This is a genomic window from Mycoplasmopsis ciconiae (assembly GCF_036350065.1).
Lineage (GTDB): Bacteria > Bacillota_I > Bacilli_A > Mycoplasmatales > Metamycoplasmataceae > Mycoplasmopsis > Mycoplasmopsis ciconiae.
In genome coordinates, this window is sequence record NZ_JAZDWZ010000001.1 from 115,344 (window position 1) to 157,795 (window position 42,452).

The window sequence follows — 42,452 nt, forward strand, 5'->3', positions numbered from 1 at the left end:
TTATCATCTACTAAGATAGTGTTAGCTTCGGCTTCGATTAGAGTTACATTATTTTCTTTTTCTAATGCTTGTTTGATTAATTTTGAGTATTTTTCTTTATCAATTTGAGCTCTAATAGCTCTAACCGCAGGACCTTTTGATTCGTTTAGCATTTTTATTTGAATCATGCTTAAATCAGCAAAATAACCTTGAACTCCTCCAAGGGCATCGATTTCTCTAGTTATAATTCCTTTAGCTGGTCCACCAATACTTGGGTTACATGGCATCATAGCTAATCTATTTAAATTAAAACTTACCAATGCTGTATTCAACCCCATACGAGCAAGGGCAAAAGTGGCCTCCACACCAGCGTGGCCTCCACCTACAACAATTGCATCAAATTTTCTATTTTCTAACATGTATTAAATTTTATAAAATTATTAAATTTTTCTTTTATTTTTTTAAAATAATATTGTGCCTTAAAATTATCAAAAAGGAGAAAAAAGCATGACTTTGAAGCAAAAATTAAACAAAATCAAACAAATCATCAAAGAAAATGAATCAGCATTAATAAATGCCCTAAAACAGGATTTAAACAAAAGTGAATATGAAACATATTTAAGTGAATTAATACCTGTTTATCAAGAAATAAATTACTTTATTCGTAAATCAAGAAAAATCAAAAGGTTCATACCGCAAAATAAATTATGAAGCTTACTGATAGGTCAAGAAGGTTATATTTACAAGCCGCATGGTAAAGTATTAATTTTTAATTCTTGAAATTATCCTGTTAATTTACTTTTTATCCCCTTGATTGGGGCTTTAAGCGCTGATAACGAAATATTTGTAAAAATTCATCCCTTTACTAAAAGCACTAAAATTGTTCTTGAAGACTTAATTCAAAAAATAAATGCTTTTATTCCACAAGTTAAATTAGAAGATTCTATAAGCGTTGAAAAATCTTTAGAAAAAGAGTGAGATTTTATTTTCTTTACCGGTGGTCATGCATTAGCGGAATTAATTAAAGAATATTCTACAATTCACCAAATACCAATATGCCTTGAATTAGGTGGAAAAAGTCCAGCGATAATTTTTGAGGATGCTAATTTAAAAAACGCTGCTAAACAGCTTATTTTTGGTAAATTATTAAATAGTGGTCAAACATGTGTAGCTCCAGATTATATTTTAGTGCACGAGTCTGTTAAAGAACAATTAAAAGAAAATTTAAAAACAGAGTTATTAAAATTAACCAAAAACAATTTTTTAAATGATGTTAATTTTCCAAAGATAATCAACATTAACAATTTCTCTAAAATTCATACAATTTTAGAAGAAGTTAATGTTAATCCTTTTTCAAATGCAACAACTTGTAAAATAGAACCAATTATTGTCGAGGAATCCAAAGAGCATAAACAAATTTGAAATGAAGAGATTTTTGCGCCGATTTTTCTATTGAAATCATTTAATAAAAAAAGCGAAATTCTAGACACATACAATTTAAACCCTAATCCGCTTATTGCTTATGTTTTTACCAAAAATAGACAAAATATTGATTTTGTTATTGAAAATATTGATTATGGTAATTTAATGGTCAATAAAACTATTGACATAATCAGTAATAATCGTTTGAGTTTTGGAGGATATAAAAATAGTGGAGTAAATCGCTATCGTGGTTGAAGTAGTTTTGAACTTTTTTCACACAAAAGCGCATATTTAAATAAAAGATTCGACTTTTTAGCCTATATCAAAAGACATCCTTACACTAACAAAAAACTTAATATCCTTAAGAAAATATTGAATTTTTACCGTTAATTCACTTAGTAAATAATCACAAAACATTAAAAAAATCATAATTGTAAAATTATGATTTTTTATTAATTTATTTATTAACTTATTTAAGTTTAAACAACTTTAATTAACTCTTCTTTTGAAAAATGTTTTCCTTCTAAATTATTTCTTTCAACATGAATAATTTCAATTTTCTCGTTTGCACGAGTGTGAATACCATGTTTTTGACCTCTTCTAAATCCTTTGATCATACCTTCTAAATCTGGTAAATTATTAGCTTGAGCTATAATTTCAGAATTTGATATTAATCTTGCTTTGTATTTATACATAAAGCCTCCAAAATAATTTTATCTACACTTATATTTTACCAATCTTTAGCTTAGTATCAGGATAGTGGTACGTACTTTTCCATAAAAAGGAGCATTTTTAAATCATTTTTTGATTGTTAAATACTTTTGTATTTAACTCTTAAAAATTCAGATCACTTTGGAGGCTAATCTTTATAATATGTATATGAAAAAATCAAAATTAATTTTATTTATTGGCACTTTAGTTTTTGTTCCTTTATTTATATTGGCTCTTATTTTTGGTAGTTTGAAATTGTATAACTTTTTAAGTTTGCAAACCCAAAATCAAGTTTATAAAAATCAAAAAAGGCACAACTTAAATGATATTAGTGTTTCTTCTAATTTAGACAATTATAATTTCAATTTTTCAAATCTTAAAATTGATGCTTTTAAAAACGCAGCTTATGATTTTTTAGATCCACAACTAAAGAAAGATTTGAACGATGACTTTAATAAATTTAATGATGATTTTAAACTTTCTATTCAAAAAAGTATATTTACAGACAAAAAAATATATGTCTTAGAATATGTTGATCCATATACAAATTTAAAATTTAGAGATTTTTCTTACTATATTAACGAAGAAAAAGATGATATTCGCTTTTTCTTAGATAAAAATGGATTAAAACTTTTAGCTTTTTATTTTAAAAAATCTATTCCTTTTTCTAATGAGATAAATGATTTGGGTAGTGTTAATATTAATGATTTTGACATAATTCAAATTAACTCTCGTGGTTTATATATTCAAAATAATTCATCGATTTACTTAAATGCATATGATTTAATTGAAAAAGGAATTTCATTAGAAGATAAAGTAAAATTTTTAATCCCAACGTTATTTCATGAATATTTTCACCATTTTGCTAAATTTTATTTAAAAACACCCACATTAAAACAAAATCAAAAAAATAATTATGTTGGTGTAACATCAACAATAAACGATGAAGACGAGGGACACAATCACCAAAAATTTAATTACTGAAACAAACATTTTTATGACAATTTTGTCAATATTTTAAATTTCACTCGCGATTCAAATGATGATCGTAAATATTTTTATTTAAATAATATTGACACAAAATATCAGTGATTTTTAAATGATCAAGTAGTTTCAAACGTAAATAATAAAATTTTTGATTTTTTAACTTTAAAAGATCTTTTTTATAATTCTAATATTATTGATCAAGATTCTTCTGAAGAATCCAAAAATGCTATAAATAAGGTAAATAATTATTTTGCGCTCAATAATGATAATGTTATTTTTGATGCTACTTTAAGTGAATTTAAAACTAGCTTGTCAACATTACAATATGTTTATGATCTAGATGAATTAATAGCAAGAGAAAATACAAAATCATCTTTTATTCCTTTTGCAAATAAAATAAACAAAAAAATATTTTTTAAAGAAGCTAAAGACGGATTGTACTATTATCTAGATTGATTTGGAATTTTTGTGTTTAGAGATGATAATCAGTTAGTTTCTAGAAGTTTTAATAATTATTTTGATGACTATTATAAAGTTTTCTTTGATGCTGTAGGTAAGTACAAACAGATATTTTACCCAATTCAAATAAGTGATAAAAGATTAAAATACCCAAATTATTTATTTATCAAGAGCGCTAATCCAACTGAACAATACCCTTTTTTATATTCGCAGTTTAATTTTTATAAGTTAAATTTAGATATGCTCGGTTATGGTAAAAATATTTCTAGCATAAGTGTAAAACATCCTGAATATCAATTTGTTAAGGCTAATGAAAAAGTTTTAATTGACATTAAAGACAATAATCAAAACTTTATTAAACTAAATGGTTTTTTAGATTATAATAATAAATATAAAGGTTTCGTATTTTTCTCTAAAAATCCCCAAAACCCTTATATTAAAGCCACATTCGATAAAAAATTGATATTTAGATTTAATTCAATAACCCACAATCCTTTAATTGAAAAAAGTATTAGCGATTTCAATTTATTCCCACAAAACATTTATACAAATAATGATATTTTTTATTCATATTCTACAAAAGATTTTATCAATCTGGATCTAGTAGATATCTCAAAATCTATATCTTATTGAGATGATATTAACAATGATGATGAAATTCAAGAAAATGAAATAATTTCCGATGTTAAAATCACTATAAATAATTTAATTGATTTAAACAGCAAAACAATTAATAAACTCGATGAAAAACATTATTATTCTTTAATTGAAAAAGATAATAATTTGTATTTTGAAAAAATTAATTCTTAAAATTGTCTAAATATCGTAGAAAGACAAAAATGAAAAACAGATTTACGTCGCTAAAAGTTAATGACGTAATTACCGTTCAAGCTTATAAATTTAATGGCCAACTTTATCGCCAATGAAATAAAGCCAAAGTTCTAGTTAATAGCGAAAAACATATTGTTTTACTTATGTATAAAACACATGTAAGCGAAAGAGATAATAAAAGTTGAACATATAGAGAGCATGTTTTATGATTTTTTAGTAAAAAAAGTTTATACAACGCCTTAATTCTTTTAAAGAAAAACGGTTTTTACACTTATATTAATTTAGCGAGCACACCCATTTATGAAGAGAACACACTAAAGTTCATTGATTATGACTTAGATGTTAAGTGTTATCCAGGTAAAGATTTAAAAATCGTAGACAGAGAAGAGTTTTACCACAATTCTAGAAGATTTAAATATCCTAAAACACTCGAAAAAAATGTTTTTTTCACACTTAAAAATTTATTGGAAATGTACAATAATTATCAATACTTTTTTAACCCTAAATTAATTAAATATTTCATGACTGAATTAGACAAAGATAAAGCATTTATTAATCCGTTAAACGGAAATAGACTGCTAGAGATTAATGAAGTGGTTAATTCATGTCTAATAAAACCATATCCTAAAAGAAAACCAAAACCAAGAAGAAACAAAGTTAATCAAAAATAAAAACAAAAACACGAATACATCTGTTTTTAAGATGTATTCGTGTTTTATTTTTGCTTTTTAGTTATATCCCATTGATAAACAACTTTAGAAAGAAAAACATAATCGGCTGTTTTATAATTTTTACCTTGGACAATTAAATCCAAAATATTTATATAATCTTGATATTTCTTATTAAGATCACTTATGATATTACTTAATTGCAATTGATTTGGTAATTCTAAAGAAAGATTTTCTCTAAAATTAAGCGCAAAATTATATAAAGCATTCGAATAATAATTCAAAAACATTTTGTATTGTTCAGTTACATCAATATAAGCATTTTTTTGCTCTTCACTTAAATTGGCAAAGTAGTTTTGTTTTTGTTTGATGATAATTTCGGCATTATTTAAATTAGATTTTATTTCGCTAAAAGAACGATTAAAATTACCCATTATCAAAAAGTATACACCATAAAATTGATTAACAAATTCTGCATCAGTGATTTCTTTTTGTTTTAATAATTCAGGCACTATTATTTCTTTTATTAATTGATTATTAGCTTGTAATAAAGCCGAATATCTTAAATAATCATCAGCAGCAACTTGAGTGTAAGCTTCCAAATTTCTTATACCTGGTGCAGAATTTTTAATAAAGTAATTCATAGAAAAAAGCAAATATTTAAGTTTTGGGTTGTTTTGTTTTTGAAGATCATCTCTTATTTGTTCGAATTTATCCAACAATTCTATTGTGTTTTGTTTAAAATCATAAGTTTGACACGAACTAACCATTAATGGCGCACTTGCAACAAAAAATCCACTAAAAGCAGCACATAAATATTTTTTAATACTGTTTTTCATAACTTTAATTTTATCAAAAAAAATATCGCATAGCGATATTGTTAAAACTAAGCTGTTGCATTAATATTAGAATCATTTTGTTCTTTTTTTGTATCAATACTTCTAGTGTATTTACAATTTGGGAATCCAGTACATGCGATAAATTTTTGACGTTTTTTGTTGTATCTTATGATTAATTGTTTTTGACACTCAGGACACAATTCATCCAATAACTCTTGTTTTAGGCTAGTTTGTTGCATTGTTTCTTTAGCTGTTTCAAGCGTAATTGTAAAACGATCTCAAAACTCTTGCATTACATTTTTATAATTTATTTTATTTTCAGAAATATCATCTAATTCTTGTTCGACTTTAGCGGTATATTCTTCGTTAATGATATCTTGGAATGAAGTAATTAATTTATCTAAAACATTTATACCAAATTCTGTAGGAACTAACTGAGAACCCTCATTTTTGACGTATAAACGATCCTTAATTATCTTAACTGTAGTAGCAAATGTCGAAGGGCGACCAACTTTAATATTGTCCAAAGCTTCAATTAAACTACCTTCTGTATATCTTGGTGCAGGTTTAGTTTGATGATCTGAAAAAACAAATTCTTCAACATCAACAACTTGCTCCAATGTGTAATTAGGATCTTTTAAATCTTGTTCTTTTTCGCTTTCAATAACATAATACCCATCAAATTTAACAGAGCTAAAACTGTTTTTAAAAACATATTCTCCATTTTTGTATGTATATGTTTTGTTAATTCTAATTGGTTGTGTGATGAGTGATTGCATTGTCACATTGTAAATAAGACGATAAATTTTAAATTCGTTATCAGTCATTTCAGGATATTTTGCCTTGGCTAAAATAGGAGTTAAATTAATGTCTGTAGGTCTTATAGCCTCATGCGCATCTTGATCTCCACTAATACCATTTATTTTAGTGGCTACATATTCTTTTCCTCATTTTTGTTCAATATATTTTTGAGCAGTATTAATAAAACTTTGACTCATTCTTGTGCTATCGGTTCTAGGATATGAAATTAATCCACCTTCTCCGTAACCTTCATAAAGTTTTTGGGCTGCTATTTGAGTTGAAATTGAGCTCAAAGGACTCCTTTTATATAAAACAGCTTGTTTAAAAGGCGTAACACTAGCAACTTTTCTTTCACTTATTTTTATATCTACAACTTTTAAATTTTTATTAGCGCTTTCAAAATATTTTTTAATATCTTCAATTTCATTTGGCAGAATTCAATCTTTTTTATCTGAAGGATTTTTTTCATTAATATAGTAAGCAGAAATTTCATTTTCTTTACTAATTAATGCATTCAAACGATAAAATTCTTCAGGAACGAAACTTTGGATTTCTCTTTCGCGATCTACAACTAATTTCAAAGCAATTGATTGTACTCTACCTGCACTAGGATTTGTAGGAGTGTTTTTCATTTTTTGTTTCATTAATTGGCTCAATCTAAATCCGATAATTCTATCAAGCATTCTACGAGACTTTTGAGCATTAACTAATGATTCATCAATTAAACCAGCCTTATCAATTGAGTTTAAAATTGCTTCCTTAGTTATTTCGTTGTATTTGATTCTTTTATATTTATCTTCAACTTTAAGATATTTGACTAAGTTATCACCAATAGCTTCCCCTTCACGATCAGGGTCAGTTGCTATATAAACTAATTCAGCTTGCGAAGCTAATTTCTTTAGTTTTTTAACCAATTCTCCCTTACCTCTTTCAAGAGAATATTGGGGTTCTCAATTTTCTAAATCTATTCCTAAACCATATTGACCAGAAGTTTTCAATTTAACAATATGACCTACACTAGATTCAACTATATAATCATTTCCTAAATACTTTTGAATAGCCTTAACTTTGTTTGGCGACTCAACTATAACGAGTTTTTGCATACTAATTAATTTACCACTTTTTTAAATAAAAATAAAAATAAAATTTCTAGCCAAATTCTTTATTTTTAAATATAAAAATAAAATAAAAAAATTCTAAAAAGCCCAATATTACTTAAAAATAGGAGTTTTAAATAACTAAATAAAAATACCTAATTTTTAAAATAAGTTTATAATAAAAAAGAGTATTTACTACTCCTTGGTTACTAATAAAAATCTGAGTAACCCTGAGTCCATAGGGAGGAAAAAATGGCAAAATACGAAATTATGATGATCGTTGACCCTAAAGCTGACGTTTCACTTGCTACAAACTTATTAACAGAAGTTTTTGGTGAAGGTGTTAAAAAAGCTGAAAAATTAGAGTTAAACGAATTAGCTTTTGAAATTAACAAATCAAAACACGCTCAATATGTTTTAGCAGAAGTTGAAGCTGCAAGTAACACAATTGCTGAATTTACACGTAAAACAAATATCATCAAAGGTATTTGAAGAAAAATGGTTATTAATTTAGATTCTGAAAAAGGTTTTTCAAAATCTTCTAAAAGAACTGCACGTAAATCAAAAAAAGAAACTACTAAAAAACCTCTTCGTACAAAAGAAGCACAAGTTTCTAAATAATTTATAAGGAGCATTTAGATGAATAAAGTTTTTTTAATTGGTAGAACAACTCAAGAAGTTCGTTTTACTCAACTTAATAACGGGGTTTCTCTGGCTAGAGTGACTTTGGCAGTTGAGAGAGATACTCAAACTGAGCAAACAGATTTTATTCCGTTGGTAGCTTGAAGAAATACAGCTTTATATTTAAATAATGCCGTAAGAAGAGGAACTTTAATTGCTGTTGAAGGTTCTTTAACTTCAAGTACATATAAAAATAAGGATAATCTTTTGGTTACCAGTTATGATGTAACAATTGATAGATTAAGAATTTTAGAACCCAAAGCTGTTGTAGATCAAAGGGTCCCAAATCCTAATTCATTCACACCTACTACTCCAAATTTTAGTAAAAATAATTTTAATAAAGAACAACCAAGTTCAAATAATTTTACTAACCCCTCACAAGTTAATAATAAAACAAATTCATCTTCAAATAATTCTTATAACGTTGTCGATTTATCAGCTATTAAAAGCGATGATGATGACGATTTCAGTATAATCGATCGTCTAAGCCAACAAAAATCAGATATTTTTGGTGGGATGGATGAAATCGATAAAGAATAAAAATTTAAGGAGAAAAAATGGCTTTTATTAAAAACAAAAAAGGTTTTTCAAGTAGAAGAAAAGTTTGTGAATTTTGTGAAAACAAACAAGATTATGTAGATTACAAAAACACAGATTTATTAAAAAGATACGTAAATGCAACAGGACAAATTAAACCATCAGGTGCTACAGGTACATGTGCTCGTCACCAACGTCGTGTAACAACAGCAATTAAAAGAGCTAGAGAAATGGCTTTAATTCCATATACAATTGTTCGTGTTCGTACACAAAAATAATTTCAATATTTACAATAAATAAAAGTTGATTCAACAGAATCAACTTTTATTATTTTGTTTTCATGTAAATGTTATTTTCATTTAAGAATTTAACTAAATTATTTATTTGTAAATCATCCAAAACAAGTGTAGGTATTGTTAAGATATCGGTTTTTATTTTATCTTTAGCCAATACGTAAAAATCAGTATTATTCTCAATATTTACTAATTGCTTTTGAAGAACAACAACTTTTGCAATTTGTCTTTGTTTGTTGTTTAGATTCAATTCTCTAGTTAAAAACTTTTCGATTTCGTTTAATCAATATAAATTAACATCATTGGAATATTTAAATTTGTTTTTATTGTTTTTAAAAGCTATTTTATAGTTAGATTTATTTAAAATTAAGCTAAAATCTTTAATGTTTTTGGGAGTTTTGACAAAATTAGAAAGTAAATACAGATGATTATTCTTTATATATATAAAAGGAATAAGCGAATGTTTATCTCTGGCATACTTGTTAAAAACTAAAATATTACTTAAAATTACTTCACCTTTTTCAATTTTATAATCTTTAATAAAATTTCTGGTTTGTTTATTAAATTTACCTATATCAGTCGCTCTCATTTTTTTAAAAGAAAATAAATAACGATAAATTATATATGTTATCAACAAAAATATTAGAACAACTAATATAAGTGATGAAATAATTATAAATGTGCTTGATTTAAAAAAATCCAGTGACTTTTCAAGTGTTTGAGAATTGCTAATATTATTAGATGACATATTTTTATTTTACCTTAATGCTAAATTATCGAAAAAAAATACGCAAAACGTAAAGCTTTTTGCGTATTTGACTTGCATATTATTCTTTATCTTGTGATTTGTGCTCTTGTGAACCAATGTTATTGTTTTGAAGTTCTTTTAATTCTTCTTGAATTTCTGCTTTTATATGTGAAGCCATTTCTTTTTTTTCTTTATTAGAAGAGGAGCTTCTAAATGTTTTTTTTGATTCGAAGGCTTTGTTCATTTCTGTTAAAACAGATCCGGCGATAACACCACTAGGAATTGCAAACAAGGCAATACCTAAAAGTGAAACAATAATAACTATCGTTTTTGATGTTTCCGCATGTGGAACAAAGTCACCGTAACCAATTGTTGTTAATGTTATTGTCGCAAAATAAATTGCGTTACCGAAATTATTTACAACATTAGAGTAATTATCATTTATATATTCATTTATTTTTTCTTCACTTGCACCAAACAAAACTTGTCCAGGTTTTTTCAATTGATCAATTGTTTGTTTAAGTCACTCTTGCTCGTTTCTTCAAATGATTAGTGCAAAAACAACTATTAAAATAAGTATAAATAAGAATATGTATGTTAGAATAACTCTCTGATCTCTAAAAACATTAATTAGTATTCTAAATGGCGCAAAGACTTTTAAAATAAGTATAAGTCTTACAACTCTAAAAAAAGTTATAGTTTTAAAATACGATATGGCTGTATTTTTGCTAAGTTCAGGATCAAAATATTCTAAAACGTGAATGCTAGGCAAAACGCAAAGCAATAAAATTATCCCAATTCCTGTAAAAGGAAATATTAAAAAGTTAAGCCAAAATCCTCTATCTTTGTTAGCTCTAAGAGGGAAGCTAATCCAGTGAAGTAAGTAATCAATAGAAAAAATAAAAAATGAGCTAATTGTAATAATTTTTAGTAATTTAATAACCATTTCATTATTTTTATCTTGAGTAGTTATTGCAAAGCTTGCAAAAGAAAAGATAACGGTAAATAAAATAATTACTAAATAAATGTTTCTTAATATTTTAATTAAGCGCTTATTTTTCTTAATTTTTTTATCGATATCGCTATCACTTGTTGATATAACACTAATAGCTTCTAAAACGTTTGAAAAGTATAATTTTTTAGTCATAATATTAACTCCGGTTAAATTATACCAAACCTTTAAATCATTATTTTTTAAAGAAATAAAAAAATAATTTTTTTCTTAACATTTTTTATTTTTCGTGCTAAAATAATATCGGTAGCAATAGCGAGAGGGAGCACCTGAATCCATTCCGAACTCAGTAGTTAAGCCTCTTAGTGCCGACGATAGCCGAAAGGTGAAAATAGGGAGCTGCTTTTTTTATTTCTTTTTAAGCATACATTTTAGATGTATGCTTTTGTTTTATCGATATTAAAAAATAAAAAAAGTTTATTTTTTGCCGTTTTTTAATCGTATATTTAAGTTTTTAATATAATTAGCATATTATTTTTATTTTATGATTGGAGAACGATGAAAAGAATATATTTAGCAGGCGGGTGCTTTTGAGGCGTTCAAGGTTATTTTAAAACAATAAAGGGTGTTAGATTCACAAGTGTAGGTTACGCTAATTCTCAAATAGAAAACCCTACATACGAACAAGTTAAGTTTCAAATAACTCACGCAGTAGAAACAACCGAAGTATATTTTGATGAGTCTGTGATTTCTTTAAGTGAAATTGTTCAAAAATTACTTGATGTTATCGATCCTACAGCTTTAAATTATCAAGATGTTGACTACGGAAGTCAATATAGAAATGGTGTTTATTTTGAAATTTCTAGTGATGAAGAAATTATTAAAGATGTTTTAAAAACTGAACAGAAAAAATATTCTAAAGCAATTGTTACAGAAGTAATGAAATTACAAAATTATTATTTAGCAGAAGAGTACCATCAAGATTATAGTGACAAACACCCTGATGTAGCTTGTCACATTAAATTTTAAAAATTTTAAAAATTTTAAAAATAACGAATTTTACTAAAAAAATTCCCTTCCTTAAAATTTTAGTGTATAATATACACAATGCGTTCATAAATGAACGGTCATGATGCGCAAAGCATCAGCTCATGGAACAAATTAGTTCGTTTCGACGAAATAATTAAAAAGGAATTTTTAGAAGAGTCATTAGACTCTTTTTTTATTTTTATACACTGTTCAGTTTTTAAGATATACAAAATATGAAGATATTCACATAAAGCAATAAAACAAATAAAAACTAATAAAATATTGAATTTTATTATTTCACTCAATAAAAATAGAGTAATCTACAGCTAAATCCAATATCTTTTCAATTAAAGAGTAATAAAAATTATTGAATCAATACCAATAAAAAGTAAAAAACGTAATTAAAATACTTAATTCAACTATTGGGCTAAAAATTAAAATATACAAAAAGGCCAACGCGTTAATTTTTGTGTTTATACTTAAGGTTATAAAAAGTGATGTAATATACAATATTACTGAAGAATATAAATAAAAAAGTCATTTTCACTTTATAAAAATCGACCAAGATTTTTGTTGATTGACTAATAAAATAACGAAAGTTATTCCAAAACTATAATAAAATCCAACTTTATATATCCCATAAGGGTTGAATAATAAATACACTAGAGCAATGATAAAAACGCTAATAATTTTTTGGGTAAATAATTTATTATTATTAAATTTGTTGTGCAATAGAATATTGCTCACAAAGATAAAACAAATAGCTCTAAAAGACGCAACATTTTTATAAACAAAAATATAATAAATAAAAACAATAATAAAAGCAACTCAATTAGCCTTAAATACCTTAATTTTTTTCATGATAAAATAAATAAAAGAAAAAAGAATGTTAAAATGAAAACCGCTAACAACAATCAAATGAACAATATTTAGATCCTTAGCTTTAGAAATTAAGTCACTTTCGTGTCCGTATCCAAAAATTAGCGCAAATAAGTATTTTTTATAAATATTTGGCGCGTTAATAAAAAACTCATCTAGATACCTTTTTACGTTGAAAAAAGTACCTATTTTCACAGAAGTGTCAACATTTATAAAAGCAACTATCTTATTTGCGTAGTAATTGCTTATGTATTGTGATTTTATTGTGCTTATATATCCGTTTATTTTATAAAAATAACCTACTTTAAACTCATCTGTACTATCTTTGATTAAATACATTTTGTTATTCATTCACACATATTTATTATTATCAATAGCTTGATAAACGTAAACGTTTTGATTTTGTACTTTTGAAGATTCAGCTACATTAAAATAAAGCGTGTTTCATAAAAAATAGAGCAAAACAATACCAATAAAAGCAACAAGATAAATCAAATTAGACTTGTTTATTAAAACGTAAAAAATTAATAACAAAAACAAACTAGCAATGGCCACACTTAAATAAGTGTTCCAATTTTTAATATTATTTATTACATAAAGTGAAATTACAATGCACACAAGTGTATGTATATTTATAAATCAAGAATTAAAAATTCTTTTAATTTTTCAATCGTTTTTATTCCAATTCCTTTGATTTGCGCTAAATCACTTCATGTTAAATTCCTTTTAATATTTTTGTTTTTAAAATCAATAATTAGCTTTGCGTATTTATTTTGAATATCAAAAATTGTTAGCTGTTGTACATCTTTTAATGAACTCCACTTAATTTTGACTTTTCTATAAGGTATATATATTTCACTGTTTGTAGGTGCATAGTCATCTAAAGTAAAAATTTCAATTTTGGCGTCAGAACCAACGCCAATTTTGTGAAATAACTCTCTATATGTAAGTTTTTTAGTAGATTTTATATTTTCGTTAGCAAAAACAGCACCACTCACTTTATAAACAAATTGATTTTCATTTTTTTGTTTAATATCTAAATTAATTTTTTTATCAGTGTTAGTTTGAATAAACAAAAAAATTATTGAGCTAATTATTATAAAAATTCCAATCAGAAGTAATTTGATTATTTTCTTCATATTAATATCTATATAAAAAGTTAAAAATAAACTAAAAATGGACTTTTTTTGGACTAAAAATGTTTATAATTAATTAGCATCGGCTAACAGCTGGTGTATTTAATACACTAGAGGAAACTCCGAACTAGCACTTGCTGAGATGCAAGTAGTGATCGTGCTAAATCTAATAAATTTAGGCCCAGACGACTAGTGCCACAGAGACGAGAATTGTGAAACGCGGTAAACTCCACGAGCTAGAAACAAAAATTATGGTATTGGAATCAAGTTAGTAGGAATTGAACCAAAGCTTGGAGCTTTTGCGTGGCAAAAGTTAGATAAATTGTTAGCTATTACAGAAATCGGGTTATAGATGCAAAAAGCGAAGTAATTCGCTTTTTTATTTTCTAATACATTCTGAACACAAAAATTTTATTAGCGAATTTCGTAAAAATTAAAAAAAGAAGATTAAATTAAAAAAATATGCAAAAACTACCATACATAAAATTTTTTAGAAATTTTGTTAAAAAAAAGTGGGGGAAAGTGTAGAATTATGGTGGATAGTGGGAGTAATTAATGTTTGGAACCATAGAAAGAAAGTTGGATGACAAAAATAGAGTTATCTTACCTCCTGTTTTTAGAGATTCTCTAGGTTCAACCTTTTTCATCACCGTTGGGTTTGATGGAAATGCAGAACTTAGAAGTGAAGATAACTTTAATAAATATGTTGCCGAAATCGAAAGCAAAAGCATGTTCGATAAAAATGCCAGAATTTTGAGAAGATCAATTTTGGGAAGAGCAACTCAAATCCAACTTGACTCTCAAGGAAGATTCTTGGTTCCTAAAAATATTATTGACTTAACTTCTATCCAAAAAAATGTTGTCTTTGTTGGAGTGGGGTCCTTTGTTGAGTTCTGAGCTAAAGAAGCTTACGATTCTCAAAGTGAATTAAACGATGGAGACTTAATAGCTAACATTGCACAAAAACTTTCAGGAATTAATAATTAGTATGAATCAACCGCACTATTCAGTCCTATTAAACGAAACCGTTGAGAGCCTAGGAATTAGGCCCGATGGAGTTTATGTGGATTTAACTTTAGGAATGGGTGGTCATTCGTCAGAAATTCTTAAGAAGTTAAATGATAAAGGTCTACTAATAGGTTTTGATAAGGACCAATATGCTCTCACAAGAAGTAGAGAGCGTCTAAGTCAAATATCCGACAATTTTAAATTAATTAAAAGTGATTTCAAAGATATACAATCTCAGTTGTTTAAAATGGGTATAACTAAAGTAGATGGTATCATTGCCGATTTAGGTTTTAGTTCTCCACAAGTTGATAATCCAGAAAGAGGATTTAGCTACAATAAAGACGCAAAGTTGGATATGAGGATGGATACAAGCCAAACCTTGACTGCTGATTATGTCGTAAATAATTACACTGTTGAAGAGTTAGCGAAAATATTTCACGATTATGCTGATGTAAAGCTTGCAATGCAAGTTGCGAAGGCTATCGAGAAATCTCGCCCAATTCATACAACTATGCAATTGGTCGACGTAATCAAAAGTGCATATCCAGCTGCTCTATTAAGGGCAAAAAACCCTGCTAAAGCGGTTTTTCAAGCTATTCGTATTGAAGTCAATAACGAAATAGAATCTCTTAAGCAGATGCTCAATGACGCTTTAAATCTTTTAAACGATAAAGGTGTTTTAAGTGTCATAACCTTTCATTCTTTAGAAGATAGAATTGTTAAAAATTTTTTTGGTGATCTTATAAAGGATAAAATTCCTGCTAAGATGCCAATAATTACTCAAAAACATTACATTGCAAAGCAAATTAAACCTTCTAAAAAAGAATTAGAAGAAAACAAAAGATCTCGAAGTGCAAAACTAAGAGTTCTTAAAAAAATCTAGTTATTCAAAAATATAATAATTTCTAAATATCGCTACTTTAGTGCTAAACATCAGTCTATATTTAAATTTTATTTATTTTTAAACTATAAAATAAGTATAAACTTATATATCAAATTAACTTTGTACATTTGATTACATAAAATTAAGAACACCACAATAAATAAACATAACAAAATTTCAAAAGCTGATTAATCATTATTTTTATAAATTTATCGACTGCGCAATACTTAAAAAATATTAATTTTGTTTGCTAATATAAATTATTTAAATGTTTGATAATTGGAGAGTAATTTAAAATGTGGGTACATTTTAGATTCCACTTGTTAAATAAAGAGAATAATAAATATTTATTGTTTAAAAAATTTTTAGTAATGACCAAAAAACACGTGGTGGTGTTGTTGGTTATAAATAATTTAAAAAACCAATTTAAATTATCTTTTTATTATATGAGGGTGGTGCCTTAGTAATAAATAAAAATTTTGAGACCAAACATAATTATTTATTTTTTATCTATACGTAGAAAAATAAATTTTATAAAATTTAGTTGATTAGGCCCAATCTAGAAATACCTAATTTAGATTAGTTTAAATACCAAATTAAACAGGAGGAAAATTATGAGTTTTGAACCACAAAATGATTTACTAAGTAAACCAAGTAATGAATCTACAGACAAAGCTACACAAATAGCTAACCAAAATAGTGCTAATATTAACTTAAAAGTTATTGGGGTTGGGGGTGCTGGGAATAACGCCATCGCAATGCTTGAAAGTAATAAGTTCCAAAATGTAGAGTTCATTGTAGCAAATACCGACGCTCAAGCTTTGTTTACAAACAAATGTAAAAACCAGATTGCATTAGGTAAAGAATCAAGAGGTTTAGGAGCTGGTAGCGATCCTCAAATAGGTGCTAAAAGAGCTCAAGAGAGTTTACGTGATGTTGAAGAAAAAATCAAAGGTGCTGATGTGGTAATCATCGCTGCTGGTTTTGGTGGTGGAACAGGTACAGGAGCTTCTCCAATTATTGCTGAAGCTGCTAAAAATGCAGGGGCATTAACTATTGCCATTGTTACAACACCATTCTTAATTGAAGGTAAAAAACGTACAAAAGCTGCATTAGAAGGAATTGAGAGACTTAAAACCAAAGTCGATTCTTATATCGTAGTTTCTAATGAAAAATTACTTGATAATTACGGAGACGTCCCAGTCGAAGATACATTTTTATACTCAAACTTATATTTAAAAAACATTATTGTTGCTATCCATGATGTCCTATACCGTGTAGGTAAAATTAATATAGACTATGCTGATGTTAGAAAAGTTTTAGATAATGCTGGACTAACATTAGTTGGACTAGGTAAAGCCTCAGGTAAAGATAGAGCAGTTAAGGCTGTACAAAAAGCTTTTGACAACAATCTTTACTCAACAGAAATTACTGGAGCTGAAAGATTCTTGATTAACATTCAATATGACAAGACAGCTACATTAAATGAAGTTAGAATGGCTATCAATAAAGTAAATGAAATTTTAAATAAAGACCCAGATGTGGAAGATGAAATTATTATTGGACAAGAAACATTAGATACTGAAGAAGATATTTTCCAAGTATCAATTATTGCTGGTAAAGTTATTGAGAAAAAGGCTAAAAAGGAAAATCCAGTTATTCAGGAACTTAACAATGAGTTAGTTCAAGAACAACCAATGATTAGTGTTCCAACAAAAGAAGAAGTTAAAAACTTTGATAATCAAGAACCAATCATTGAAAAAAGTGCAACAAAAGAATTAAATGACATTCTAGAACTAGACATGAATGAATCTATCACAGAAGATGATACTTCAAATTGATTTTAATTATAGGTCGATGTCTTAGAAGAACTTTAAAATTAATTTACAGTTCAAATTTTTGAGATAAATTCATATATCAAGCAAACCACTTAAAAGGTTTGCTTTTTTTCTTTTTATATTTGTTTATAATAAATACTATGAATAGATTTTTTGCCATTGACAAAAGTGATAAGCACTTAATTTTTAATGAAAAAACTCACAAACATTTTAAAGTTTTAAGACTACAAAATAAAAAAATAATTGGTGTTTATGATCAAAAATTTTATGAGTGCGTAGTTGAGGGAAACTTAGGATTAATTATCAGTCAAATAGATGAAAATCATGAATATAATTTTGATGTTGTTCTTGCGGCAAGTGTAATTAAAATAGATAGATTTGAATGAATGTTAGAAAAAGCTACAGAGATGGGTGTAACAAGGATAATTCCGGTCGTTTCTCAACATTGTGATAGTGAAATTGTTAAATATAAATTTAACAAAAAAATTGATCGTTTTAAAGAAATTTTACTTAACGCTGCAGAACAGTCATTTCGTAATAAAGTCCCTACTTTAAGTGAATTAACACCTTTTGAAGAAGTGTTAAAAATTGACGCTAACTTTAAAATAATGGCGCATGAAAAATCAACTATAAATATAAATTCATTGCAACAAATAAATGATAATGTGTTATTTTTAGTTGGTCCAGAAGGTGGTTTTAGCGATAAAGAAGTTTCTAAAGCTTTAGAAAATAACTTTGAAGTAGTGTTATTAGGTAAAAGAATTTTAAGAGCAGAAAGCGCTTCAATTTATTTACTAGCTCAGCTAAAGGATTAATTATGAAAAAACAAACAAATGATAATAGTGATTTTATTACATATGGCGAGTATCGTAATTTATTCATTATTAAAGTCAAAAATGAAATTACAAACGAAAAAAATAAACTAGAAAAAATAAAAAAGCAAACAGAATACACAAAAAGAAAACTACACATTAATCAACTTGAGCGATTATTAGAAGAGCTTACAACTAAAAAAATCGCTAATAAGCATTTACATGATAATAAGAAGAAATTTAATGAAATAATTAAAAAAGAAAAAAGAAGAAGAAATAAACTTTTACACTCTATTGCATTTGCTTTAGTTTTGTTACTTCTATTAACTTCTATTGTTATTGTTATTTTGCTAGGAGTAAAGGTTTTTCAAAAATAAAACTTAATTTTTCGCCTATAAAACAAGGCTAAACAAAAACATTTTTTTACTTTCATTATTTTTAAAAAATACTATAATTAAAACGTTACTCTAAGTAACCGTTCGGAAAAGGTTTTAAAAGCTTTGCTACCTTAACGACGAGCCACATTTATTGGAGGTATAGCAATGGTTGCTATTATCGAAACAGGTGGGAAACAACTTTTAGTTAAAGAAGACCAAACAATTTTTGTTGAAAAACTTCAAGGAAACGAAGGTGACGAAGTAAAATTTGATAAAGTTTTACTTATCGATGACAAAATTGGTCGTCCATATTTAGAAAACGCTATCGTAACAGGTGTTATCGAAAAACAAGGTAAATCAAGAAAAATCGTAGTTTACCGTCACAACGCAAAATCAACACACAAAAGAAAATTAGGTCACAGACAACCTTATACACGTGTTAAAATTACAGGAATTCAGGGGTAATTAGAAAATGGCACACACCAAAGCCGGTGGATCTACCCGTAACGGTCGTGATTCACACAGTAAGAGACTAGGTGCTAAGTTAGGTGATGGACAATTCGCTACAGCAGGTTCAATCATCTACCGTCAAAGAGGAACCAAAATTTTCCCAGGTGTTAATGTTATGCGTGGTGGTGATGACACATTATTTACTGTTATTGATGGATACGTTAAATATGAAACTAGAAGAAACAGAAAATATGCTTCTGTTTACCCAACAAAACAAAACTAAGAGTTTATTTTATTAATTTTAAATAACTTGCGAAAGCGGGTTATTTTTTATATTTATTATTTTAGAAAAATTTGTGACTAAGCTAGCTCCATTATCTAGTAAATAATTATTAGCGTCATCTAAATTATTACTAGGGAAACAATAAACTTGTTTATCAAAATCTAAAAATACGTTTGCTAAATTTATTGTTTTGTATTTCTGCTCAGAACCCATTATTATTAAAGCATCACTAATGGCTGCAGCAACTTTAATATGCTCAGCAAAATATTCTTTTTTAGGGTGTGTTGTTATAGGATATTGGCTAATGTATAAATTTTTGTCGTCTCAATCATTAATAAAAGACAGCGGAGTAACTTTCACGAAAATCAACTTAGGATTTTCAAAACTTTCGCTAATTTTTTTAATGTGCGGAACATAATCCAAAATAATTAAACTAATGTTTTCATCGAATTTATCTTTAGCCAAATCTAAATAAGAATCTGCTGTTTTATTTTCGCTAATTAACAATAGTGACGTCTGCTTAAGTAATTTTAAATCACCCTTGTAATATAAAACATATGGAGGATATTTATAATGCAACAGTATTTTTGGGTATTCCTCATCTAACATTGTTACGTAGTTTATTTTAAGATCGTTATATTGTTTTTTTAGTTGATCAATTTTTAAATAGTCAATATCATGATTATTTATAAGCGCCTTGTGTATATTGTATGTATTGCCTTTGAAAATGTTTGAATAATATAAAAGGATATCTCTCATAGTAAAACCTCATATATATCTGTGTTTTTTTGATCTTTGTTTCAGAAAGTAAACTTTTTTGAGACTATTTTTAAATTTTTTAATAAAAAGTTAAAAAATTACTTGAAAAATACACATTTTTTCTATTTTTCTAATTAGAAAAAATTCCACCTTTTATTAATAACACAAATATAAAAGCTACCTTTAAAAAATCCTTTTAATATAATTGAAAAGATATTATTATTAGTTAACATTTTCAAGGGGGAGAGATGAGGATAGCTTTTTTTGATGCTAAAGAATATGATAAAAAATACTTTGATAAAGTAAATAATAATCGCCATGAAATTGTTTATTTTGAAGAAAATTTAACAATTGATAATGCTTATTTAGTAGAAGGATTTGATGCAGTTTGTGCTTTTGTTAACACATCAGGTGATAAATTCGTTTTAGAATTATTAGCTAAATATAATGTTAAATTCTGATTACAAAGATCAATGGGTTACAACAAAGTAGATCTTAAAAAAGCTAAAGAATTAGGAATTGAAGTTTTTAGAGTTCCTAATTATTCAGCTGAAAGTGTAGCTGAATTTGCTTTATCTGCAATGATGGCGCTTAATAGAAAAATTATTGAAGCTAATTTACGTGTTAAAAATTATAATTTTTCACTTAATAATTTAGATGGTGTTTCTGTAAGCGGTTCAACTGTTGGAGTTATTGGGGCAGGAAAAATTGGTCAATGTTTTATTAAGATTGTTGAAGCTATGGGAGCTAAAGTTTTAGTTTTTGATACCTTCAACGAAATTAACAATCCTGATTTAGCTAAACAAATGAATTTTGAGTATGTTTCTTTAACAACATTACTTAAAAATAGTGATTTTATCAGTTTACACGCTCCACTATTACCTTCAACAAGATATGTTTTAGATTTAGATGCTGTTAATATGATGAAAAAAGGTGTTATCATCGTAAATACAGCCAGAGGTGAATTGATGGACATCAAAGCAATGATTTATGGTTTAGAAAATAATATTATTGCCGGTTTAGCTAGCGACGTTCTCGAAAGAGAAGAAGGTAGATTTTATCAAGATATTTCAAACAAAATTGAAGAATACAAAGAAATTGATCCTGAATGAAGAACTTTAATTGAAATGGATAATGTTTTAATAACATCTCATCAAGCATTTTTAACAAATGTGGCCTTAACTCAAATTGCTACAATCACTTTAAATAATGCTGATGACGCACAAAAAGGTGACTTTTCTAAAGCTTTAAAACTTTTAGATAAAGGTCGCGTTTTAAATGGTTAGTTAAACAAGAGAGAAAAAAATGGACAATCAAAAAATGGAAGTGAAGCACAGTGTTTTTGAGTTTTTCAAATACAAAAAAGAAGATAGAAAATATGCTCAAGAACCAAATGCTAAAAAATATTGATACATTCACGCTTTAAGCGAAATTATCGGAACTGTGTTCTTATGTTTAGGTTTGGCAGGTTTAAGTATTTATGTTAAAGGTCAACAAATTGAACACTTATTTTTAATTCATAATGTTATTGTTGGTTTCTTTGCTGGATTCATTATTGTTGGTTTATGTTTATTTATCTTTTTACGTTACAGTTGTGATTTAAATCCTGCAGTTACACTGTTAAGATGAATGAATGGAACAAATACAACTAAATATGCATTGATGAAAATAGCGATGCAAATTGTTGGTTTAGTTTTAGCTGTTGGTATTATTTATGGAATTGGTTCAGCTACTACTAATGCCAATGATTTAGTAAATAACCCAATTCAAGCGCTTAAATCAACAGAAAAATTATTCGAAAATTTCCAACCAATCTCACATAACGCAAAATTAGTTACAGGTGGATTCTTAATTTTCTTTATCGAATTAGTTATGACAGCAATTTTATTATTCCCTATTTTTTCACCAAACATCAACAACAAATACCGTGACTTAATGATTTTATTCATTATTTCAATGAGTGTGTGAATGGGAATTTTAGGTGGAACAGCTGCGATTAATCCAGTTAGAGGATTAGCACAACAATTACCTACTTTAGTTTTCCAAAATAACTTATTAGCAAATAAACAAATTTTAGAATCTGTTATTATCGGAACAGTAGCTATGGTTTTAGGTGATACTTTAGCACCAGTGTTTTATTTATTCGTGCAAGGAATCACACAAAAATATGTTAATCCTTTTATTGTAAATACAATTAAATTTAAAAATAACAGAAACGAACACATGAGAGATTTTTCTGACGAACAATAATACAAGAGAGTAAAAGACTAGGCGATCGCCTAGTTTTTTGTTTTTGAAAACAAAAAACATGCTTTTATTATTAGCATGTTTTTTAGAATTATCATCTTTTGTTCAAAATTATATCTTGAGCTTTTTTGAATTTATCAACGTCCATTATCGCTTGATCTCTACCGATTTGGTAGATTAAGTTTGAATAGTAATAATTACCTTGATATTTATAAATAATTACGTAAATACCGTTTTTATTTAAGTCTTTTAATTCAAAATATCCTTTTCTTGAATGTAAATCGTTTATTTGTTCAATAACTCCATCTTCATCAACAAAAAACACTTTAGCATCACTTCATAAATCACTTGGTGCTTCATACGCTACTACATAATTATCTTCGTCGTTATATTCATCTCTGTTGGTTGCAAAATATACTGGTCTAAATTTATTTTTTTCTAATGTAAAACCAAATTTACCAAAATCTTGTGGTTTTGAATAATCGCCAGCATTATATTTTGTTGTAAATGTATTGCTTCTTAAAGTATCATTACCAACATTAATAGAATAATACCATTCTACGTCTTGTTTTAAGTTGATTTGGTGCTCTGTAAGAGCTTTTTTTCTAACTATTAAATCATGCATTTTATCTGATAAAAGTTTAAATTGAGTATCACCAGGTCTTTTATAATAAACGCTAAAAATGGCTGAATTGTAATTTTGACTAAATAAGTTTGAAAAATCACCTAAAACGAAATTTCTAAATGATAAATAATTATTCATTTCTCAATCGCTAACTCACATAATTGGATTTTGTAAGTTTAAGTATATGTTTTTGCTTGATGTTGCAAAATTATCACTAACGAATTCTTCGTATTTGTTTTCAAAATCATTAACATCCACATTTTCAAGAGATTTAAAGAAGTTGTCTTTGACCTCTTTGGTTAATCTATTTGCGCCTTCACCTTCTCTAAATGTATTAACAAAAAACTTGAATTTTTGAATTTCTAATTTTCTGTTTTCTGCGTCATTGCTAATAGCACGTTTAAAGTCGTTTAATATATCTTGTGGTATATCAACACTTAAAGCTTTATTATCTTCTCAAGTTTGTTGTTTTATATATTCGATTTTTGTGTATTGTTTATTAAAACTAAAATCATGAATTGGATAATGGACATTAGCGTCGGTTAAGGTTATCACTTTATGATAACTAGGATCAAAACCTTGGTTATTTATTTTAAATACATGTACTTTTCTATCACTACTTTGAAGATTTTGCACTCCCATCATAAGCACAAAATCATAATATTGGAACATTAAAGGTTTACTAAATGTTTTATCGTTATAGGTAGGATTGTTCCCTTTTAAAACGTTTTTAACATTTTCAGGCAAGGTATTTGTTATATCTTTTGGAGTTGTATCGTTAATACTTGAAGAGGCTGAAAACATTTGAAAATCACTTGTACGTGAGTTTTTATTCATGAATAATCATCTACCATTAACGAATATCTGGTTAGAAAAATCTGTACCCTTTGGTTTATTTGAATCTGATAAATAGCTATTATCTATATAACTTCAAGAATCTTTAGAATAGTAGTTTTCTACCTTTTTACCTTCTTTTATCAATTGCTCTTCATCTTGGATTGGAGTTGTTCACACAAGCCCTAAAAATCTATTATTTGTATATTGTTGACCATAATAATTATCAACAGGTTTATATAAATCGTTTTTATCAAACGGAGACATTAAGAAAGCTTTTTTCCATTTTTTGTCACCAGTTGGATATGAAACGTTTCTACCTGTAAATTGAGCTGTACCTATAATTCTTCACTCGTCTCCATATTCTTCAGCTAAGTCACTGTTTTTATTAGATCCTCATGAAGGTTCATAAAGTGTTGCGTTACCACCATAATCATTTCATGTTGAATCTGATGAGTATCATTTAGCTGTTCCATCAATATTCAATTTTACTCATGCAACCTCATGTGGTCCTTGAACGTTTGGGTTAGCTACAGTACCACTGTTAATAAATATAGAAGGAATTCCTAAAATATTTAAAGCTTCCATTAACGCAGCTGCGTAATCAGCACAAACACCATTTTGGAAGTAGTGTGAATAAGGGTTTGAAGAACCTCCGTAAGCTATATTACTTATGACATATTTATATACAGCTAAAAATTTATCTAAATCGGTCATTCCTGGTCTGATTTGGCTAAATAGACCTTTATAATAAGTTTCCAATCCTTTTCTTCTTTCGCCTGGTTGAAATGCTTGGTTAATATAAATACCTCTAAATATTCTTGAAACATATATTTCACGATTATTTATATAATCTTTATTATTATAGATTTTTGAGCCAACGTTATTTAAATCGTTTTCAGGAGTATCAGGAACAACAGATGAACTTATAGGGTCACTTATTTGTGAGTTGTTTTCTTTAACAGCAAATCTGTATGTACCGTTAGATCCAGATAAATAAGGGTGATCTATTCATTTTTCAGTCATTCATTTTAAAAGAGCATCAGCAACCATATTTGAACTAATTTTTCTTAGCCCGAATGTAGCCCCTGAATATAATTCATAGTTCATAATATCGAACATATTAACTAAGTCATCTATAGTTATGTCTTTATCGTCTTTTCAAGGAAGAGGAACGTTACCGTAGCGAATTAAAATTTCTCTATTTTTGGTTTTTTGTTTTGTTATTCTGTTTTTTAATTTTCTTTCGGCGTTTTCTGGATAGAAATAATCTCTACCTTCAACAGCTTGTAAAAGGTTACCTTGTCCAAAGAATTGCTCGTTTTGGTTAAATTTAACACTTTCTTTAATCGGGATAACAGCATCAAGTTGTTTTGATAAAAATTCTTTTGTTTTTTGAATATTAGCATCCTCAACAAAATCAAAATTAATTTGGCCATTTGAATCTACTAATTTTTTTAATTCATCTTTATAAAGAACACTATTTTCACTATTTATTTGGTTAGAATTTCTTTCTCTTTGTTCAGCTTGTTTTTTAGCTTCTTCTGCCGCTTTTTGACGCTCAGCTTCTCTTTGTTTTTCTTCTTGAGCTAATCTTTCTTTTTCGGCTTGTTCTTGAGCCTTTCTTTTTTCTTCTTCTGCTTTTTGACGTTCTAATTCTTGTTGTCTTTGAGCTTCTTCAGCTTCTTTTCTAAGTTTTTCTTCTTGCTCACGTTTTTTAGCTTCTTCAGCTTCTTTTTGTTCTTTTGCTAATCTTTCTTTTTCAGCTTGTTCTTGGGCTTTTCTTTTTTCTTCCTCTGCTTTTTGACGTTCTAATTCTTGTTGTCTTTGAGCTTCTTCTGCTTGTCTTTGTTTTTCTTGCTCTTCAGCTTCTTTTCTAAGTTTTTCTTCTTGCTCACGTTTTTTAGCTTCTTCGACTTCTTTTTTCTCTCTTGCTAATCTTTCGTTTTCTTCTTGTTCAGCTCTTTGACGTTCTAATTCTTGCTGTCTTTGAGCTTCTTCTTTAGCAGCTTTTTCACGTTCTAATTTTTCTTGTCTTTCGCGTTCAGCTTCTTTATCTCTTTCTTCTTGAGCTAATCTTTCTTTTTCGGCTTGTTCTTGAGCTTTTCGTTTTTCTTCCTCTGCTTTTTGACGTTCTAATTCTTGTTGTTTTCTAATTTCTTCTTGTTCACGTTTTTTAGCTTCTTCTGCTTGTCTTTGTTTTTCTTGTTCTTCTCTTTCTCTTTGTTCTCTTGCTAATCTTTCTCTTTCTTCAGCTTCTTTTCTAAGTTTTTCTTCTTGAATTTGATTTTTTAATTTAGAAATAGAGTCATTTAATTTAGAAATTTGTGAATCATAATTGATTTTAGATTCATTCATTTTAATATTATTGGAATTTGCATCGTTAAAATCTGACTTTAAATGAGCATTTTCTTCGTTTAAATTTTTAACATTTTCTTGCATTTTTAAAATGTTATTTTTTGTGTCTTCAATATTTTTAGATAAGTTATTAATTTGTTTTGAGAGATCGTCAATTTGCGCACTTTTTAATTTTAGGTTTTGATCCATTTGCGCTTTATTTTGAATCATTAAATCAAGTTCGTTATTTTTTAATAATAAATCGTCATTAGCTTCGCTCATTTGTTTTTCAAGTTCTTTGATAAATTTTGGATCTTTTTGAGCTTTCTTAGTAATTTCAATTCTTTTTCTAAGATTTTCAACTAATTTTTTAGCTTCATCTCTTGTTTTGGTTTTTTCTTCTAATTCTAAAGAAATGGTATTGATTTTAGCGTCTAAATCATTTTTTTGAGTTTGTAAAACTTCTACCATTTGACTATTGTTGTTTAAGGAACTTTGATCAGAGGTCATTTTATTATTGAGATCTTCAATTTGTTTGTTAACTAAAGAGATTTCTTCATTTTTTAAAGAAATCATTTTATTTAATTGCTCTGCTAAGTTTTGATTTGTGATGATTTTTTCATCATTAGCTTTTTTTAATTCTTTAACTTGATTAACAATTTTTTCTTTAGCAGATAAAACATCGTTTAATTGATTTTGTAGTAATGAATTTTGTTTATCTAATGATTGATTTTTATCATTCATTTGTTTGTTTAAATCATCATCATTTTTAGCACATGAAGTTGCTGCAATTAAAGATGCTGATAACGCAAGTGCAGGTAAAACTTTTTTGATTTTTTTGAATTTCATAATGACCTCTTTTATTTTGTGTAAATAATATAATCTTGTAAATTAATTATACTATTTAACAAAAAAATTATTTTTTAGCAAAAATAAGTGATTTAAATAACTTTTTTACTTTTTAAACTATAAAATAGGCTAAAAAGTTAGTTTTCAAAATCATTTATAAGCAAAAATAAAAATAGTTTCATTTTAGAAAAATCAGATTCAGCACAATTATGGAAAATTTTTACCACATTTGTACATAAAAAATTATAAAAAGACAATTTTTGCACTTAATTTATACCGAAAAAGAACTTTTTGTATATTTAAACAAATAAAAAACCATAGATATGAATCTATGGCTAAATATTATGTATTTATTGATTGAATAATTTTTGTTTATCAGGTAATAAATTGAACATTTTTAGTTTACAAAAAAGGATTAAAGAACATGTTTTTGTTAAATTTTAATTAATGAATTAACTAGATCGTTAATTTTTTGTGTTGAGTAAAATTCGAAATTATTATTGAAAAAATTCTTTATAAATTTCTTTTCTTCGAGATTTAGATTTATAAAGTGATTTTTAAATGTCGGTAAAGTATAAGTTTGTATATTCGAACTTTTCTTAAGTGAAGATATTAAGTTATCTTCGAAGTAATTTTGTCTTGATATGTTTTTAGATTTTAATGAATAAAAATAATATTTAAGTTTTCCAATTAAATATTTATCTAATTGAACGATTTCTTGAATTTTAGAATCTAAAGATAGTTTAACTAAATAATCTAATGCTTCGTGTGTAATTAAAGCAGTATCGTTTTTGACTCATTTGTTTGATGTTAAAAACTCTTTAGCTAAAAAAGAACGAATGTAACCGCTATATTTAAATTCTAAATAATGGTAAAGGCTATTAAAATTAACAACTTTAAAATACTTGACAATCTCATCTCTTAAAATTGGATTGGGAATAACGATTTTCTTCTTCAAGAAAACTCCTAGTTTTATAAAAATTCGTTAATTTTAAACAACAGTATTCCAGTAGCTACAGAAACATTAATTGACTGTACGCTACCTCTTTGGTTAATATAAATTTCCATATCACTCATTTTTAAAGTGGATTTAGAAATTCCTTCTTGTTCATTTCCAACAACCAAAGCTAAAGGAAAGTTGTAATTTACTTGGTTGTATGAATGAGCGTTTTCATTTAAGTTGCTAGCGTAAATCCAAAAGTTATTTTTCTTAAGTGAAGTTATTGCAGCTGATATACTAGCAACCTTAATGAATTTCATGTCCACAAACCCACCACTACTAATTTTTAAAACTGTTGAGGTGATGTCTGCAGCTCTATCTTTTGGATAAATAATGTGTTTAACCCCTGCTGCATTTGCTGTTCTGATTATTGCACCAAAATTATGAGGATCTTGAATGTGATCTAAAATCAATACACTCATAGGTTTATCCTTATATATAACTTCAAGGGGGTGAGTGTCAATATTCTTAATAAAAGCTACAAAGTTTTGGTGGTTTTCTTTAATTTGCTGATTAATAGTGTTTTTATCAATAATTTCAATTTTAAAATTTTGTTTTTTAAGTTTTAAAATTAAATCTTTATCTTTTTGATTAGTTACTCAAATTTTTTCAATCGGAAAATTAAATTTAACAGCTTCTATAACAGAATTACGTCCACTCATAATTAATTTTGACATATTTACCCCTTTTATTTATTTTTGTTAAATTCAAAATTTAAATTTATATTAAATCTTTTTTTATTAAAATTTCTCTAAATTTATCAGCTTGAGAATAATCTTTTTGGCTTAATGCTTCTTTTCATTGTTTGTAAATCTTTATATATTTTTGAAAATCTTCATCAAAAACAATACCTAAGTTTTCGAACGATTTAACACAAATATAGGCATATAAGTCGTTTTTTGATTTGTTATACTCTTTGATTAATTCATTAATTTCCTTGTTAAAGGCATTGAAATTTCTATTTCAAATTAAATTCATTAATTCATTTATTTTTTGCGTTGAATCATTATTTTTGTCACTAAAATTATTTAATAAAGTTAAAAATTTTAACTTTTTAATTTTATTTAAATATTTATAAGCATTATTGATATTTTCTTGGGAAATATTAATTGGTGCATTAAAAGCACTTAAAAGTAAAAAAATTCTAAATATATTTTGCGAGTGTTGAACCAAAAAGTCTTTGGCTAATAAAACATTTCCTAAACTTTTAGACATTTTTTGGTCATTGAGATTAATTTGGCCACTTCTTAATCACTCCTTAGTTAAATCTTTATTAAAAAGTGAAAAGTGTTGAATGTTTTCATTTTCGTGATGTGGGAAAGTTAAATCCATTCCGCCACCGTGAATATCCACACCCTCTTGACCAAAATTTTTATATATTAGCGCACAACATTCAGTGTGTCAACCAGGTCTTCCTTTACCAAAATTAGAATCAAACTTTATTCCTACACTAGTATCTTTTCACAAAGCAAAATCAGCAAAAAACTTTTTATTAGAGTCGTTTTCGTCATTTTTCATCATTTGCAAATTTTGATTTGAAACTCTTGAATAGTTATTTTGATTTTTTTGAACATCAAAATAAACATTTTGACCTACTAAATAAGCATTTTGGCTTTTTATTAATTTATTGATGTACTCAACTATAAAATCAATATTTTCAGTAACTAACTCAAATTTGGTTACAGTATCAACATTAAACATTTTTAACAGCTCAAAATACTCATTTGTGTAGTGTGAAGAAATTTCCTTTTCGCTTTTATTTTGACTTAGAGCTTGATTGATAATTTTATCGTCTATATCTGTGATATTATGAACAAAATTAAAATCAATATTTAAAGCTCTAGCAGCCTTTAAAATAATGTCAAAAGTAATAATTGGGCGCATATTTCCAATGTGTGGATCATTATAAACAGTTGGCCCGCAAACGTATATTTTTTTCATAATTACTATTATAAAGCATTAATGTTTTTATGTGTTAAAATATAGATAATTACATTATTTTAAGGAGTAGATATGAAAACAAATATTATTAATTTAACCTATATTCAAAGCACAGAAATTAATACCAATAATATCTACTTTCATACTATTGATGTTTTGCATGTTTTTTGGACTTTCTTTAAAAAAGAATTTTTTGTTAATTTTCCGTTTCACAAAAGTTTTAAGTTGCATAAATTAAGAAAATAGAAATTTTAAACTTAATTTAAATAATGTCTTCTTTCAAGAAAAAAGAAAATTTAAAACTTAAAAACAAAAAAGCTAGCAAAAAAGATAAAAAATTAAATTTCTTTGCTGGTATTTTAATTGTGATCGGAAGTTCAATAGGGGCAGGTATTTTCTTCAAAAGTGAAGCTGTCCTCACCCAAAATAATTCAAGCCTAATTTTGGCTATATTCAGCTGAATTATAGCGAGTTTAGCAATTTTATTAATGGCACTTAGTTTATTAGAAATCACTTCAGATACTAATGGTGATTTATCAATTGTAGGATGAAATAAAAAGTTTAATAGATGAATGGTTTATCAAATGTCCAAAAATTTTAGTTTGTACATTAACATACCAATAACTTTTTTTATGATGCCTTTATACGCGATAATGTCATTTCAGGATGCGCTGCAAGCTTTTAACATTAATGTTATTATCGGAAACGGCGAATATGATTATCTAATATGAATTACTTTATTAGTATTAATTAATTTATATTTATTGTTTACCTCAGGCTTAAGTGCTAAATACGCAAGTGCAAATAATAACATTACACTTATTTTTAAAATTTTAGCAATTGTAGCTAGTGTAGTTGTGGCATTAATTTATTTTGTTTATTCAAAAGAAATTAATGTAAATTGATTAACAAAAAATGATTACAACCCTTCTGAGCAAGTATTTAGCATTTACAAATTTGCTCCTGGGATAGGATTGTTTATTTCCTGAGCAGGAATATTTTTTGCTTATGATGGTTTTTATGTGGCTACTGGTATTTCAGAAGAATTAAAAGAACCTAAAAAAGCGCCTAAGGCTTTAATGATTGGGTTGGTGGTTGTGACAATTTTACACTTAATTATTGCTCTAAGTATGTCAATTAACGGTAGAGGAGATTTTAAGAAGTTTTTAGATTTTTTAAAAACTTATAACTATCAATGAGTTTTTGCCTTAATTAACTTATTTATAGGAATAGGAGTAATTGGAATAATTAATGGTTTTAGTTTTTGAATCCCTAGATTTATTATTGAGTTAATCAAGTTAGAAGAAATACCTTTTTCAAAAAAATTAAAAAAACTAATCAAACCACATTCTACTAAAGTTGGATTGTTATATTCACTTGTTTTAATTTTTCCAATAGTTTTTGTTTTCATTGTTGCTGGAATTTTATTTTATCCAGAAAAAAATGATGATTTTTATCAACTATATGGTTCTAAAATGAGCAGTTTATATAATTTTGCTGACTTAATAAGCAACTGAATTAGTTTAATTATTTTTGGTTTTATAGCTTTAAGTTGTTACGGAGCTATAAAAGATGCGCTTAAAAACAAAAATAAATATCCTAAATGATTTATTAGTGTTAATGCGATTATTGTTCTTTTTATGGGTGTTGTTTTAGTTGTCAACTTTAGCTTACCTTTTGTTGAATTGCCACTTTTAATTAATCAAAAAAATACACTAGAGATATCAGAGACTTTAATCGAGAAAATAAACTACGAAATCCAAGGTAAGATTTTATCTATAATTGTCTTTTTTACTTTTATTGCAATAATGATTTTACCCCCTGTTTTTACAAAGTATCAACTGCTGCAAAAAACACAAAAATTATGCTTAAAAATTTCAAAAAAACATAGATAATTTAAATATTACTATTGCAAAAATCCCACATTATTTTTGCAAGTAATGTAAATAAAATGAAAATTAATTTAAAAAAAACTATAATTTAAAAAAACACAAGGAGCAACTATGAAAACAATGCTAGACGTAGCTTTATCTGTTGTTAACAATAAAGAAAGCGACGCATATGAATTTGAAGACATTTTTGAAAATGTTGAAAACGAATTAATGGACAGATGAAACCAAGAATTAGTTAATGATAAACTAACTTACGCTAAATTAAGAGTTAAAAAAATGGGTGAATTATACCGTTTATTAACTGTTGATGGTCGTTTTGTTAGAAATAATGATGGAACATGAAGTCCAGCTTATAGATAAAAGTTGCTAAATATTAAGGAGAATTATGGCATTAGTTAATGCAAAAGAAATGCTTAAAAAAGCATACGAAGGAAAATATGCAGTTCCTCACATTAATATTAATAATTTAGAGTGAGCTAAAGCAGTTTTATTAACAGCACAAGCTGAAAACTCACCAGTTATTGTTGCTACAAGTGAAGGTGCACTTAAATACATGGGTGGATTTGATGTAGTTACAGGAATGGTTAAAGGTTTAGTTAAAGATTTAAACATTACAGTTCCAGTTGCTTTACACTTAGATCATGGTTCATACGAAGGTGCTAAAAAAGCTATTGAAGCAGGATATACATCATTAATGTTTGATGGATCACACTTCCCATTTGAAGAAAACTACGCTAAAACAAAAGAATTAGTTGAATTAGCTAAAAAAGCAAATATGTCAGTTGAAGCTGAAATTGGTACTATCGGTGGTGAAGAAGATGGTATTGTTGGTGATGGAGAATTAGCTGACCCAGAACAAGCTAAAAAAATGGCAGCTTTAGGTATTGATGTTTTAGCAGCAGGAATCGGAAACATTCACGGTCCATACCCAGAATCATGAAAATCATTAAGCTTTGAAACATTACAAGAAATTTCTAAAGCAGCAGGAATTGGTATTGTATTACACGGAGGAAGCGGAATTCCTAGCGATCAAATTAAACGTGCTATTTCAGAAGGTGTTACAAAAATTAACGTTAACACAGAATTACAACAAGCTAACCACAAAGCTTTACGTGCATACATTGAAAGTGGTAAAGATTTAGAAGCTAAGAATTTTGACCCACGTAAATTATACAAACCAGGTTATGATGCAATGTGTCAAACAGTTAGAGATAAAATTCACGAATTTGGATCAAACAACAAAGCTTAATATATTTAATAATAATCATAACATCTAAAACAGTAGCTTTAAGCTATTGTTTTTTTATTTAATGAGCTTTAGCATTTAAAGTAAACTGCACGCAGATATAAACAAAATAGTTTAAATTTAGTCCAAAATACAATTTAAACACAAATATGTATGGGAGGTTTATGAAATTAAATGAGTTTGAAAAATTAACTCCTCAAGAGTATTCAAAGATAACTCCAGGGAGTTCTTTGGCGCTGTTGGTTAGCACCTTACCATCTTTAATTAGTGCTATTGCACCACTGGTGGGATTGATAAAAGCTAGCATTTCGGATAATGGAGAAATTAAAACAAAAGAGTCAACATTTAAATGAGACTACCAAAAGTCAAATTCAGCAAATAAAGAAAAAAATGTATTTTTATTTTAAAAATTAACTAAAATTTAACTTTTTCGTTTTTTAGTGTTATAATTTGAGCATAAAAAATAAGGAGTAAAATATGGAAAAAGTACTTTTTTTACACGGTAATGTAATGGCTGATGACAAATCTATTTCTAATCAATTAGAAAAAAGATTTTTGGAATTATACGCTTTAAAACACCCAAGTGCAGAAATTGAAGTTATTGACTTAGACCAAACTAAATTAGCTGAAGTTTTCCTAACAAAAGAAACTTTAAAAGATATGAAATACTACAAAGAAGTTGATAGTGACTTTTGGATTGAAAAATTAAAACAAGTAAATTCTGTTGTTATTTCATGTCCTATGATAAATTTTGGTCCAAGTGCTATTGTAAAAAACTTTATTGATGCTATTTGCGTTGCCAACAAAACATTTTCTTATAAATATTCTAAAAAAGGTGATGCTATTGGTTTATTAGATCACTTAAAAGTTATGATTTTAACAACTCAAGGAGCACCAGCTGATTGATATCCATGAGGAAGCCATGTTAAATGATTAGAAGGAACATGAAAATTCTTAGGAGCTCAAAAAGTTGAATCAATTTTAATTGGTGGAACTAAATTAGCTGATGTTAGTTCTTTAAGTGCTAGCGAAATTGTTAAATTACACGATGCTGAAATTGAAGACAAAGTGGCAAAATTTTAATATAAAAAACCAAAATTTAAATTTTGGTTTTTTTCTTTTTTATCGTTAATTTAAGATGTATACGTAAATTTGAGAGTAATCTATAAAGCCTAAATCTTTATAAACCTTACCAGCGATAGGGTTGTCGTAAAATAAAATAGGTTTTATATTGTTTTGAACTAAGTATTTAATTAATTTTAACATACACATTTTTGCGTATGATTTGTTTCTGTGTTCTTTGAGCGTAAAAACCCCGCCTATCATGGCACTGTTCTTAGTTAAACAAGAAGTAGAGGCGTGAGAAACAATTTGGTTATTTTCTTTAATAACAAAAGGAATATAAAACCCACTTTTATAAATTTGTTTTTGATGATCCAAATCGTATGATTGGTTGCCTAGTCCAGAAAATTCTTTAATTTGTTTTCTTGATTCTATTATATTTTCTATTTCGCTTTCATCAGCTAAATAAGCTAAGTTTTGGTTATTTTCCAATGCATCATTTAATTTGTCTAATATCAGCATGTTCTCGTTTTTTAATTGATATTCAATGTTATTGTTTTTTATCAAATTAGCTGTGTGCAAGTTAGATTGAGAAAATGTAATAATGTTTTTAATTTTATATTGATCAATTAATCATTTTAATTCTTTATCTTCAATTAATGAATAAGGATCAAAAATAAGAAGATTTTCATAATACACATAATAAACTGATTTTAGTTGTTGATCTTTAAATTTAACATAAGTAGCAACAATATCACTTTGTAAACCAAATTCGTTAATATCAGCGATTATAAATAAATTTTCGTATGGTGATTGTTCTAAAAGTTTAAGTATTTGACTTTTTTGCTCTTGTTTTGCTTTAATTAAATTTAATGTTTTTTGCATTTTATCCTTTAATAATTGATTCTTTTTCTGTTGTAATATGAATTTTTAATGCTTTTTTCTGATCAAATTCCTATTTTTTGACTTCTTGCTTGATTCTGGATTTGAATTAATTGATTGTAATAATTTAGTTCGAAGTCGTTTCTAACTGCAAAATTCTTATTTTTGGGATCTGTTGTAATATATCAAACCATAGCTAAACCTTGCGCTAAAACCATTTTTGATAAATCGTTATCGTTTTTATCAGTGATAATCCCTACTTGACGATCATAATGATCTTTTTTAAGTGGATTTAAAGTGTAAATGTTATCGGGATTAGATTTAACGTAATTACTTAAAAGGTCTTTAGCTTGCTGAGCATAATAATTTTCTTTTGGTGCTAGTTTATTTTCGGGTTTAGATTCTTTAAATGTTTCAGGGGCATCAATTCCGTAGAATCTAACTTTTATTTCTGTTTCAAAATCATTGTTTTTTCATAAATAAGCAGTATCGCCATCAATTATTCTTATATTGTTGTATTCGTTTTCTTTAAGAATGACATTTGTTTGTGGCTGTTTGGGTGGTTGTTGATCCTTAATTTGTGGCTGGTTTTGAATTTTTATATCTTTGTCATTTTCTTTAGGAGTTTGTTCAAGTTCAGGATCTGATTTTTTCGAAATTGAAAAATCACAAGAGCTAACAAAAACCCCACTAATTAAAGTCATTGCAAATAAATATGTTCAAAGTTTCTTAGTTTTTTTCACGTTATAAATTATATAAAGTTATTTGAAAATATACAAAAATAAAAAAACGTCATTGACGTTTTTTATCTTTCAACATAAGCGGTATTAAAGTTACCAAATAACGAATTAACCTTAAATGTAGTAATAAAGACACTTGGATCAACTTTTTTAATATCGTGAATTATACTTTTGGTTTCCATCAATAACATTACTGTTTCTATTCTGTAAATTTGTTGACCAGAATATCCACTATTCATTGTTATAACTTGGTAACCGTGTCAGTAGTTAATTAGTTTTAAATAACCTAAAACTTTTTCAGGATTACTGCATGAAATTGTAACTTTAACTTTTGCGTATTTTGGATAAACTAAATTAATAATTAAACCATTTACAGCAATATACATAAAAGTAGATAATTCTCTCATACCAAATAATATTCTTACTGATTCTTCTTTACCATCAACAATTTTTGTATATGTAACAGGTTGTAATATAGAGTAAATAACTAAGAAAATAACAGCTCCAATTAATGATACTAAAGTCATAATACCTGAAATGTTTTTCTTGGTTTTTGTTGAATAATAATAACTAATAAAGTCAGTTCCACCAGTTGAACCACCGGCTTTTCATGATATAGCAACAGCTATAGAAGTCATAGATGCCCCAATTACCCCATAAAGTAGTGAAGGTCATGTGTTAAAACCTTGATTTGCATCATCTCAACCTGGAGCAAAATTAAAGAAATCATGAAGCGAACTTACTATTTTATCTGTAAAAATTAAGTTACTTCCAATTTGAGCAAACATAAAAATTGCAGTCATAATCGTAAACTGGAGTTTAATTTTACGACCAAAGATTATGAACATTGGTATGTTTACAGCTAAATATAATAAAGCAAAGTATGGTTTTATATTTGAGTTTAACAAAATAATTAAAGTAGGAATCCCTGTTAAACCACTTGGTATTGTATGAGCATGGAATAAAAACACGTTAATTGCAAAGTTAAACACAAAAGCGCTCAATATAATTAATATTACTTTATATCAGTATAAATGAATGATTTGTTTGAAACTCATTTTAGTTTCAGTGTTTATTAGATATTTACCAATTTTGTAATTAATTAACATCGCTTCACGAGCTATTTGATCTTGTTTTGCTTGATAATTGCAACAATCAGGATCATGTTCATTTTGTGAAGGGTCTTTTTTGAAAACAGCAAAACCTTGAATTTTTGAAGCTTTTGCCTTTTCACAACAAGACTCAGTTATAATCATTTTTGGAGTTTTCTTTTTCATGTATAAATATTAGCAAATTCCAGATTATTTTAAAAGATTTTTTAAATCATTTTCATCAATAATAACAACATTATTTTTGATTGCTTTTTTGTATTTGGAACTACTTGAAGTTTGTTGTTTATCCCCTACTAATAAGTGTGTTACGTCTTTTGTAACATCTGTAGATGTTTTAGCTCCGTGCGAATTTAAAAAATCAAAATACTCATCTCTAGACATAGATAATTTTCCGGTAATACAAATATTCATATTTTCGAGTTTATTTGAGAGTTTTTGCTTTTGTGTATCTTCTTGAACAAAAATATTGTTTAAAAATAATATCAATTCTTTGTTTTTGTCGTTTTGAATATATTTTTTAAGAGATAAAATAGTTTTTTCTCCTATATCTTTAATATGAATTAGCTCATCTAAGTCAATCTCTAAAAGGTCTTTAATTTCTGTAATTTTTTGACAAATTAATTTACTTGCTCTTAGACCAACATCCTTAATTCCTAATCCATAAAGAACACGGTATAACTCAACTTTTAAAGATTTTTCAATTGAATTTAATATGTTTTGAACTTTTTTATCTTGGAATTTATCTAGTTGAATCAGTTGTTGATATTTATTTTCGAGATTAAAAATATCTTGAATATTGTTAACTATTTTTTTATCAAAAAATATATCTATGGTTTTGTTACCTAATGTTTTTATATTTAAGGCTTTTTTGGAACAAAAATGAATTAAACTTCTTTTAATTTTTTCAGGGCACATATCATTTAAGCAAAACTGATCTACATTTTGTTCAACATAAACTAAAGTAGATTCACAGCTAGGGCACTTAAGTACCTTTTCAAAAACGCCAACTGAATTTTTTTGGGCTAGATCAATAACCTTAGGAATTATCTCTCCAGCCTTAATAATTTTTACTTGATCACCTATATTTAAGTTTAATTTTTGAATAAATTCATAATTGTGTAATGTTGCCTTTTGCACGTTTGTTTGGTTTAATAATACTTTTTCAACGTTAGCCACATATGTTATTTTTCCGGTTCTACCAACAAAAGTTTCAATATCCTTTATTTTAGTTATGGCTTCTTCACCTTCTAATTTGAAAGCGATAGCATAATGAGGAAATTTACTTGTATAACCTAATTTATCAAAGTACTTAATAAAATTGAACTTTATGACAAAACCATCTACGTCATAGTCTAAATTATTTTTAACAACACTAAATTTATCAATCTCTTCAGCTATTTCGTCAATATTTTCTGCGTAAAAGTTGTAATTTTGAGTTGGAAAATTATGTCTTTTTAAGAATCCAAAACTTTCTTTTATTGTATTAATATTATGCTCTAGTGCGTCACTTATTTCATATAAATATGCACTTAAATTTCTATCTTTAACAATTCTGCTGTCTTTTTGTCTAAGTGTCCCGCTTGCGGCATTTCTTGGATTAGCAAAAAGCATTTTCTTAAGTTCTTCGTCACTTTTTTGCTCGTTTATAGGCTTTTTAGCTTCTTTTGTTTTTAAATCTTCAAAATATTTATTATTGTTAATTTGAAATTGTTGTTTTGTTAGAAATACTTCACCTCTAACTTCTAAATCCTTTAAATAATCTATTTTTTTAGGAATAGATGATATCTGATAAACATTCTCGGTTACATCCTCGCCTTCTACTCCATCTCCTCTAGTTAAAGCTTTTACTAATTTGCCTTCACTATAGTGCAATGCGATACTTAAGCCATCAATTTTATACTCTAGCGAGAATAATAAATCCATAACATCGACTTTTTCAGATATATTCTCAATATATTTTTCAATTTCTTCAATAGTGTAAGCTTTATTTAAGCTAAGCATCGGGTTTTTATGTTTTACTTTTGTGAATTTATTCGAAGCTATACCCCCAATAAAGTTAGTCGGAGAATAATCAACTTTTAATTGTGGATACTCTTTTTCGATTAATAATAATTCGTTGTAGTATTTATCATATTCTTTGTCTGCGACTGTTGGCTTATCCAGATTATAATACTCATGATTTCACTGTAAAATTAAGTCTATAATGCTTAAATATTTTTGTTTTATTTGTTCTTGATTTTGTTCGTTTTTATTCATACTTTTATAATTATAGATTTAAAAAAACAAATAAAGATAATATTAATGAACAAAATTTATTTTTAAATATATGAAAAAAATTTTCATATTCACATATTTACAAAAAAAAAAAAAAACAGGCTTTTTTCGTTCAAAAAAACAAAATAAATTGAATAAATTAGTTAAAAAACGGAATAGTTTCATTATTATGACGTTTTCCATATCTTTTTCCATCTTTTTGTATTTTTTATTTTGTTTTTTTATTTTTTTATAAACAAGTCTTTTGCAATTTATTTTATTTAGAGTTTTTATTTTGCTTATAATATGTTTATATGAACTCTAATAATAATAGTAAAAAAGTGCTTGTAATTGGTGAAGCTTTAGTTAATTTTGACTCTGATAAATATTTATTTAATGAGACAAATAACTTCAACGTAAAAATAGCTGGAAGCTCAACAATTGTAGCTGCTAACATTGGTCGTTTAACTAAAGATGTGCGGATTTTGACAATCCTAGATCAAAATAATTTATTTTATTCAAAAATTATTGATTTTTTTAGTTTAAATCATGTTCAATCATACACGGTGAATTACGAAGGAAGAGTTGGTGCTTTATATACAAACAACTCTCAAGACAAAAATAAATCCCGTTTTTATGATATAAGTAACACTTCTTTTTCTGCTTCTGAAGGTTTGAGTTTTGAATTAAGAAAATTAATTGACGAATCTATTTCGCACATTTACATAAGTATGATTGATATTTATCGTAATCGTAATTTAAAAAATACATGATTAACACTTTTAAGGTATGCTAAAAATCAAGGATTAAGCGTTTCTATTAATCTTAATTACAGTCCAGACATTTTCAAAAATTTCAGCGAATTCACTAGGTTATGCCAAGAATTTTTAGAATATTGCGATTATGTTTATGGATATATTGATTTAGTTTTTGAAAAAGATAATACCGAAATAGAAGTAGATCGTTATTCATTCAAAAGAAAGGCTGAAGTGTTCTTACAAACATACAAAAATGTTAAAGCACTACACTGCTTGCAAATAACTCAAAACTCTACAAATAAATTTATTAATGCTTTCTCATATTTTAATAGCGACGTAACCGAAAGCCCAAAAATTAAGATTGATAATTATGATCACTACCTTGAAGAAGCTTTTATAGGGGCACACTTAAGTGCTTATAACTCTGAAAGACCCTTGGTTGAAGCGCTACACTTTGCTTTAAAAGCCACATATTTTAAGAGTTTATATTATGCAAATAATAATCTTTCATATTTTTATGAAATAGAAAATTATATTATTAAAACCAAGTAATGAAATTTACCTATTTTTCTTTAATAAATTGCAAAAAGTTAAAAAAATGCAATTTAATAGGTTAAATTTCATTTTTTTACTAATTTAAAAACAAAAAATATGTTTTATCATTTCTCTGTTATAATTCAAAAGATTAGCATTAAGAGTATGGTAGCTTGACAGCTAAGACCATTGCCAACCTGCTTGTTTGTAAGGTGGATAGTCAGGGTTTAAAAAACCAACATGCGGTATTTTTTATACTCTCTTTTTAAGCTAATCAAATAAATCAGGAGAGTTTATAATGAAAAAATTATTTACAAGTGAAAGTGTGGGTAGAGGACACCCAGATAAAGTTTGTGATCAGATATCTGATGCAATTTTAGATGAGTATTTAAAATTAGATCCGCACTCTAAAGTTGCCATTGAAGTAATGGCTAGTGGTAATAATGTTTTAATAGCTGGTGAAGTAAATTCACGTGCCAAAATTAATGTTAAAGAGATTGCGCAAAACATTCTTAAAATTCTAGGATACTATAGTTACGATACCAATTTCTTTACCGATATCAAACAACAAAGTCCAGACATAGCTCAGGGAGTTGATTTAAAAAATGATGACATAGGTGCTGGAGATCAAGGTATTATGTTTGGATTCGCGACAAACGAAACATCAAATTACATGCCTTTAGCAATAAATATTGCTCACCGTTTATGTCAAAAAGCTGAAGAATTAAGAAGTAAAAGACTTTTTAAATATGCAAAAGCGGATATGAAAAGTCAAGTTACTGTTGATTATACAGATGCAAATAACACAAAAATTGACACAGTTTTAATGTCAATTCAACATGATGAGAAATATGATCAAAATGAATTCTTCAATTATATTAAAGAAGAAATTATTTATCCAACACTAAAAGAATTTGGTTTTGACACAGTCGAAAAAATTTTAATTAACCCGACAGGAAAATTTGTTTTAGGTGGGCCTTGATGTGACACAGGATTAACTGGTAGAAAAATTATTGTAGACACATACGGAGGTTACGCACACCATGGTGGTGGAGCTTTTAGTGGAAAAGACGCAACCAAAGTAGACAGAAGTGCCGCTTATGCTGCTAGATATGTTGCAAAAAATTTAGTTGCTGCACAACTAGCTGATAAAATAGAAATTCAAATAGCTTATGCTATTGGTCAAGCTAAACCAGTTTCAATCAACATTAATTCTTTCAATACAAATAATGTAGATGAAGAAATTATTGAAAAAATAGTTTCAGAAGTTTTCGATTTAACACCTAAAGGAATCATCGAAACTTTAGATTTAAGAAAACCAATTTACTCTAAAACAAGCTATTTTGGTCACTTTGGTAGAGAAGGTGAAAACTTTACTTGAGAAAAGTTAGACAAGGTTGAATTAATTAAAAAATTAGTCAAAAAATACTCTAACAAATAAATACTCAAATAGACATCAACACATCCTCTGTGGATGTGTTTTTTTCTTTTTAACCATATTTTTAACCATAGCCGATTTTAAGTATGAAAAATCTAAGTTTCATTTTCCTTAAGCACTTTTTAATATCAAAATCAGTGTCAAAGATTTTGTTAGTGGTTAAATCTTTGATTATTTTATGTTTTTTGACTTACGCTGATGAAGTGTGATGAGAGAGTCTATATTTTCGAAAAATTTAGAAAC

At 27.0% G+C, this 42,452-nt stretch carries 41 protein-coding genes, 1 rRNA gene and 1 other RNA gene (1 of these 43 only partly in view); 26 read left to right on the plus strand and 17 right to left on the minus strand.

Translation table 4 applies throughout. From position 1 onward, the window contains the following. Window positions 1–398, minus strand: partial view of a tRNA uridine-5-carboxymethylaminomethyl(34) synthesis enzyme MnmG gene (gene mnmG / locus V2E24_RS00400; protein WP_330500453.1) — the 5' portion only. Its footprint begins 1,441 nt before the window's first position; only the first 398 of its 1,839 coding nucleotides appear in the window; the start codon lies at window positions 396–398; its stop codon lies beyond the left edge, outside the window. 88 nt (window positions 399–486) lie between these two features. Here mnmG and V2E24_RS00405 point away from each other — a divergent pair, with 88 nt between their 5' ends. Beyond that, window positions 487–1,791 carry an aldehyde dehydrogenase family protein gene (locus V2E24_RS00405; RefSeq protein ID WP_330500454.1) on the plus strand — a complete coding sequence of 435 codons (1,305 nt, stop codon included), beginning with the start codon at window positions 487–489 and terminating at the stop codon, window positions 1,789–1,791. Between the two features lie 89 nt (window positions 1,792–1,880). On the opposite strand, the gene V2E24_RS00410 is transcribed toward V2E24_RS00405, so the two are convergent. Continuing rightward, on the minus strand, window positions 1,881–2,096 hold the full coding sequence (locus tag V2E24_RS00410) for an MAG6790 family protein (RefSeq protein ID WP_330500455.1): 216 nt from the start codon (window positions 2,094–2,096) through the stop codon (window positions 1,881–1,883). Window positions 2,097–2,280: 184 nt separating this feature from the next. On the opposite strand from V2E24_RS00410, the gene V2E24_RS00415 reads away from it, so the two are divergent. Both V2E24_RS00415 and V2E24_RS00420 read left to right on the plus strand, forming a co-directional pair. Continuing rightward, complete coding sequence (locus tag V2E24_RS00415; protein WP_330500456.1) at window positions 2,281–4,368, plus strand: MYPU_1760 family metalloprotease; 2,088 nt, start codon at window positions 2,281–2,283, stop codon at window positions 4,366–4,368. 29 nt (window positions 4,369–4,397) lie between these two features. Continuing rightward, window positions 4,398–5,060: a DUF402 domain-containing protein gene (locus V2E24_RS00420; RefSeq protein ID WP_330500457.1), complete on the plus strand. Its 663-nt coding sequence runs from the start codon at window positions 4,398–4,400 to the stop codon at window positions 5,058–5,060. 44 nt (window positions 5,061–5,104) lie between these two features. Here V2E24_RS00420 and V2E24_RS00425 read toward each other — a convergent pair whose 3' ends face one another. Next, a complete protein-coding gene (locus V2E24_RS00425; RefSeq protein WP_330500458.1) occupies window positions 5,105–5,896 on the minus strand; it encodes a hypothetical protein in 792 nt (263 codons plus the stop codon). A 47-nt stretch (window positions 5,897–5,943) separates the two neighbouring features. Further along, window positions 5,944–7,800 carry a type I DNA topoisomerase gene (topA, locus tag V2E24_RS00430; protein WP_330500459.1) on the minus strand — a complete coding sequence of 619 codons (1,857 nt, stop codon included), beginning with the start codon at window positions 7,798–7,800 and terminating at the stop codon, window positions 5,944–5,946. A gap of 246 nt (window positions 7,801–8,046) precedes the next feature. Here topA and rpsF point away from each other — a divergent pair, with 246 nt between their 5' ends. Genes rpsF through rpsR form a run of 3 tightly spaced genes read left to right on the plus strand, consistent with a single transcriptional unit; the run spans window position 8,047 to window position 9,290 of the window. Further along, window positions 8,047–8,415, plus strand: a complete 369-nt coding sequence (gene rpsF, locus V2E24_RS00435; RefSeq protein WP_330500460.1) for a 30S ribosomal protein S6 — start codon at window positions 8,047–8,049, stop codon at window positions 8,413–8,415. A gap of 18 nt (window positions 8,416–8,433) precedes the next feature. Beyond that, window positions 8,434–9,015: a single-stranded DNA-binding protein gene (locus V2E24_RS00440; protein ID WP_330500461.1), complete on the plus strand. Its 582-nt coding sequence runs from the start codon at window positions 8,434–8,436 to the stop codon at window positions 9,013–9,015. A 17-nt stretch (window positions 9,016–9,032) separates the two neighbouring features. After that, a complete protein-coding gene (gene rpsR, locus V2E24_RS00445) occupies window positions 9,033–9,290 on the plus strand; it encodes a 30S ribosomal protein S18 (RefSeq protein WP_330500462.1) in 258 nt (85 codons plus the stop codon). Between the two features lie 49 nt (window positions 9,291–9,339). Here the strand turns inward: rpsR and V2E24_RS00450 are convergent, their stop codons facing one another. Next, window positions 9,340–10,053 carry a hypothetical protein gene (locus tag V2E24_RS00450; RefSeq protein WP_330500463.1) on the minus strand — a complete coding sequence of 238 codons (714 nt, stop codon included), beginning with the start codon at window positions 10,051–10,053 and terminating at the stop codon, window positions 9,340–9,342. A gap of 79 nt (window positions 10,054–10,132) precedes the next feature. Further along, the gene (locus V2E24_RS00455) at window positions 10,133–11,200 is read right to left on the minus strand and encodes an ion transporter (RefSeq protein ID WP_330500464.1); all 1,068 of its coding nucleotides are present in this window, start codon (window positions 11,198–11,200) and stop codon (window positions 10,133–10,135) included. 107 nt (window positions 11,201–11,307) lie between these two features. Between V2E24_RS00455 and rrf the strand changes: the two genes are divergently transcribed. Then, a 5S ribosomal RNA gene (gene rrf, locus V2E24_RS00460) occupies window positions 11,308–11,413 on the plus strand. 150 nt (window positions 11,414–11,563) lie between these two features. Beyond that, complete coding sequence (gene msrA / locus V2E24_RS00465; protein WP_330500465.1) at window positions 11,564–12,034, plus strand: peptide-methionine (S)-S-oxide reductase MsrA; 471 nt, start codon at window positions 11,564–11,566, stop codon at window positions 12,032–12,034. Between the two features lie 180 nt (window positions 12,035–12,214). On the opposite strand, the gene V2E24_RS00470 is transcribed toward msrA, so the two are convergent. Together V2E24_RS00470 and V2E24_RS00475 are read right to left on the minus strand one after the other, a co-directional pair. Beyond that, window positions 12,215–13,408, minus strand: a complete 1,194-nt coding sequence (locus V2E24_RS00470; RefSeq protein ID WP_330500466.1) for an MAG0480 family ComEC-like protein — start codon at window positions 13,406–13,408, stop codon at window positions 12,215–12,217. A 137-nt stretch (window positions 13,409–13,545) separates the two neighbouring features. After that, window positions 13,546–14,052 carry an MAG0490 family ComEA-like DNA-binding protein gene (locus V2E24_RS00475; protein WP_330500467.1) on the minus strand — a complete coding sequence of 169 codons (507 nt, stop codon included), beginning with the start codon at window positions 14,050–14,052 and terminating at the stop codon, window positions 13,546–13,548. A 75-nt stretch (window positions 14,053–14,127) separates the two neighbouring features. On the opposite strand from V2E24_RS00475, the gene rnpB reads away from it, so the two are divergent. The 8 genes from rnpB (at window position 14,128) to rpmA (ending at window position 19,700) form a co-directional block, all read left to right on the plus strand. After that, an RNA gene (gene rnpB / locus V2E24_RS00480) (RNase P RNA component class B) lies at window positions 14,128–14,403 on the plus strand. A 201-nt stretch (window positions 14,404–14,604) separates the two neighbouring features. Then, the gene (locus V2E24_RS00485; RefSeq protein WP_330500468.1) at window positions 14,605–15,036 is read left to right on the plus strand and encodes a division/cell wall cluster transcriptional repressor MraZ; all 432 of its coding nucleotides are present in this window, start codon (window positions 14,605–14,607) and stop codon (window positions 15,034–15,036) included. A 1-nt stretch (window position 15,037) separates the two neighbouring features. Continuing rightward, window positions 15,038–15,940: a 16S rRNA (cytosine(1402)-N(4))-methyltransferase RsmH gene (rsmH, locus tag V2E24_RS00490; RefSeq protein ID WP_330500469.1), complete on the plus strand. Its 903-nt coding sequence runs from the start codon at window positions 15,038–15,040 to the stop codon at window positions 15,938–15,940. Between the two features lie 614 nt (window positions 15,941–16,554). Continuing rightward, window positions 16,555–17,787 carry a cell division protein FtsZ gene (ftsZ, locus tag V2E24_RS00495; protein ID WP_330500470.1) on the plus strand — a complete coding sequence of 411 codons (1,233 nt, stop codon included), beginning with the start codon at window positions 16,555–16,557 and terminating at the stop codon, window positions 17,785–17,787. Between the two features lie 131 nt (window positions 17,788–17,918). Continuing rightward, window positions 17,919–18,593, plus strand: a complete 675-nt coding sequence (locus tag V2E24_RS00500; RefSeq protein WP_330500471.1) for a 16S rRNA (uracil(1498)-N(3))-methyltransferase — start codon at window positions 17,919–17,921, stop codon at window positions 18,591–18,593. A gap of 2 nt (window positions 18,594–18,595) precedes the next feature. Next, window positions 18,596–18,967, plus strand: a complete 372-nt coding sequence (locus V2E24_RS00505; RefSeq protein WP_330500472.1) for a hypothetical protein — start codon at window positions 18,596–18,598, stop codon at window positions 18,965–18,967. A gap of 165 nt (window positions 18,968–19,132) precedes the next feature. After that, window positions 19,133–19,432, plus strand: coding sequence for a 50S ribosomal protein L21 (gene rplU, locus V2E24_RS00510; protein ID WP_330500473.1), 300 nt, complete (start codon window positions 19,133–19,135; stop codon window positions 19,430–19,432). Window positions 19,433–19,439: 7 nt separating this feature from the next. Next, window positions 19,440–19,700, plus strand: coding sequence for a 50S ribosomal protein L27 (rpmA, locus tag V2E24_RS00515; RefSeq protein WP_330500474.1), 261 nt, complete (start codon window positions 19,440–19,442; stop codon window positions 19,698–19,700). A gap of 18 nt (window positions 19,701–19,718) precedes the next feature. On the opposite strand, the gene V2E24_RS00520 is transcribed toward rpmA, so the two are convergent. Further along, window positions 19,719–20,459, minus strand: a complete 741-nt coding sequence (locus V2E24_RS00520; RefSeq protein WP_330500475.1) for an LOG family protein — start codon at window positions 20,457–20,459, stop codon at window positions 19,719–19,721. 248 nt (window positions 20,460–20,707) lie between these two features. Between V2E24_RS00520 and V2E24_RS00525 the strand changes: the two genes are divergently transcribed. Further along, complete coding sequence (locus V2E24_RS00525) at window positions 20,708–21,745, plus strand: 2-hydroxyacid dehydrogenase (RefSeq protein ID WP_330500476.1); 1,038 nt, start codon at window positions 20,708–20,710, stop codon at window positions 21,743–21,745. A gap of 19 nt (window positions 21,746–21,764) precedes the next feature. Further along, window positions 21,765–22,709, plus strand: coding sequence for an aquaporin (locus tag V2E24_RS00530; RefSeq protein ID WP_330500477.1), 945 nt, complete (start codon window positions 21,765–21,767; stop codon window positions 22,707–22,709). Window positions 22,710–22,797: 88 nt separating this feature from the next. On the opposite strand, the gene V2E24_RS00535 is transcribed toward V2E24_RS00530, so the two are convergent. From V2E24_RS00535 to V2E24_RS00550, 4 genes are all read right to left on the minus strand, one after another. Continuing rightward, window positions 22,798–27,351, minus strand: coding sequence for a transglutaminase domain-containing protein (locus V2E24_RS00535; RefSeq protein ID WP_330500478.1), 4,554 nt, complete (start codon window positions 27,349–27,351; stop codon window positions 22,798–22,800). 433 nt (window positions 27,352–27,784) lie between these two features. Beyond that, window positions 27,785–28,309 carry a hypothetical protein gene (locus V2E24_RS00540; RefSeq protein ID WP_330500479.1) on the minus strand — a complete coding sequence of 175 codons (525 nt, stop codon included), beginning with the start codon at window positions 28,307–28,309 and terminating at the stop codon, window positions 27,785–27,787. Window positions 28,310–28,323: 14 nt separating this feature from the next. Beyond that, window positions 28,324–29,028, minus strand: a complete 705-nt coding sequence (gene rlmB / locus V2E24_RS00545; RefSeq protein WP_330500480.1) for a 23S rRNA (guanosine(2251)-2'-O)-methyltransferase RlmB — start codon at window positions 29,026–29,028, stop codon at window positions 28,324–28,326. Window positions 29,029–29,071: 43 nt separating this feature from the next. Then, window positions 29,072–30,292 carry a class I tRNA ligase family protein gene (locus V2E24_RS00550; protein WP_330500481.1) on the minus strand — a complete coding sequence of 407 codons (1,221 nt, stop codon included), beginning with the start codon at window positions 30,290–30,292 and terminating at the stop codon, window positions 29,072–29,074. Window positions 30,293–30,364: 72 nt separating this feature from the next. Here V2E24_RS00550 and V2E24_RS00555 point away from each other — a divergent pair, with 72 nt between their 5' ends. From V2E24_RS00555 to V2E24_RS00580, 6 genes are all read left to right on the plus strand, one after another. Then, window positions 30,365–30,538, plus strand: a complete 174-nt coding sequence (locus V2E24_RS00555) for a hypothetical protein (protein ID WP_330500482.1) — start codon at window positions 30,365–30,367, stop codon at window positions 30,536–30,538. Window positions 30,539–30,561: 23 nt separating this feature from the next. Further along, complete coding sequence (locus tag V2E24_RS00560) at window positions 30,562–32,187, plus strand: amino acid permease (RefSeq protein ID WP_330500483.1); 1,626 nt, start codon at window positions 30,562–30,564, stop codon at window positions 32,185–32,187. Window positions 32,188–32,295: 108 nt separating this feature from the next. Then, complete coding sequence (rpoE, locus tag V2E24_RS00565; RefSeq protein WP_330500484.1) at window positions 32,296–32,544, plus strand: DNA-directed RNA polymerase subunit delta; 249 nt, start codon at window positions 32,296–32,298, stop codon at window positions 32,542–32,544. 25 nt (window positions 32,545–32,569) lie between these two features. Continuing rightward, window positions 32,570–33,433 (plus strand): class II fructose-1,6-bisphosphate aldolase, encoded by an 864-nt coding sequence (fba, locus tag V2E24_RS00570; protein WP_330500485.1) that lies wholly within the window; start codon window positions 32,570–32,572, stop codon window positions 33,431–33,433. 161 nt (window positions 33,434–33,594) lie between these two features. After that, window positions 33,595–33,837 (plus strand): hypothetical protein, encoded by a 243-nt coding sequence (locus tag V2E24_RS00575; protein ID WP_330500486.1) that lies wholly within the window; start codon window positions 33,595–33,597, stop codon window positions 33,835–33,837. Window positions 33,838–33,907: 70 nt separating this feature from the next. After that, window positions 33,908–34,513, plus strand: coding sequence for an FMN-dependent NADH-azoreductase (locus V2E24_RS00580; protein ID WP_330500487.1), 606 nt, complete (start codon window positions 33,908–33,910; stop codon window positions 34,511–34,513). Window positions 34,514–34,558: 45 nt separating this feature from the next. On the opposite strand, the gene V2E24_RS00585 is transcribed toward V2E24_RS00580, so the two are convergent. The 4 genes from V2E24_RS00585 to ligA form a co-directional block, all read right to left on the minus strand. After that, window positions 34,559–35,377 (minus strand): GNAT family N-acetyltransferase, encoded by an 819-nt coding sequence (locus V2E24_RS00585; RefSeq protein WP_330500488.1) that lies wholly within the window; start codon window positions 35,375–35,377, stop codon window positions 34,559–34,561. A gap of 8 nt (window positions 35,378–35,385) precedes the next feature. Continuing rightward, complete coding sequence (locus V2E24_RS00590; protein WP_330500489.1) at window positions 35,386–36,117, minus strand: thermonuclease family protein; 732 nt, start codon at window positions 36,115–36,117, stop codon at window positions 35,386–35,388. A gap of 62 nt (window positions 36,118–36,179) precedes the next feature. Further along, a complete protein-coding gene (locus V2E24_RS00595; RefSeq protein WP_330500490.1) occupies window positions 36,180–37,391 on the minus strand; it encodes a YitT family protein in 1,212 nt (403 codons plus the stop codon). 24 nt (window positions 37,392–37,415) lie between these two features. Next, complete coding sequence (gene ligA / locus V2E24_RS00600; protein WP_330500491.1) at window positions 37,416–39,482, minus strand: NAD-dependent DNA ligase LigA; 2,067 nt, start codon at window positions 39,480–39,482, stop codon at window positions 37,416–37,418. Window positions 39,483–39,793: 311 nt separating this feature from the next. Here ligA and V2E24_RS00605 point away from each other — a divergent pair, with 311 nt between their 5' ends. Together V2E24_RS00605 and metK are read left to right on the plus strand one after the other, a co-directional pair. Beyond that, window positions 39,794–40,789, plus strand: coding sequence for a hypothetical protein (locus V2E24_RS00605; protein WP_330500492.1), 996 nt, complete (start codon window positions 39,794–39,796; stop codon window positions 40,787–40,789). A gap of 280 nt (window positions 40,790–41,069) precedes the next feature. Continuing rightward, window positions 41,070–42,212, plus strand: a complete 1,143-nt coding sequence (gene metK / locus V2E24_RS00610; RefSeq protein ID WP_330500493.1) for a methionine adenosyltransferase — start codon at window positions 41,070–41,072, stop codon at window positions 42,210–42,212. The last annotated feature ends 240 nt before the right edge of the window (window positions 42,213–42,452 follow it).